Origin of the sequence: Kitasatospora sp. NPDC058046 (assembly GCF_042885595.1) — a bacterium.
In the GTDB taxonomy this organism is placed as follows: Bacteria; Actinomycetota; Actinomycetes; order Streptomycetales; family Streptomycetaceae; genus Kitasatospora.
In genome coordinates this window covers 390,868-447,606 of sequence record NZ_JBHVRS010000004.1, presented here as the reverse complement: position 1 = coordinate 447,606, position 56,739 = coordinate 390,868, and the positions used below count along the sequence as shown (strand labels likewise).

General features: G+C 75.2%; 51 protein-coding genes and 1 tRNA gene (2 of these 52 cut by a window edge). 33 read left to right on the top strand and 19 right to left on the bottom strand.

Translation table 11 applies throughout. From position 1 onward, the window contains the following. Positions 1-334, bottom strand: partial view of an HAD family phosphatase gene (locus ACFVU7_RS11865; protein WP_049660070.1) — the 5' end (the start) only. 464 nt of this gene lie to the left of the window's left edge; the window shows 334 of its 798 coding nt (coding positions 1-334); the start codon lies at positions 332-334; its stop codon lies beyond the left edge, outside the window. 839 nt (positions 335-1,173) lie between these two features. Between ACFVU7_RS11865 and ssd the strand changes: the two genes are divergently transcribed. From ssd to ACFVU7_RS11830, 7 genes are all read left to right on the top strand, one after another. Next, positions 1,174-2,298, top strand: a complete 1,125-nt coding sequence (gene ssd / locus ACFVU7_RS11860) for a septum site-determining protein Ssd (protein WP_388044963.1) — start codon at positions 1,174-1,176, stop codon at positions 2,296-2,298. Continuing rightward, a complete protein-coding gene (locus ACFVU7_RS11855; protein WP_388044962.1) occupies positions 2,298-3,635 on the top strand; it encodes a TadA family conjugal transfer-associated ATPase in 1,338 nt (445 codons plus the stop codon). The genes ssd and ACFVU7_RS11855 overlap by 1 nt, the downstream gene beginning before the upstream one ends. 151 nt (positions 3,636-3,786) lie before the next feature. Next, positions 3,787-4,821 carry a type II secretion system F family protein gene (locus ACFVU7_RS11850; RefSeq protein ID WP_388045002.1) on the top strand — a complete coding sequence of 345 codons (1,035 nt, stop codon included), beginning with the start codon at positions 3,787-3,789 and terminating at the stop codon, positions 4,819-4,821. A gap of 152 nt (positions 4,822-4,973) precedes the next feature. Then, the gene (locus ACFVU7_RS11845; RefSeq protein ID WP_388044961.1) at positions 4,974-5,594 is read left to right on the top strand and encodes a type II secretion system F family protein; all 621 of its coding nucleotides are present in this window, start codon (positions 4,974-4,976) and stop codon (positions 5,592-5,594) included. Positions 5,595-5,647: 53 nt separating this feature from the next. Beyond that, the gene (locus tag ACFVU7_RS11840) at positions 5,648-5,941 is read left to right on the top strand and encodes a DUF4244 domain-containing protein (RefSeq protein WP_082346309.1); all 294 of its coding nucleotides are present in this window, start codon (positions 5,648-5,650) and stop codon (positions 5,939-5,941) included. A 253-nt stretch (positions 5,942-6,194) separates the two neighbouring features. Beyond that, positions 6,195-6,557 (top strand): TadE family type IV pilus minor pilin, encoded by a 363-nt coding sequence (locus ACFVU7_RS11835; protein WP_388044960.1) that lies wholly within the window; start codon positions 6,195-6,197, stop codon positions 6,555-6,557. Next, positions 6,545-7,072 carry an Rv3654c family TadE-like protein gene (locus tag ACFVU7_RS11830; RefSeq protein ID WP_388044959.1) on the top strand — a complete coding sequence of 176 codons (528 nt, stop codon included), beginning with the start codon at positions 6,545-6,547 and terminating at the stop codon, positions 7,070-7,072. The genes ACFVU7_RS11835 and ACFVU7_RS11830 overlap by 13 nt, the downstream gene beginning before the upstream one ends. Here the strand turns inward: ACFVU7_RS11830 and ACFVU7_RS11825 are convergent. Then, positions 7,067-9,505: a DEAD/DEAH box helicase gene (locus ACFVU7_RS11825; RefSeq protein WP_388044958.1), complete on the bottom strand. Its 2,439-nt coding sequence runs from the start codon at positions 9,503-9,505 to the stop codon at positions 7,067-7,069. The genes ACFVU7_RS11830 and ACFVU7_RS11825 overlap by 6 nt on opposite strands. A 221-nt stretch (positions 9,506-9,726) precedes the next feature. Between ACFVU7_RS11825 and bldG the strand changes: the two genes are divergently transcribed. From bldG to ACFVU7_RS11765, 12 genes are all read left to right on the top strand, one after another. Beyond that, a complete protein-coding gene (bldG, locus tag ACFVU7_RS11820) occupies positions 9,727-10,068 on the top strand; it encodes an anti-sigma factor antagonist BldG (RefSeq protein WP_049659132.1) in 342 nt (113 codons plus the stop codon). 160 nt (positions 10,069-10,228) lie between these two features. Further along, positions 10,229-10,648 (top strand): ATP-binding protein, encoded by a 420-nt coding sequence (locus ACFVU7_RS11815; protein ID WP_049659131.1) that lies wholly within the window; start codon positions 10,229-10,231, stop codon positions 10,646-10,648. Positions 10,649-11,018: 370 nt separating this feature from the next. Beyond that, positions 11,019-11,795: a hypothetical protein gene (locus ACFVU7_RS11810; protein WP_388044957.1), complete on the top strand. Its 777-nt coding sequence runs from the start codon at positions 11,019-11,021 to the stop codon at positions 11,793-11,795. Positions 11,796-12,073: 278 nt separating this feature from the next. Next, entirely contained in the window at positions 12,074-13,606 is a 1,533-nt protein-coding gene (locus tag ACFVU7_RS11805; protein ID WP_079271961.1) for a methyltransferase, read from the top strand. 245 nt (positions 13,607-13,851) lie between these two features. Continuing rightward, complete coding sequence (locus tag ACFVU7_RS11800; RefSeq protein ID WP_387973403.1) at positions 13,852-14,310, top strand: DUF3592 domain-containing protein; 459 nt, start codon at positions 13,852-13,854, stop codon at positions 14,308-14,310. 389 nt (positions 14,311-14,699) lie between these two features. After that, the gene (topA, locus tag ACFVU7_RS11795) at positions 14,700-17,582 is read left to right on the top strand and encodes a type I DNA topoisomerase (protein ID WP_074001774.1); all 2,883 of its coding nucleotides are present in this window, start codon (positions 14,700-14,702) and stop codon (positions 17,580-17,582) included. Positions 17,583-17,739: 157 nt separating this feature from the next. Then, the gene (gene tmk, locus ACFVU7_RS11790) at positions 17,740-21,336 is read left to right on the top strand and encodes a dTMP kinase (protein WP_388044956.1); all 3,597 of its coding nucleotides are present in this window, start codon (positions 17,740-17,742) and stop codon (positions 21,334-21,336) included. A gap of 269 nt (positions 21,337-21,605) precedes the next feature. Continuing rightward, the gene (locus ACFVU7_RS11785) at positions 21,606-22,817 is read left to right on the top strand and encodes a DNA polymerase III subunit delta' (protein ID WP_049660729.1); all 1,212 of its coding nucleotides are present in this window, start codon (positions 21,606-21,608) and stop codon (positions 22,815-22,817) included. A 235-nt stretch (positions 22,818-23,052) separates the two neighbouring features. Continuing rightward, the gene (locus tag ACFVU7_RS11780; RefSeq protein ID WP_388044955.1) at positions 23,053-24,288 is read left to right on the top strand and encodes a hypothetical protein; all 1,236 of its coding nucleotides are present in this window, start codon (positions 23,053-23,055) and stop codon (positions 24,286-24,288) included. Positions 24,289-24,420: 132 nt separating this feature from the next. After that, positions 24,421-26,109 carry an alpha/beta hydrolase gene (locus tag ACFVU7_RS11775; RefSeq protein ID WP_388044954.1) on the top strand — a complete coding sequence of 563 codons (1,689 nt, stop codon included), beginning with the start codon at positions 24,421-24,423 and terminating at the stop codon, positions 26,107-26,109. A gap of 108 nt (positions 26,110-26,217) precedes the next feature. Continuing rightward, entirely contained in the window at positions 26,218-26,868 is a 651-nt protein-coding gene (gene leuE / locus ACFVU7_RS11770) for a leucine efflux protein LeuE (protein ID WP_049654420.1), read from the top strand. Between the two features lie 81 nt (positions 26,869-26,949). After that, positions 26,950-27,023 (top strand) — tRNA-Thr (locus tag ACFVU7_RS11765). A gap of 63 nt (positions 27,024-27,086) precedes the next feature. Here ACFVU7_RS11765 and ACFVU7_RS11760 read toward each other — a convergent pair. Further along, complete coding sequence (locus ACFVU7_RS11760; RefSeq protein WP_380775691.1) at positions 27,087-27,731, bottom strand: LuxR C-terminal-related transcriptional regulator; 645 nt, start codon at positions 27,729-27,731, stop codon at positions 27,087-27,089. Then, the gene (locus ACFVU7_RS11755) at positions 27,683-29,035 is read right to left on the bottom strand and encodes a sensor histidine kinase (RefSeq protein WP_388044953.1); all 1,353 of its coding nucleotides are present in this window, start codon (positions 29,033-29,035) and stop codon (positions 27,683-27,685) included. Before ACFVU7_RS11755 ends, ACFVU7_RS11760 begins: the two co-directional genes overlap by 49 nt. A gap of 240 nt (positions 29,036-29,275) precedes the next feature. Between ACFVU7_RS11755 and ACFVU7_RS11750 the strand changes: the two genes are divergently transcribed. From ACFVU7_RS11750 to ACFVU7_RS11740, 3 genes are all read left to right on the top strand, one after another. Then, complete coding sequence (locus ACFVU7_RS11750; RefSeq protein WP_049654416.1) at positions 29,276-29,659, top strand: hypothetical protein; 384 nt, start codon at positions 29,276-29,278, stop codon at positions 29,657-29,659. Between the two features lie 32 nt (positions 29,660-29,691). Further along, entirely contained in the window at positions 29,692-30,594 is a 903-nt protein-coding gene (locus ACFVU7_RS11745) for an ABC transporter ATP-binding protein (RefSeq protein WP_388044952.1), read from the top strand. Positions 30,595-30,665: 71 nt separating this feature from the next. Next, positions 30,666-32,327: a hypothetical protein gene (locus tag ACFVU7_RS11740; RefSeq protein WP_388044951.1), complete on the top strand. Its 1,662-nt coding sequence runs from the start codon at positions 30,666-30,668 to the stop codon at positions 32,325-32,327. A gap of 109 nt (positions 32,328-32,436) precedes the next feature. Here ACFVU7_RS11740 and ACFVU7_RS11735 read toward each other — a convergent pair whose 3' ends face one another. The 3 genes from ACFVU7_RS11735 to ACFVU7_RS11725 form a co-directional block, all read right to left on the bottom strand. Further along, the gene (locus ACFVU7_RS11735; RefSeq protein WP_049654411.1) at positions 32,437-33,021 is read right to left on the bottom strand and encodes a TrmH family RNA methyltransferase; all 585 of its coding nucleotides are present in this window, start codon (positions 33,019-33,021) and stop codon (positions 32,437-32,439) included. Continuing rightward, entirely contained in the window at positions 33,018-33,662 is a 645-nt protein-coding gene (locus tag ACFVU7_RS11730) for a class I SAM-dependent methyltransferase (RefSeq protein WP_049654410.1), read from the bottom strand. Before ACFVU7_RS11730 ends, ACFVU7_RS11735 begins: the two co-directional genes overlap by 4 nt. 231 nt (positions 33,663-33,893) lie before the next feature. Next, entirely contained in the window at positions 33,894-34,424 is a 531-nt protein-coding gene (locus tag ACFVU7_RS11725; RefSeq protein ID WP_388044950.1) for a carboxymuconolactone decarboxylase family protein, read from the bottom strand. Between the two features lie 229 nt (positions 34,425-34,653). On the opposite strand from ACFVU7_RS11725, the gene ACFVU7_RS11720 reads away from it, so the two are divergent. After that, positions 34,654-34,854, top strand: a complete 201-nt coding sequence (locus ACFVU7_RS11720; RefSeq protein WP_049654408.1) for a hypothetical protein — start codon at positions 34,654-34,656, stop codon at positions 34,852-34,854. A 45-nt stretch (positions 34,855-34,899) separates the two neighbouring features. Here ACFVU7_RS11720 and ACFVU7_RS11715 read toward each other — a convergent pair whose 3' ends face one another. Then, positions 34,900-37,668, bottom strand: a complete 2,769-nt coding sequence (locus ACFVU7_RS11715) for a lysylphosphatidylglycerol synthase domain-containing protein (RefSeq protein ID WP_388044949.1) — start codon at positions 37,666-37,668, stop codon at positions 34,900-34,902. A gap of 68 nt (positions 37,669-37,736) precedes the next feature. Next, a complete protein-coding gene (locus tag ACFVU7_RS11710; RefSeq protein ID WP_049660175.1) occupies positions 37,737-38,498 on the bottom strand; it encodes an SDR family oxidoreductase in 762 nt (253 codons plus the stop codon). Between the two features lie 195 nt (positions 38,499-38,693). Here ACFVU7_RS11710 and ACFVU7_RS11705 point away from each other — a divergent pair, with 195 nt between their 5' ends. From ACFVU7_RS11705 to ACFVU7_RS11685, 5 genes are all read left to right on the top strand, one after another. Further along, positions 38,694-39,599, top strand: a complete 906-nt coding sequence (locus ACFVU7_RS11705; protein WP_388044948.1) for a helix-turn-helix transcriptional regulator — start codon at positions 38,694-38,696, stop codon at positions 39,597-39,599. 38 nt (positions 39,600-39,637) lie between these two features. Continuing rightward, positions 39,638-39,904 (top strand): UBP-type zinc finger domain-containing protein, encoded by a 267-nt coding sequence (locus tag ACFVU7_RS11700; RefSeq protein WP_049660172.1) that lies wholly within the window; start codon positions 39,638-39,640, stop codon positions 39,902-39,904. Between the two features lie 190 nt (positions 39,905-40,094). Further along, on the top strand, positions 40,095-40,367 hold the full coding sequence (locus ACFVU7_RS11695; RefSeq protein ID WP_049660170.1) for a hypothetical protein: 273 nt from the start codon (positions 40,095-40,097) through the stop codon (positions 40,365-40,367). 301 nt (positions 40,368-40,668) lie between these two features. Further along, positions 40,669-41,934, top strand: a complete 1,266-nt coding sequence (locus ACFVU7_RS11690) for a serine hydrolase domain-containing protein (RefSeq protein ID WP_388044947.1) — start codon at positions 40,669-40,671, stop codon at positions 41,932-41,934. A gap of 122 nt (positions 41,935-42,056) precedes the next feature. After that, positions 42,057-43,034 (top strand): sigma-70 family RNA polymerase sigma factor, encoded by a 978-nt coding sequence (locus ACFVU7_RS11685; protein ID WP_388044946.1) that lies wholly within the window; start codon positions 42,057-42,059, stop codon positions 43,032-43,034. Here ACFVU7_RS11685 and ACFVU7_RS11680 read toward each other — a convergent pair. Further along, positions 42,942-43,328 (bottom strand): hypothetical protein, encoded by a 387-nt coding sequence (locus ACFVU7_RS11680; RefSeq protein WP_388044945.1) that lies wholly within the window; start codon positions 43,326-43,328, stop codon positions 42,942-42,944. The two genes, ACFVU7_RS11685 and ACFVU7_RS11680, sit on opposite strands and share 93 nt — an antisense overlap. A 118-nt stretch (positions 43,329-43,446) precedes the next feature. On the opposite strand from ACFVU7_RS11680, the gene ACFVU7_RS11675 reads away from it, so the two are divergent. Further along, on the top strand, positions 43,447-43,938 hold the full coding sequence (locus ACFVU7_RS11675) for an NUDIX hydrolase (RefSeq protein WP_063780323.1): 492 nt from the start codon (positions 43,447-43,449) through the stop codon (positions 43,936-43,938). Positions 43,939-44,052: 114 nt separating this feature from the next. Here ACFVU7_RS11675 and ACFVU7_RS11670 read toward each other — a convergent pair whose 3' ends face one another. The 4 genes from ACFVU7_RS11670 to ACFVU7_RS11655 all read right to left on the bottom strand — a co-directional run bounded on the left by ACFVU7_RS11670 (position 44,053) and on the right by ACFVU7_RS11655 (position 47,403). After that, positions 44,053-44,811 (bottom strand): Clp protease N-terminal domain-containing protein, encoded by a 759-nt coding sequence (locus ACFVU7_RS11670; protein WP_049657457.1) that lies wholly within the window; start codon positions 44,809-44,811, stop codon positions 44,053-44,055. A gap of 76 nt (positions 44,812-44,887) precedes the next feature. Then, positions 44,888-45,631 (bottom strand): tyrosine-protein phosphatase, encoded by a 744-nt coding sequence (locus tag ACFVU7_RS11665; protein WP_380738397.1) that lies wholly within the window; start codon positions 45,629-45,631, stop codon positions 44,888-44,890. A gap of 138 nt (positions 45,632-45,769) precedes the next feature. Further along, the gene (locus tag ACFVU7_RS11660; protein WP_380738399.1) at positions 45,770-46,528 is read right to left on the bottom strand and encodes a VC0807 family protein; all 759 of its coding nucleotides are present in this window, start codon (positions 46,526-46,528) and stop codon (positions 45,770-45,772) included. Positions 46,529-46,701: 173 nt separating this feature from the next. Continuing rightward, on the bottom strand, positions 46,702-47,403 hold the full coding sequence (locus tag ACFVU7_RS11655; protein WP_380738401.1) for a hypothetical protein: 702 nt from the start codon (positions 47,401-47,403) through the stop codon (positions 46,702-46,704). Between the two features lie 365 nt (positions 47,404-47,768). Here ACFVU7_RS11655 and ACFVU7_RS11650 point away from each other — a divergent pair, with 365 nt between their 5' ends. The 4 genes from ACFVU7_RS11650 (at position 47,769) to ACFVU7_RS11635 (ending at position 51,982) form a co-directional block, all read left to right on the top strand. Continuing rightward, positions 47,769-48,671 (top strand): RNA polymerase sigma factor, encoded by a 903-nt coding sequence (locus tag ACFVU7_RS11650; protein WP_380738403.1) that lies wholly within the window; start codon positions 47,769-47,771, stop codon positions 48,669-48,671. Beyond that, positions 48,668-49,765 (top strand): hypothetical protein, encoded by a 1,098-nt coding sequence (locus ACFVU7_RS11645; RefSeq protein ID WP_380738405.1) that lies wholly within the window; start codon positions 48,668-48,670, stop codon positions 49,763-49,765. The genes ACFVU7_RS11650 and ACFVU7_RS11645 overlap by 4 nt, the downstream gene beginning before the upstream one ends. Before the next feature lie 418 nt (positions 49,766-50,183). Continuing rightward, positions 50,184-51,827: a protein kinase gene (locus tag ACFVU7_RS11640; protein ID WP_380744328.1), complete on the top strand. Its 1,644-nt coding sequence runs from the start codon at positions 50,184-50,186 to the stop codon at positions 51,825-51,827. Between the two features lie 20 nt (positions 51,828-51,847). Next, positions 51,848-51,982 carry a hypothetical protein gene (locus ACFVU7_RS11635; RefSeq protein ID WP_380744326.1) on the top strand — a complete coding sequence of 45 codons (135 nt, stop codon included), beginning with the start codon at positions 51,848-51,850 and terminating at the stop codon, positions 51,980-51,982. 66 nt (positions 51,983-52,048) lie between these two features. On the opposite strand, the gene ACFVU7_RS11630 is transcribed toward ACFVU7_RS11635, so the two are convergent. From ACFVU7_RS11630 to ACFVU7_RS11610, 5 genes are all read right to left on the bottom strand, one after another. Then, positions 52,049-52,573 carry an ion channel gene (locus ACFVU7_RS11630; protein WP_053112473.1) on the bottom strand — a complete coding sequence of 175 codons (525 nt, stop codon included), beginning with the start codon at positions 52,571-52,573 and terminating at the stop codon, positions 52,049-52,051. A gap of 87 nt (positions 52,574-52,660) precedes the next feature. Continuing rightward, on the bottom strand, positions 52,661-53,998 hold the full coding sequence (locus ACFVU7_RS11625; protein ID WP_380744324.1) for a hypothetical protein: 1,338 nt from the start codon (positions 53,996-53,998) through the stop codon (positions 52,661-52,663). A gap of 207 nt (positions 53,999-54,205) precedes the next feature. Then, entirely contained in the window at positions 54,206-54,496 is a 291-nt protein-coding gene (gene tatA / locus ACFVU7_RS11620; RefSeq protein ID WP_049659292.1) for a Sec-independent protein translocase subunit TatA, read from the bottom strand. A gap of 221 nt (positions 54,497-54,717) precedes the next feature. Continuing rightward, entirely contained in the window at positions 54,718-55,287 is a 570-nt protein-coding gene (locus ACFVU7_RS11615) for a methyltransferase family protein (RefSeq protein ID WP_380744322.1), read from the bottom strand. 232 nt (positions 55,288-55,519) lie between these two features. After that, positions 55,520-56,739 carry the 3' portion of an MFS transporter gene (locus tag ACFVU7_RS11610; RefSeq protein ID WP_380744320.1) on the bottom strand. It continues 331 nt past the right edge of the window, so only the last 1,220 of its 1,551 coding nucleotides appear in the window; its start codon lies off the right edge, out of view — the gene reads right to left on this strand; the stop codon is at positions 55,520-55,522.

Genomic DNA, 56,739 nt, shown 5'->3' with positions numbered 1-56,739 from the left:
TCACCACGTCCCGGCCGGCCGCGTGGTGCTGCTCGATCAGCGAGGCCGCCTCGTCGTAGATGATCGGGTCGATCAGGTTGTGCAGGGTCTCGGCGACGATCTCGCGGACCTGCTGGACGTTCCAGCCCCGGGTGAGCGCGGAGAGGTACTGGCGCATCTTCTCCATCTGGTCGTGGTCCGCGCCGCCGACCAGGAAGACGAACTGGGCGTACGCGCTGCGCAGTACGGCCCGACGGTTGATCAGTCCGCCCTGGTAGAAGGGGCGGCTGAAGGCCAGTGCGCTCGACTTGGCGATGATGGTCTTGTCGAGGTCGAAGAAGGCCGCGGTGCGCAGCCCGCCGGGTCGGGGGCGAACGGGCGGGCGGAGCTCTTCGGGCCCGGTGGCGTCGCCCTGGGACTCGTCGGCGTAGTCGTCGGCGTTCTCGGTGGTGTCCACGGGAACCGAGGATAGAGGGAGCCGCAAAAGACCCCGCCATTCGGCGTACTCGCGGGCGTGCGGGTTTGTGTTTCTGGCCGCTCGGGTACACCATGGAAGTCACGGATCGTTCGCGACCGTGCTAACCCGGTCCGGCTCCTCCCCCCCGAGCCGGGCTGTGGATAGACGACCCCCGCTCTCCCCCCCGGCGGGGGTCGTCGCACGTCCGGGGCCATTTTCAGGGCTTGAACGCCCCTCGCCGCGGGTGCGCCGCCGTCGTGTCGACGGCTTACAGGGGGTGTCGCCACTCCGGCCCGTCGATCGACTTTCGTCACTCTGTGTCGCCATTTGCTCATGCCCGTCGAGGATCGAACGGCTGGTTCCGATCGGTGGTGCGAGCCCGTTCGGAAGCCGTTCGGAAGCGCTGTCCGGAAGGCGGCGGGCGGAGGTCGGGAGAACGGCTGAACGGGACGGGGCGGGTCGCCGGTTCATCTCGGTGACCCCCTTTCGTCAATTCTTCGCCGAATAGCCCCCCGCCCGGGTGAACGTTTTCCTCCACAGCACACGAGTTATCCACAGGCAATCGGAACCCGGATGACGAAATCCGGATCTCCCCCCACCGTGATGACCGGCGGCGGTCGCCGGGCAGGGCCTCACCCCCTTCCTCCCTCAGAGGCCTGTCGGGCGGCCGTCCGCCGGAACCGTCCGACGTGCGCCGTCGGCCACCCCGGTGGCCGGCTGCGCGGAGGGGAGCAACCATGTCGACGCCGATCGCCGACCACATCACCGCCGAGGGCCCCGCGGTCGCCGGGCCGCTCGTCGTCACCGAGGACGAGGGCCTGGCCGAGCACCTGCTGCGGATCTGCGCGGCGGCGGGCACCGAGCCGAGGCTGGTCCGGGGCGCGCCGCCGACGCGGGACCTCTGGGAAGGGGCCTCGCTGGTCCTGGTCGGGGACGACCAGGCCGTCCGCTGCTCCGGGCTGGGGCGGCGCGGCGGAGTGCTGCTGCTCGGGCTGGACCTGGACGACCCCGGGGTGTGGGTCAGAGCCGTCCAACTCGGGGCCGAGCACGTGCTGTTCCTGCCCGACGCCGAGGCCTGGCTGCTCGACCGGATCGCCGACGCGGCCGAGGGCGTCGGCTGCCCGGCGGTCACCGTCGCGGTGCTCGGCGGGTCCGGCGGGGCCGGGGCCTCGACCCTGGCCTGCGCGCTGGCGGTCACGGCCGCGCGGGCGGGCCGGCGGACGATGCTCCTGGACGGCGATCCGCTGGGCGGGGGCCTCGACATCCTGCTCGGCGGCGAGCGGGTCAGCGGGCTGCGCTGGCCCGATCTGGCCGGCTCCCGCGGGCGGGTGAGCGGGGCCGAGCTGGCCCGGGCGCTGCCCACGCTCAAACGGCTCTCCGCGCTGTCCTGCCTGTCCTGGGACCGCGGCGACACCCTGACGGTGCCGCCGGAGGCCATGCGCAGCGTGCTGGCCGCCTCCAGGCGGCGCGGCGGGCTGGTGGTGGTCGACGTGCCCCGGCACCTCGACGCGGCCGCCGGGCAGGCGCTGGAGCAGTCCGACCTGGCGCTCCTGGTGGTGTCGGCCGAGCTGCGCGCGGTGGCCGCCGCCGACCGGGTCGCGGCGGCGGCCCGGATGCGGCTCGGGGACGTCCGGGCCGTGGTGCGGCCGGTGCGGGCCGGCGGGCTCCCGGCCCGGCAGATCGTCCGCGGGCTGCGGTTGCCGCTGGCGGGGGAGCTGGAGCCGGAGCCGGGCCTGGCCCAGGACGTCGTGAAGGGCGTCCCGCCCGGAAGCCGGGAGGGCGGCCCTCTCGCGCGCTTCTGCGCGAGCTTCCTGACCGAGGTGCTGCCGCCGGTGCCGGTGGCCGGAGGAGGTGTGTACTGATGGTCCGTCTGCGCAGAACGGTCCTTCGGAGCGGATCGCCCGGTCCGGGCGGCGGTGCGCGGGAGCACCGGCCGCTGCGGAGCGTGCCGCCGCCCGGCGGGCCGCCGGAGCCCGGGCACGGGCCCTGTCCGTACGGTCGTACGGCCCGCGAGCAGCGGGCGGCGGCCCTGGTGGACGCGGTCCGGCTGCGGCTGGCCGAGTCGGGGGCCGCCCCGACGGCAGGCTCGGTCGCGGCCGCGCTGCGGGCCACCCGCCCGCCGCTCGGCGGGGACGAGGTCCTGGACACCGTGCGCTCGCTGCGCGCCGAACTGGTGGGTGCGGGCCCGCTGGACCGGCTGCTGGCGGCGCCCGACGTCACGGACGTCCTGGTGAACGGTCCGGACGAGGTGTGGGTCGACCGTGGCGGCGGCCTGCAGCGAACCACCGGAGTCCGTTTCGCCGACGCCGAGGCGGTGCGGCGGCTGGCCCACCGGCTGGCCACGGCGGCCGGCCGGCGGCTGGACGACGCCCGCCCGTGGGTGGACGCCCGGCTGCCGGACGGGACCCGGCTGCACGCCGTACTGCCGCCGATCGCGGCCGGCTGCACGCACATCTCGCTGCGGGTCTGCCGCCCCCGGCCCTTCACGCTCGACGAGCTGGTGGCGGGCGGGTCGCTGCCACCGGAGGGTGCGGAGCTGCTCGCGGGCATCGTGCGGGCCCGGCTGTCGCTGCTCGTGTCCGGCGGGACGGGCTCGGGGAAGACCACGCTCCTGTCGGCCCTGCTCGGTCTGGTCGGGCCGGACGAGCGGATCGTGCTCGCCGAGGACTCCGCCGAGCTGCAACCGGCCCACCCGCACGTGGTCCGGTTGCAGAGCCGGCCTCCCAACCAGGAGGGGCTGGGCGAGTTCACCCTGCGGGACCTCGTCCGCCAGGCGCTGCGGATGCGTCCGGACCGGCTGGTGATCGGCGAGGTCCGCGGGCCCGAGGTGTCGGACCTGCTGGCCGCGCTGAACACGGGGCACGAAGGCGGCTGCGGCACGGTCCACGCCAACACGGCGGCGGACGTGCCGGTCCGGCTGGAGGCCCTGGGCGCGCTCGCGGGCCTCGACCGGACGGCGCTGCACGGCCAACTGCGGGCCGCGCTCGACGTGGTGGTGCACCTGATCCGCGATCCGGGCTCGGGGCGGCGCCGGGTGGCGGAGATCCACACGCTGGCCGGGGCCGGTGACGGGTCGGCCGTGACCACACCCGCGGTGGCCTTCCCGGCGTCCGGTGGCCTGACCCCCGGTGCGGGGTGGGAGCGGCTGGTCGGACTGCTGGCGGCGCGCGGGGTGTCGCTCGGGCGGGGGCGCCCGTGATCGCCGTGACGGTGGCCGGGCCGGTGGGCGCGGACGTGCGGGTGGTGGAAGTCGCCTTCGCCCTGTTGGTGGGCGGGTGCGCCGTGGGAGCCCTGGTGCTGCTCGGCGGCGCGGGCCGGAAAGACCGAGGTCAACGGAGGTGAATGAAGTGATGCAGAGTCAGCTCGCGTTCTGCTGGGTGCTGGCGTTGTTCCTGGTGGCCGTCGCCGCGTGGCGTGCGGTGCAGGAGCAGTTGCCGGGCGGGCAGCGCTCCAGGCTGGTGCTGGCGGGCGGCGGGCCTCCGGTGCGGGGGCCCGGCCCGGAGATCGCGGTGCGGTCCTGGGCCAGGGGGCGACTGCCGGGCTTCCTGGTGCCCGAACTGCTGCTCCTTCCACTGGGGTTGGCCGCTGGGCAGGCCACCGCCTCACCGGTGCCGGTGCTCGCGGCCGCACTGGCCGTCCTGCCGCTGCGCAGGTGGCGGCTGCGGCGACGCCTGGCGGTGGAGGCCCGGCACCGGGCCGCAGCCGTGGTGGAGCTCTGCGCGGGCCTGGCGGGGGAGTTGCGCGGTGGTGCGACACCTGAACAGGCGCTGCACCTGGTCACCGCGCGGCTCGCCGCCGACCCGGAGGGGCTGCGCAGGCTCGGCGAGGAGCCGGTGGCCCGACTGGCGGCGGGCCGTTACGGCGGGGACGTACCCGCCGCGCTGCACCTGCTGGCCGAACTTCCGGGCGGCAGTGGGGCCGCGGCCGTCGCGGCCTGCTGGCGGGTGGCCGAGGGCAGCGGATCGGGGTCGGCCGATGCGCTGGACCGGGTCGCGGAGGCGCTGCGCGGCGAGCGGGCGCTCGCGGAGGAGATCGCCGGGGAACTGGCAGGACCGCGCGCGACGATCGCCGTCCTGGCCGCGCTGCCGGGCGTCGGGCTGCTCCTCGGCGCGGCGCTCGGGGCGCACCCGCTGGAGGTCCTGCTGCACACCCCGGCCGGGCTGGGCTGCCTCGTGGCGGGGGCGGTCCTGGAGGGGCTGGGCGTGCTCTGGACGGCACGCATCGTCCGGGCGGCGGCCCACGGCGCGCTGGAGGTGCCGGCTGGGTGGGGTGGTCGGTGTGCGGCCTCAGGTCGTGTGGGGCCCGCTCTTCGGCCGGGCGAGCGGAACCGCAGGCTGTCGCGGGTGCATGCACGGGCGCTCGGGGTGGAAGCGAGGGCGAGGTGATGCGGGGCATCGAGTGGGCGGCTTTCGCCCTCACGGCAGGCGTGGTTGCTGCGGGGTGGGCGTCGGTGCGCGGCCGGGTAAGACGCCGACGGGTGCTCGTCCGGGCCCGGGGTGGAGAGGGGATCGGAAGGCGAACCAGGGCTGCTGCCTTGGTGGTTGAGCGTCGCCGACGGCTGTTGGTGGCGGGCGTCGCCGGGATCACGGCGGCGGTGCTGCTCGGTGGCGGCCCCGGGCTGGCCGTCGGGGTGCTGCTCGCGGTGGGCGTCCATCGCTGGTCGGCCCGGGCGCGCTCGCCGGCCGATCGCAGGGCTGCCCGCGAGGAGGAGCTGCTGACCAGGCAACTCCCGCTGGGCGCTGAGCTGTTGGCGGCCTGCCTCGGCTCGGCGGCGCTCCCCTCGGAGGCCGTGTCGGCGGTGGGTCGAAGTGTGGGGGCGCCGCTGGGGCCCCGGCTGGCGGCGATCGGGGCCGAACTGGCCCTGGGTGCACCGCCGGAACTGTGCTGGCACCGCCTGGGCGAGCAGCACCCGTCGCTGGCGCCGCTGGCGCGCTGTCTGGAGCGCAGCAGCCTCGGCGGCGTCCCCGCCGCCGGCCCGCTGATCGGGCTGGCGCAGGGGCAGCGCACGGCGGCCGCCCGCGCGGCCCACACTCGGGTCCGCCGGGCCGCAGTGCTCGCCACCGCGCCGCTGGGGCTCTGCTTCCTCCCGGCCTTCGTCCTGATCGGCGTGGTGCCGGTGGTCGTCGGCCTCACCAGCCGCTTCGCCGAGGCGATGTGAAGGATCGTCGGCCGCATGAGCGGCCGTCGTACGTCGAGTGACAGGAGAGTTCCATGACCGCAGTGATCGCGATTCGGCCCGGTGCCGGGCGTCCGCTCCGCCCGTTGGCCGAGGAGTGGCGGCGGAGGAGCCACCGGTCGGCCCGTCGGGTGCGCTGGGCAGCCCGCCGGGTCCGCCGGGTGGCGCGGCTCCGGGGCCGCTCGGACGCCGGGATGACCACGGCCGAGTACGCCGTCGGGACGCTGGGCGCGTGCGCCCTCGCGGCCGGGCTGTACAAGGTGGTGACCAGCGACGCCATCACCGGTGCGCTGACCGACATGCTGGTACGGGCGCTCCATGCGACCTGAGGCCGGCTGCCGAACTCCCGCCGGTGGGCCGCCTTCGGCCGGTGGACCCCTGGGGGCGGGCGCACCCCGTGGGGCTGCCTCCGGTCGTCGGTGGCCCCCGGCCGGGCGGTCGGGAGGAGGTTCTGTCCCCGTCTCGCGAGGCACGCACCCCGGCGTCGCTCCGCCCGTGCTCCGGGCGGGCGGCAGGGGCCTGAGAACGGACCCGGGCCGGGCGTGGTCGATGCGCCCGGGGCGGCGCGGCGATGCGGGCTTCGTGACGGCGGAGACGGCGGTGGCACTGCCGGTGCTCCTCCTGCTCGCGGGGATGCTGATCTGGGGCGTGCTCGCGGCGGCCGCGCAGATCCGCTGTGTGGACGCCGCCAGGGTCGGCGCCAGGGCGGCCGCTCGCGGGGAGGCGGACGCCGCCGGGCTCGCCCGCGCGGCGGCCCCGCCGGGCGCACAGGTCCGGGTCGCCGTGGCGGCCGACACGGTCCGGGTCGACGTGGAGGCGCCGTGCGCTGGGCCGGGCAGGCTCGGCGGGCTGCTCGCCGTCCGGCTCACTGCGGCGGCCGTGGCGGCCCGGGAGGACGTCCTGGTGGCGGGCGCGGAGGCAGGTGGTGGCCCGTGGCCGTCCTGACCGGCCTGCGGGAGGCGGCGGAGCGGCTGGCACGCGCCCGTGCGGCCCGAGCGGTCGCGGTGGGCGGCCGGGGGCCGGACGCCGGCTCGGCGACGGTCTGGCTGCTCGCCCTGGCGATGCTGGGCACGGCGGTGTTCGCCGGGACGATCGCGGTCGGCTCGGTGGTGGCCGCTCGGCACCGGGCCGAGTCGGCGGCCGACCTCGCGGCCCTCGCCGCGGCGGACCGACTGCTGCTGGACCGGGACGGCGGCTGCGCCCGGGCCGCCGGGATCGCCGCCGTCCAGGGCGCCGGGCTGGTGTCCTGTGCGGTCGACCGGTCGGCGGACGCCGTCGAGGTGGTGGCCGAGGTGGAGGTCCGCAGGCTCCCGGCCCGACTGCCGGTCGGCCCGGCGCGGGCGAGGGCTCGGGCCGGGCCGGTACGGGCCCCGGTCACCGGCCCCGAGGACGCGCCGGAGGGCGGGCCGGGCGGGGCTCCGGGCGGAGTCCCGAGCGCGGCTGCGGGGGCGGCCTCATGAACCGGCCGGTGCGCCACCGTCCGGTCCCGGGACCGCTTCCGGTCCGTCTGCCTCCGGCCCGTCCGGCCCGTCCGGCCCGTTCGGGGCCCCCTGCCCGTCGTCCGGTGCCTCCGTGGCTTCGGGTGCCCCGGCCAGCAGGACGCCCAGGAGCCGGATGGCGGCGGCCTTGTCCAGCGGGTCGTTCCCGTTGCCGCACTTGGGCGACTGGACGCAGGACGGGCAGCCGCGCTCGCACTCGCAGGAGGCGATCGCCGTCCGGGTGGCCGTCAGCCACTGGACCGCCCGCTGGAAGCCGCGTTCGGCGAAGCCGGCCCCACCGGGGTGGCCGTCGTAGACGAACACGGTCGGCAGGCCGGTGTCCGGGTGCAGCGGGACGGAGACGCCGCCGATGTCCCACCGGTCGCAGGTGGCGAACAGCGGCAGCAGCCCGATCGAGGCGTGTTCGGCGGCGTGGGCGGCGCCGGGCAGCTGGTCGGGCGGGATGTCCGCGTCGAGCAGCTGGTCCTCGGTGACGGTCCACCAGACCGCCCGGGTGCGCAGTGTGCGGGGCGGCAGGTCGAGCTTGGTCTCGCCCATGATCTCCCCGGTGGAGATCCGCTTGCGGAGGTAGCCGACCACCTGGTTGACCACCTCCACCGAGCCGAAGCTGAGCCGGCCCTCGCCCCAGTCCACGGTGGTGTCGGTGTCGAGGACGGAGATGGAGGTGATGTCGCGGGCGGCCGTGGTGTACGGCGGGTCGGCCGGTTCGACCAGGGCGACGGAGTTCTCCAGGTCGAACTCCCGGACCAGGTAGGTGCGGCCCTGGTGCAGGTGGACGGCGCCGGTGTGGACGGTGGTGTGCGCGGCCGCGGCGTCCACCGTGCCGAGCAGCCGGCCGGTGTCGGCCTCGACGATCTGCACCGGGTTGCCGCCGCTGCCGCGCAGGTCCACGGCGTCGGCCGCGCGCTCGCGACGGGTCCAGTACCAGGAGCCGTCACTGCGCCGGCGCAGCAGGCCGCGCCGCTCCAGGACCGGCAGCAGTGGTGCGGTGGACGGCCCGAACAGCTCCAGGTCGGCATCGGTGAGCGGGAGTTCGGCGGCGGCCGCGCACAGGTGCGGGGCGAGCACGTGCGGGTTGTCGGGGTCGAGCACGGTGGCCTCGACGGGGGCCGCGAACAGCGCCTCGGGGTGGTGCACCAGGTAGGTGTCCAGCGGGTCGTCCCGGGCGATCAGGACGGCCAGCGCGCCCTGGGCCTCCCGCCCCGCGCGGCCCGCCTGCTGCCAGAGCGAGGCCCGGGTGCCGGGGTAGCCGGCCATCAGGACGGCGTCGAGGCCGGAGATGTCGACGCCGAGTTCGAGAGCGGAGGTGGAGGCGAGGCCGAGCAGTCGTCCGGAGTGCAAGTCGCCTTCCAAGGCCCGGCGTTCGTCGGCGAGGTAACCGCCGCGGTAGGCGGCCACCCGTCCGGCGAGCGGGCGGCCGAGCTGGTCCTGGGCCTGGAGCGCGACGAGCTCGGCGGCGCGCCGGGAGCGCACGAAGACGACGGTGCGGGTCTCCCGTTCGACCAGCTCGGTCAGCAGGTGGGCCGCCTCGGCGGTCGCGGTGCGGCGCACGGGCGCGCCGTGCTCGCCGACGTTCTCGGTCAGCGGCGGCTCCCAGAGGCCGAAGACCATCGGCCCGCGCGGCGAGGCGTCCTCGGTGACGGCCACGGCGGGCAGGCCGGTCAGCCGCCGGGCGGTCGCGGCCGGGTCGGCGGTGGTGGCGGAGGCCAGCAGGAAGGCGGGTGACGAACCGTAACGGGCGCAGATGCGGCGCAGCCGCCGCAGCACCTGGGCGACGTGCGAGCCGAACACGCCCCGGTAGCTGTGGCACTCGTCCACGACCACGTAGCGCAGCGCCTTGAGGAAGGAGGACCAGCGGGCATGGCCGGGCAGGATGCCCCGGTGCAGCATGTCCGGGTTGGTGAGCACGTAGGAGGCGTACTGGCGGACCCACTCGCGCTCCTCGGGTGGGGTGTCGCCGTCGTAGAGGGCGGCGCGCACCCTCGGTGGGGCGAGTTCGGCGGCCCGGCGCCGCTGGTCGGCGGCGAGCGCCTTGGTCGGGGCCAGGTAGAGCGCGGTGGCGCCGCGGCCGTTGCGGGCCTCGGTGCCGTCCAGCAGGTCGCTGAGCACCGGGGCCAGGTAGCCCAGCGACTTGCCCGAGGCGGTGCCTGTGGCGATCACCACAGTCTGGCCGCTTTTGGCCAGATTCATCGCTTCTGCCTGGTGCGCCCACGGCTGTTCGACCCCGACGGCACGAGCCGCGGCCACGACCTCCGGACGGATCGAGTCCGGCCATGGTGAATAACGCGCAGGTCGGGCGGGAAGGTGCTCCGTATGGGTGAGTCGGTCGGACCGCCCCCGGCCGGCGGCCAGGGTCGTGAGCAGTGCCTCGGGCGGGCTGTGTCGGGGCGGCATGAGGACCCAGTGTGTCACCGGCGTGACGGAGAATCGTCGTAAGCCATCGTGCGGGCATGGTCGCAGGTGGTTGAATGTGGCCGTGACGGCCGTATGGCCGTGGGTCGCAGCGCCGAGGCTTGCCACGCGTGGCTGGGCGCGCCCGGGCTCGCGACCATGCGGTGGCGGCCGTCCGGCCGAGGATCGCACATGACGTAGCAAGGCAAGGTGCTGGAGGTTCCGTGGACCTGTCCCTGTCGACCCGTTCAGTCGGCGATCGTACGGTCGTCGAGGTTGGCGGCGAGATCGATGTGTACACCGCCCCGAAGCTGCGGGAGCAGCTGGTCGAGCTCGTCAACGACGGCAAGTACCACCTCGTCGTCGACATGGAAGGCGTTGACTTCCTCGACTCGACCGGCCTCGGTGTGCTGGTGGGCGGTCTGAAGCGAGTGCGTGCCCACGAGGGCTCGCTGCGCCTCGTCTGCAACCAGGAGCGCATCCTGAAGATCTTCCGCATCACCGGCCTGACCAAGGTCTTCCCGATCCACACCTCGGTGGACGACGCGGTCAACGCGACCGACTGACGCGGCCGGGCCGGCCCGTGCGGCCGGCCCCGCTCGTTCTTCGCGTCCGGGTGCCCGGGTCCGTGTGGCCCGGTGCGTCCCCCGGGCGCCCCTGGGCCGGTTCCGCCGGCCCGCAGGGGCCGGGTCTCCGGCCCCGGTCGGAGCACCCCGAGGGGGAGAGATGGCAACCGTCGAACTTCGATTCAGCGCGCTTCCCGAGCACGTGCGGACGGCCAGGCTGGTCGCCGCGGCCGTCGCCAGACGGGCCGGGGTCGACGAGTCGGTGCTCGACGAGGTACGGCTCGCGGTCGGCGAGGCGTGCTCCCGCGCGGTCGGACTGCACCAGCGCGGCGGCATCGGCGGCGCGGTCCGGGTCGCGCTGACCGATCAGGAGAAGCGTTTCCTCATCGAGGTCGAGGACGAGGCCGGCCCCGCCGCCGTCCCGGCCTCCGGCGACGCCGAGGGCGGCGAGCCGGACGAGGACACCCTGGGCCTCGCCGTGATCACCGGCCTGGTCGAGGACCTGGAGGTCACCAACGGCGCGGCCGGTGGCCTGATCCGGATGAGCTGGCCGGTTTCGGTTGCCTCCATCGCGGTCTGAGGCGCTGCCTCGACGTCTCCTCGCGTCCCCGCCGCCTCGCGGGCGCTTCCTCGCGCCCGAGAGCGGCCGGGGTCCTGTTCCCGGGCATGCGGTGACACACCGCTGATCCCGGCGGTTCGCCGCGTCGCGGACGAGGACGTCCACGCGGATCCGCGCCGTGCGGCCGCCCTGGCCGCTCGCGCAGACCACCCCACCGCCGAAACACCCGGGCCGGGACGAGTGCGAGCGGGCCTGACCCGGGCCGGGGCGTCGAGAGGGCGGCCCCTGGAGGGCGGGGGAGCCGGGAATCGGGGGACGGACGAATCGGGGGACGGACATCGGCCGTGTAGGTTCGACGACCGATGACGACCGAACCGAAAGGCTTCTCCCGGTGAACAAGCGACTGCTGGCCGTACCCGCCCTCGGCGTGCTGCTCGCGTTCGGCGCCGTCGGCTGCGGCGGCGACGACAACAACAGCAAGCAGCTGGAGTCCTGGGCGTCGAACGTCTGCGGCGCTGCCAAGGACCCGATCGCCCAGGCGCAGACCGCGCTGGCTGACACCGGACAGGTGAAGACCGGCGAGGCCCCGGCCGACCTCCAGAAGCGGCTCTCCACGGACATCGGGCGGCTGGCCAAGACCAACCAGGACATAGCCGCCGCCATCGACGCGGCCGGGGCGCCCAAGGTGCAGGACGGCGCGGCCCTCCAGAAGGACACCGTCGAGGAGCTGAAGAAGGCGGCCGACGGGTACGTGGAGGTCCAGAAGAAGGTGGACGCGCTGCCCAACAACGACCAGGCCAAGTTCGCCGACGGGCTGCGCAGCGTGGCCGACCAGGTGCAGCAGCTGGCCTCGCTCTCCACCCAGGCGCAGAGCAAGCTCCAGCGCGGTGAGCTCGGCGCGGCGATGGCCAAGCAGGGGGGCTGCAAGCCGTCCCCGACCACCGCCCCGAGCGGCGGCGCCACCGGCGGTGCGGGGGCCGGCGCGAGCGGCACCCCGGCCCCGGGCGGCACGACCCCGGCGCCGGGCGCCACCGACACCCCGAGCGCCCCGGCCACCACCCCGGCGCCCGGCGCGACCGACGGCACGAGCCCGGCCGCGGCCGGTGCGACCACCGCTCCGGCCGCCCCGCCCACCACCCCGGCGAACCCGGCCCCCAGCGCGAGCTGAGCCCGGGCGGACCAGACGGTCCGACGCGCCCGTCCCCGGTACCGGGGACGGGCCCGGTGACAGGGACGGCGAGCCGCCGCCCCCGGAGTCGCCGTCCCGCGAGTCGACGTCCCGTGATCCGGCGCCCCTGCCACAGGCCCGCCGCTGAACGACTCGGTGCCCCCGGCAGGGCGGCGCGTGGTGGCTTCCAGGGGGCGCGCGGGGTGGTGCGGGCTTCCGTCCGCCGGCCGCGGGGCGCAGCGGCGGCCACCGGGTGGGTGGCGGGGGACAATGGCGGGGTGATCAGTAGCCCCGTTCTCGACCCGACCCGCCTCGCCAAGTTCCGCGAGGCGCTGCTCGCCGCCTCGTTCACCGCCGACGGCTGCCTGGACCTGCTCGGGCCCACCGGCTATTCGGCGTTGGCCCGCAGCGAGGCGGTCCCGGCGCTGCGGGCGACCCGCGGTGGCAGCCCGCTGGAGACGCTGGTGCGGCTGTTCCTGCTGCAGCAGCCGGTCCCGTACCGGGCGGCCGCCGCCGCACTGCCGGTGGAGGACTGCCTGGCGGACGGCTGGCTGCGCCCCGACGGCGATCTGGTGCGCGCCACCGTCGACGTCCGGCCGTACGCCAACGAGGTGGCCGGGATGCCCAGTTCGGACGCCTGGGTGGTCTCCGACCTGGGCTGCGCGGTGGGCGGTGCGGGCGGCATCGGCTCCGGTGAGACCGCGCACGGGGTGGCCCGCAAGGACCTGGTGCTGGGCGTCGGCGGCGCCTCCACCACGCTGGCCAACATCACCGTGCGCCGCCCCGTCCGGGCCGCGCTGGACCTCGGTTCGGGCTCCGGCGTGCAGGCGCTGCACGCGGCCCGGCACGCCGGGACCGTGACCGCCACCGACCTCAACCCGCGCGCGCTGCGCTTCACCGAGCTGACCCTGGCGCTGTCCGGTTTCGACAGCACCGAGGTGTCCGCCGGAAGCCTCTTCGAGCCGGTCGGGGAGCGGAAGTTCGACCTGATCGTCTCCAACCCGCCGTTCGTGATCTCGCCGGGCGGCCGGTTCACCTACCGCGACGGCGGCATGGCCGGCGACGACCTGTGCCGCGGCCTGGTCCGCTCGGCCGCCGACCACCTGGAGCCCGGCGGCTACTGCCAACTGCTCGCCAACTGGCAGCACGTCAAGGGCGAGGACTGGCACGAGCGGCTGGCCGGCTGGGTCGCGGGCACCGGGCTGGACGCCTGGGTCGTCCAGCGCGAGGTCCAGGACGTGGCCCAGTACGCCGAGTTGTGGCTGCGCGACGGCGGCGACCACCGCGGCCCCGGCGGCGACTACCAGGCCCGGTACGGCGAGTGGCTGGACGCCTTCGAGGCGGGCCGGGTCGAGGGCATCGGCATGGGCTGGATCACCCTGCGGGCGAGCGGCGCCGAGCGTCCGACCGTCCGGGTGGAGGAGTGGCCGCACCCGGTGGAGCAGCCGCTCGGCCCGCACATCGAGGCCTGGTTCGACCGGCAGGACTTCCTCCGCTCGCACGACGACGCGGGCCTGCTCGCGGCCCGTTACGTGCTGGCCGACGAGGTGGTCCAGGAGCAGGTCGGCGCGCCCGGTGCGGAGGACCCGGAGCATGTGATCCTGCGTCACAACCGCGGCATGCGGCGGGCCACCAAGGTGGACACCGTGGGCGCCGGCTTCGTCGGGGTCTGCGACGGGACGCTGTCGGCGGGCGAGATCGTGGACGCCATCGCGCGGCTGCTCGGCGAGGACCGGGTGGTCCTGCGGGACCGGGTGCCGGAGTCGCTGCGCCTGCTGACCGAGCAGGGGTTCATCGACCCGGTCCGCTGAGACCCGGTCCGCTGAGACCGGAGCCGCTGAGACCGGAGCCGCTGAGACCCGCCCCGCCCGGGCCTGCCCCGCCGGGACCGGAGCCGCTGATCGCGGCGGGATCGGTCCCGCCGCGACGCGGCCGGTTCACCGGTCCGTACCCCCTGGTTCGTCCGACCGCCGCCGGGCGGCTGTCTCCCGTTGGCCCTCCGCTGTGAAGCTCTGTCCACAGGCTGTGGACAGAGCTGGGGAGCCGGGGGCCAGAGGTGGACACGACGACGGCGATGGTGGGCGGGTCGGTGCTCGCCCTCTTCGGTGGCGTGCTGCTGCTCTGGTGCGCCGCCGAAGTGGGCCTGCGCCTGCGGGTGCGCCGCCGGGGGGCGTCGGCGGTGGCCACCGTGGTGGCCGAGGACGACGTGCACGGCCAGCTGGACAGTGCGCCGCTGCTGTCCTTCTCGGTGCCGCCCTCGGTGGGCGGCTCCGGCGCGTGCGGGATCGCGGGGCTCGTGATCGCCCGCCCGCGCGGGCACACCCCGCTGCGCCGTCCGGACCGTTTCGCGCCAGGTGCCTCGGTGCGGATCTGTTACGACCCGCAGCGCCCGAGCCGGGTGGTGCTGGCGCCCGGGGAGGTCGGCCGGGCGGCCGTCGTCGACCTGCTGTGGAGCGTCCTGGGCGTGGGGTGCCTGGCGGCGGGCGCCGGGCTCCTGGTCGCGGTCGGCGGCTGAGCCCCGCACTCCGCGAGGGATCCGGGAGGGGCCGGCAGCAGATCCGGGGGCGGGCGCCCAGGGCGGATTCACGCCATCCCGCGCCCACCTGTCGATTTTCCGTTGACAGATCTTGAAATCCGTCATTCCATCCTCCGGAACCTGCCGAAGGCCCCCCTCCACGGGGCGCGAACCTCCGTCATCGGGTTACCGTTCGAGTGGCGTCGGTGAGGCCGGCAAGTGAAAAAGCGGGATCCGTCCGTTTGACAAGGGTGGCCGGGGTACGGTCACACTCCGCTGGTGGGGGTGTCGTGCCGCGGCAGCCCCGGGACGGTGGAGGGGTCGGGCGGAGCGCAGCCCGTGCGGCCGGCGCCGACCAGCCACATAAGGACCGGGAGAGAAGAGCGAAGGTGTCCCCGAGCAGCGAGACCGCGCACGGACAGCGACTCGTCATTGTCGAGTCGCCGGCCAAGGCGAAGACGATCAAGGGCTACCTTGGCCCCGGCTACATCGTCGAGGCGAGCGTCGGGCACATCCGCGACCTCCCCAGCACCGCGGCCGAGGTGCCGGACAAGTACACCGGCGAGGTGCGCCGCCTCGGGGTGGACGTCGATCACGACTTCGCGCCCATCTACGTGGTCAACGCGGACAAGAAGTCCCAGGTCAGCAAGTTGAAGTCGCTGCTCGCGGAGTCCGACGAGCTCTTCCTCGCCACCGATGAGGACCGCGAGGGCGAGGCCATCGCGTGGCACCTCCAGCAGGTGCTCAAGCCCAAGGTGCCGGTGCACCGCATGGTGTTCCACGAGATCACCAAGTCGGCGATCCAGGAGGCCGTGGCCAACCCGCGCGAGCTCAACCAGCGCCTGGTCGACGCCCAGGAGACCCGCCGCATCCTCGACCGCCTGTACGGCTTCGAGGTCTCGCCGGTGCTGTGGAAGAAGGTCATGCCGAAGCTGTCGGCGGGCCGCGTGCAGTCCGTCGCGACCCGCCTGGTGGTCGAGCGCGAGCGCGAGCGGATGGCCTTCCACACCGCCTCGTACTGGGACCTGGTCGGAACCTTCGGCACCGGCCGCACCCCGGCCGACGCCGCCAACCCGGAGACCTTCGGCGCCCGGCTGGCCGCCGTCGACGGCAAGCGGATCGCCAGCGGCCGCGACTTCGGCCAGGACGGCCGGCTGAAGGCCGCCAGCGCGAACACCCTGCACCTGGACGAGCAGGCGGTCCGTCAGCTGGCCGCCGCCCTGGAGCAGACGGCGTTCGCCGTCCGCAGCGTCGAGTCCAAGCCCTACCGCCGCTCGCCGTACGCGCCGTTCCGCACCACCACGCTCCAGCAGGAGGCCAGCCGCAAGCTGGGCTTCGGCGCGAAGCGGACCATGCAGGTGGCCCAGAAGCTGTACGAGAACGGCTTCATCACCTATATGCGTACCGACTCCACCACGCTGTCGGACACCGCGGTCTCGGCCGCCCGGGCGCAGGTCACCCAGCTGTACGGGGCCGACTACCTGCCGGACGCGCCGCGCACCTACGCCAGCAAGGTCAAGAACGCGCAGGAGGCGCACGAGGCCGTCCGCCCGTCCGGCGACCGCTTCCGCACCCCCGCCGAGACCGGTCTGACCGGTGACGACTTCAGGCTCTACGAGCTGATCTGGATGCGCACCGTCGCCTCCCAGATGAAGGACGCGGTCGGCCAGTCCGTCACCGTCCGGGTCGGCGGCACCTCCGCCGACGGCCGGGACGTCGAGTTCTCCGCCTCCGGCAAGATCATCACCTTCCACGGCTTCCTCAAGGCCTACGTCGAGGGCGCCGACGACCCGAACGCCGAGCTCGACGACCGCGAGCGCCGGCTGCCGCAGGTCGCCCAGGGCGACCCGCTGGCCGCCGACCGGATCACCCCGGAGGGCCACGCCACCAAGCCGCCGGCCCGCTACACCGAGGCCTCGCTGGTCAAGGAGCTGGAGGACCGGGAGATCGGCCGCCCCTCCACCTACGCGTCGATCATCGACACGATCATCCAGCGCCGGTACGTCTTCAAGAAGGGGACGGCGCTCGTCCCGTCGTTCCTCTCCTTCGCCGTGGTCAACCTGCTGGAGAAGCACTTCGGCCGGCTGGTCGACTACGACTTCACCGCCAAGATGGAGGACGACCTCGACCGGATCGCCGCCGGTGAGGCGAAGTCCGTGCCGTGGCTGAAGCGCTTCTACTTCGGCGAGGGCGAGGGCAGCGCCGCGGGCGGCGCCGCCGAGGCCGGCAACGGCGACGGCGACCACCTGGGCGGCCTGAAGGAACTGGTCACCGACCTCGGCGCGATCGACGCCCGGGAGATCAGCTCGTTCCGGGTCAGCGACGACATCACCCTGCGGGTCGGCCGCTACGGCCCATACGTCGAGCGCGCCTCGACGGTCGAGGGCGAGCCCGGCCAGCGTGCCGACATCCCGGACGAGCTGCCGCCGGACGAGCTCACCGTCGAGCTGGCCGAGGAGCTGCTGGCCAAGCCCAGCGGCGACTTCGAGCTCGGCGCGGACCCGGTCAGCGGCAACATGCTGGTCGCCAAGGACGGCCGCTACGGCCCGTACGTGACCGAGATCCTGCCCGAGGGCACGCCGAAGACCGGCAAGAACGCGGTCAAGCCGCGCACCGCCTCGCTGTTCAAGACGATGTCGCTGGACACCGTCACGCTGGAGGACGCGCTGCGGCTGCTCTCGCTGCCGCGGGTGGTCGGCACCGACGCCGAGGGCGCGGAGATCACCGCGCAGAACGGCCGCTACGGCCCGTACCTCAAGCGCGGCACCGACTCCCGCTCGCTCACCGACGAGGACCAGCTCTTCACGATCACCCTCGACGAGGCGCTGGCGATCTACGCCCAGCCCAAGCAGCGCGGCCGGGCCGCCGCCGCCCCGCCGCTCAAGGAGCTGGGCAACGACCCGGTCAGCGAGCGCCCGGTGGTGGTCAAGGACGGTCGCTTCGGCCCGTACGTGACCGACGGCGAGACCAACGCCACGCTCCGCAAGGACGACGAGGTCGAGACCATCACGCCGGAGCGCGGGTACGAGCTGCTCGCCGAGAAGCGGGCGCGCGGACCGGTGAAGAAGGCGGCGAAGAAGGCCCCGGCGAAGAAGGCCGCGGCCAAGAAGACGACCACCGCCAAGACCGCGGCGACCAAGACCGCCGCGAAGAAGACCGCGGCGAAGAAGACCACCACCACCAAGACGGCGGCGGCGAAGAAGACGGCGGCCAAGAAGACCACCGCGAGCAAGACGGCGGCCGGCCAGGCCACCGCCACCGACGAGGGCTGATCCCAGGTCACGCCAACCGGGCCCGTGCCCCCGATCCCGGGGGTGCGGGCCCGAGGTCCGTCGGGTCCGTGCGGGCTACGTCACAACCCGGTGATGAGCGCGATCCGGAAGCCCGTTCGCAGCGTTCCGGCCAGGCCCCGCCCGCTACGCTGACCGTATGACGAGCGAGGAGCAGCCCACCCCCAGCGCCGTCCCGGCCGCCAGAGCCCGGGCGTTCGACCTGCCCGAGGTCGCGCCCGCCGGGAGCCCGGCGGACCGGGCCAGGGCCCTGCTGCGGACACGCGCCTACCGGCGCCTGTGGACCACCCAGCTGATCGGCGGCACCGCCGACCGGCTCGGACTGCTGGTGCTGCTCGCGCTCACCGTGATCGCCGCCGCCCAGGGCGGACAGTTCGGCAGCCTGCCGCGCAGCCTCGCCTTCGCCCTCGCCGCGGTCCTCGCCGTCCGGGTGCTGGCCACCGGGCTGGTCGGCGTCGCGCTGCTCGGCCCGGTGCACCGGCTGGTCACCGGCCGGCTGGACCGGCGCTGGACGCTGTTCGGCGCCGACGTGCTGCGCGCCCTGCTGATCGGCCTCGCGCCCTGGTGGAGCGTCTGGCTGGGCTCCGCCGCCAAGCCCTCCGGGGCCGCCGTCTACGTCCTGCTCGCCACCGTGTTCGTGACCAGTGCCGCCGAGCGGGTCTGGGGGATCGCCAAGTCCGCCGCCGTCCCGGGCCTGCTGCCGCCGGCCAACCCGCACCTGCCGGCCGCCGAGCAGCGCCCGGCCGCGGCCAACCTGGACAGCGTCCGGAGCATCGACCGCTTCACCGGCTGGGTGACCGTGCCGCTCGGCGCCGTCGGCCTGGTCGCCTTCACCCTGCTCAACAACATCGGCGCGGCCGTCGGCTCCGACTGGCTCCGCGCCCACCAGCTCACCTTCGCGGCGCTCGGCGCGGCCGGGCTGTTCGCCGCCTCGGCGGTCCGCGGCTACCTCCAGCAGCTGCCCGGCGGCCCGGTGACCGTCGCCCCGGTCTCCCCGTTCCAGGGCCTGCGCGCCCCGACCGACGCGACCCCCGGCCCCGCGCTCGGCAAGGGCCGCACCGGCAGCGCCCCGTACTTCACCTTCGCCGTCGCGGCCGGCTACGCCTCGATGGCGGGCGTCGCCGCGCTCGCGCTGCTGACCGCCGCCGAGCACCGCGCCGGGCCGATCGGCTACGGCCTGCTGGTGCTCGCCGCCGCCGGGACGCCCGCCCTGGGCACCCGGCTCACCCGGGCCACGCTGCCCTCGCTGTCCCGCCGCCGACTGCTCGCGCTGGCGCTGCTCACCCAGGGCGTCGCGCTGATCCTGGCCGGCCTGGTGCTCGACTTCGTGCTGGTCCTGCTGCTCACCGTGCTGGCCGGCCTGGCCGCCGGGATCGTGGTCTCGGCCGGGCGCACCCTGCTCGCCCAGGAGGTCGAGGAGGCCCGGCTGCCGAAGGTCACCGAGCACCTGTTCGCGGTGCTCCGGGCCGTGGTCGCCGCCGCGCTGGTCGTCGTCCCGCTGATCGCCGCCGCCTACGGGGACGTCGAGTACGGCACCGTCGAGCCCGGCTCCTTCACCTTCATCCACGGCGGCGCGGCCCTGGCCGTCGCCACCTCCGGGCTGCTCACCCTGGTGCTCGCCGCGGTCGTGCTGCTGCGCACCGACGACCGGCGCGGCACCGCGCCGTTCGTCCGGGACCTGGTGGACTCGGTGCGCGGCGCGGGCGGCCCGGTGCCGCACCAGGGTGCGGGCACCGGCTTCTTCATCGCCCTGGAGGGCGGCGACGGCGCCGGCAAGTCCACCCAGGCCCAGGCGCTCGCCGAGTGGATCCGCGGCAAGGGGCACGAGGTCGTGCTCACCCGCGAGCCCGGCGGCAGCCCGGTCGGCCAGCGGCTGCGCGGCCTCGTCCTGGACGTCGGCAACACCGGCCTGTCGCACCGCGCCGAGGCGCTGATCTACGCCGCCGACCGCGCCGAGCACGTCGAGAACGTCATCCGGCCGGCCCTCGCCCGCGGCGCCGTGGTCATCACCGACCGGTACATGGACTCCTCCATCGCCTACCAGGGCGCCGGGCGCGACCTGGCCGCGACCGAGGTCTCCCGGATCTCCCGCTGGGCCACCGGCGGGCTGCTGCCCGACCTGACCGTCGTCCTGGACGTCGACCCGACCAGGGCCCGCGAGCGCTTCACCGAGGCGCTGGACCGGCTGGAGTCCGAGCCCACCGAGTTCCACCAGCGGGTCCGGGCCGGCTTCCTCTCCCTCGCCGCCGCCGACCCGGCGCGCTACCTGGTCGTGGACGGCAGCCAGGCCCCCGACTTCGTCACCACCGCCATCCGGCACCGGCTCGACCGCGAGCTGCCGCTCTCCGAGCAGGAGAAGGCCGCCCGCGCCGAGCAGGAGCGGCTGGCCAAGGAGGAGGCCGAGCGCCGCGCCGCCGAGGAGGCCCGCAAGAAGGCCGAGGAGGAGGCCGCCGAGCGCAAGCGGCAGGAGGTGCTGGCGCAGCTGCGGGCCGAGCAGGCGGAGAAGGAGCGGCTGGCCAAGGAGGAGGCCGAGCGGGCCGCCGCCGAGGCCCGGCGCAAGGCCGAGGAGGAGGCGCGCCGACGGGCCGCGGAGGAGGCCGAGCGCCGCGCCGCGGAGGAGGCCAAGCTCCGCGCGGCCGAGGAGGCCCGGCTGGCCGCGGAGGCCGTCGAGCGCAAGCGGATCGCCGACGAGGCGGCCGCCCAGGCCGAGCTCCAGCGGCAGCGTGAGCTCGCCCGCGAGGAGCAGCGCCGCCGGGCGGAGGAGGCGCTCCAGCGGGCCGAGGAGGCGCGGCTGGCGCAGGCCGCCGCGCTCGCGGCTGCGGCCGCCGCGGCGGAGTCGGCGGAGGGCCGGGCCGAGGGGCGGCCGGGGTCGGGTTCCGGCTCGGGTTCGGGCTCGGCGGGTTCGGGCTCGGCGGCGGGTTCGGGCTCGGGTCCGGCGTCGGGGGAGGCGACCACGGAGCTGCGGGCGGTCCGGGACATCCCGAAGGACGCTCCGCGGGACGCGGCTCAGGGCTCGTCGCAGGTGTCGGCTTCGGCGCCGTCGGCGTCTTCGGCCCAGGCCTCGTCGGGCGGGCTCGGGGACGAGGCGACGCGCGAGCTGTCGCCGCGGGACCGGCAGGCTGCCGTCCGGGCGGCCGAAGCCGCCGAGGCGCGCAAGGCTGCCGAGGCGCGTCGGGCCGCCGGTGCGGTCGACGAGACCACCAGGCTGCCGGTGGTACCGGCCTCGGCGGTGGACGAGACGGCCGTGCTGCCGAAGGTCCCGGCGGAGGCCGATCGGACCGCGGTGCTGCCGCGGATCGAGCCCGGGCGCGTTGAGGGCCGTACGGACGGCCGCGGCGAAGGGCGGGCCGAGGGCCGGGCGGCGCAGGCGCCGAGGCGCGCGGAGCCGGTCGACAGCACCCGTGAGCTGCCGGTGATCGGCGCGGAGCCGGCTTCCGGGCCGCAGTCGCCGTCGCAGCCGCAGCCGCAGCCGCAGCCGCAGCCGGCCGCCGAGCGGCCGCGGCCGGAGTGGGCCGAGGAGACGCCGATGGACGACCTGCCGAGCCTCACCGACACCCTGCTCGGCTCGCACGACGAGTGGGCGCGCTGGGAGCACGGCGGCCCGGGCCAGGGCGGTTCGTACGGCGGCCCGCAGAGCGGCGCCCAGGGCGGTGCGGAGCGGCCCGAGGGCCGTGGGAACGCCCAGGGCGAGGGTGACGGCAAGGGCAAGGGCCGTCGCTGGGGCCGCAGGGGCTGACCGGACACGCGTGCGCGGCGCCGTCGGGGCGGGTCCCCGGCGGCGCCGCCGCGTTCCGTCGGGCGGTCGCCGGTGGGGCCGCGGTCCGTCGGGTGTCGGTTCGTCGGGTGTCGGTCCGTCGCCGCGGGACCGGCCTTCCCGTCCGCCTTCTCGTCCGCCGTGTCCTCCGCCGTCCCCCGGACGGAGCAGTGGGTGTCGGAGCGGAGACGTATGCTCGACGGCGGGGAAGAGGCGCCACTGGCGCTGCCGTACGGAGCTTGGGAGCAGCAGTGGCCGTCTGGGACGACCTGGTGGGCCAGGAGCGGGTGGTCGAGCAGCTGACCGCCGCAGCCCGGGCGGCCGGGGCGACGATCGAGGCCGGTCGCGGGGCCGCCCCGGTCGAGGGCGTGAACGCCTCCCTGATGACGCACGCCTGGCTGTTCACCGGCCCGCCCGGCGCCGGGCAGGTCACCGCCGCGCGCGCCTTCGCCGCCGCCCTCCAGTGCACCAGTCCGGATCTCGCGCTCGGCGGCACGCCCGGCTGCGGGTTCTGCGACGGCTGCCACACCGTGCTGGCCGGCAGCCACGCCGACGTCAAGTACGTCCGGACCGACGGCCTCTCCATCGGCGTCGGCGACATGCGCGACCTGGTCATGCGCGCCTCCAGCTACCCGACCGGCGGCCGCTGGTCGGTGATCCTGGTGGACGCCGCCCACCGCCTCACCGAGGCCGCCGCGAACGCGCTGCTCAAGGGCGTGGAGGAGCCCTCCCCGCGCACCGTCTGGCTGCTCTGCGCCCCCTCCGTCCAGGACGTGCTGCCGACCATCCGTTCGCGCTGCCGCCTGCTGGTGCTGCGCACCCCCGCGGCCGAGGCGGTCGCCGACACCCTGGTCCGCCGCGACGGCGTCGACCCGGAGACGGCCCGGCTCGCCGCGCTCGCCGGTCAGGGCGACATCGAGCGTTCGCGCCGCCTCGCCGTCGACGAGCAGGCCCGGACGCGCCGGACGGAGGTGCTGCGCATCCCGCTGGAGGTCGGCGACATCGGCGGCTGCCTGACCGCCGCCCAGCGCCTGGTCGACACCGCCAAGGCCGATGCCGAGGCGCTCGCCGAGACCCAGGACGCCAAGGAGACCGACGACCTCAAGGCCGCCTACGGCGCCTCCGAGGGCAGCAAGGCGCCGCGCGGCATGGCCGGCGCGGTCAAGGAGCTGGAGAAGCGGCAGAAGAGCCGGGCCACCCGCACCCGCCGGGAGACCCTGGGCGTCGCCCTGCTCGACCTGCTCGGCTTCTACCGGGACGTGCTCGCCATCCAGCTCGGCTCCACCGGCGCGCTCGCCAACGAGGACCAGCGGCAGGCGCTGAACCGGGTGGCCCAGGCCGGGCCCGCGGAGGGCACGCTGCGCCGGATCGAGGCGGTGCTGGCCTGCCGCCAGGCGCTGGACCGCAACGTGGACCCGCTGCTCGCGGTCGAGGCGATGACGGTGGCGCTGCGCGCGGGCTGAGGGCCGGGCGGGGCCGTTCTTCCTGGATTGCTCCGGCGGGCGGTACCCGTACGCCTCCCGGGGCGATACGCCGTCCCACCTTCGAGTGAACGAGCGACACTCGCCGGGCACACCGTCGTGTGACGGTCCGCCCGTTGTGCACGCTGGGGGCCGACTGCGCCCGCTGCCGGGGCGGTCGCCTCCCGTACGCGCCGGGTCCGGTTCGGCGCGGCCCCCTCCAGAGGTGGTGCGTCCCGTGGTTCGTTCGCTCCTCGTCATTCCCCTGCTGGCCGCCGCCCTCGGCGGGATCTGGCTGGCCCGGGGTGCCCAACAGCGCTGGCGCGACCTGCGCGCCGCCGAGACCTACGAGCTGGCCGGCGACCGCCTGCCGATGCTGGTGCGGGCGGCCGGGGCGATGGTCTGCGGGGTGTGCGTCACCGCCCTGACGGTGCTCACCACGCTCGGCGCCTTCGGCGGCCTCGGCCGGGACGTCCAGGCGCCGGACCGGGCGGAGCCGGTGGTGGACGCGGGGAGCGCGGGTGCGGGGGCGGGCGGCGGGACCGGTGCGGGGACGGCGGCCCGGCCGCAGCAGGCGGCGCCGCCGGTGGCCGCCGAGTCGGCCGCTGCTGCCGGTGCTGGCGCCGGTGCCGGCGCCGCCCCGGTCGCCCCTGCCGCCGTCGGAGCGGCCGGAGCTGTCGGAGCCGCCGGACCCGCTGCGGCTCCCGCCGTGGCCAGCCGCTTCGACAGCGTCGGCCACCCCGGCGGCGGCGAGCTGCTCCAGTCCGCCGTGCTCGGCCCCGACGGCCACCCCCGCAACGTCCGGGTCTGGCTCCCGCCGCAGTACGCAAAGGAGCCGAACACCCACTTCCCGGTCGTCGTGATGCATGCGGCCGTGCCCCAGAAGACCGCCGACGCCGAGGTCCCGGACGTCTTCGAGGGCATCGGTTCGGCCCTCCAGAGCGGCAGGACCCGCCCGTTCATCCTGGTCGCCCCCGAGGCGCCGAACGGCACCGCGCACCCCTGCGAGCTGGTCGCCGCCGCCCCGGCCGCCGTCGCCGACGACGCGACGCTGCGCGGCACCATCGCGGCCTCCTTCCGCACCCTGCCGCCCGGCCCGGCCTCCTGGGGCGCCCTCGGCGTCGACGGCGGCGCGCCCTGCGCGGCCGCCGCCGGACTGTCCCGGCCCGACCTGTACGGCGCGGCCGCGGCGGTCTCCGGCCGCTACGACGCCATCGCGCTCACCCAGACCGGCGCCGAGGCCCCGGCCGGCAGCTCCGCCAAGCTGCTGCTGGCCGCCGCCAAGGCCGACTCCGCCGGGCTGGACGCGGCCCGCAAGCTCCAGTCCGCGCTGAAGGCCGGTCCCGGAGCGGCGGCCAAGGCCGACGTGCGGATCTCGGACAACGTGCAGGACTTCACCCCCGACCGGGAGCGGCTGCGGCTGGTCCGGCAGGCTGCGCAGTTCCTGGCCGAGGCGCTGGCCAAGCCGTCCTGAGTGCCCGTCCGGCGGCGCTACGCTGCCCGGTACCCCGGGGAGGGGTGCCGGGCAGCGGCGTTTCCTCCGGGGTGCTCCACTGGTTGTTCCACGGGTTGTTCCACGTGCTGGTCGATTGCGGAGTGGTGGCGGATGAGGGCCTTCGGGCGGGCGCCGGTACGGGCGTGGGCACGGACGCGGACGTGGGAGCAGGCACGGACGCGGGCACTGGCCGCGGCGCTGGTCGTCGCCGGGCTGCTGGCGGGCGGGTGCGGCGCCGATCCGTCCGAGGCGCCGGGAGCGTCCCCGTCGGACCCGGCCGGCTCCGGCAGGCCCTCCGCCCCGGCGGCCGCGGCGGCGTCCGGGGCGGCCGGGGCCGCCGGGGCGACCCCGTTGGAGCCGCTGCCCGCCGCCGTCCCGGCCGCGCTCGCGCCGTACTACGCGCAACACCTGGCCTGGCAGCCCTGCGACAGCGGGTTCGAGTGCACCACGTTCCGGGTGCCGCTGGACTACGACCACCCGGGGGACGGCGACCTCACCCTGGCGGCCGCCCGCGCGGCGGCGGAAACCGCCTCCCCCTCCGCCTCCCCGGGCGCGCGGCTCGGCTCCCTGCTGCTCAACCCGGGCGGGCCCGGCGGTTCGGCGATCGAGTACCTGGAGGCCGCCGCCCGGACGTACGACCACGGGGTGCGCGCCCGGTACGACCTGGTCGGCCTCGACCCGCGCGGGGTGGGCCGCAGCAGCCCCGTCAGCTGCCTGAGCGGCGACCGGATGGACGCCTACACCGCCGTCGACCTGACCCCCGGCGACCAACACGGGATCGACGCGCTGATCGCGGCCGACAAGGAGTTCGCCGAGGGCTGCCGGAAGCAGGCCGGGGCGGCGCTCGGCCACCTCGGCACCGTCGAGGGCGCCCGCGACATGGACGTGCTGCGCGCCCTGCTCGGCGACGAGAAGCTGAACTACGTCGGCAAGTCCTACGGCACCTTCCTCGGCGCCACCTACGCCGGGCTGTTCCCGAGCCGGGCCGGACGGCTGGTGCTGGACGGCGCGATGGACCCGGCGCTCGACTCCGCCACCGGCAACCGCACCCAGGCGGGCGGCTTCGAGACCGCCTGGGCCGCCTTCGCCCGGGACTGCGCCACGCGCGAGGACTGCCCGCTCGGCCGCACCGAGCAGCAGGTCGGCGAGCAGCTCACCGCCCTGCTGGAGGGCGTCCGCGCCGCCGCGCTGTCCACCGCCGAGGGCGGCCGCCGGCTCACCGGGTCCCAGGCGACCACCGGCGTCATCCAGGCCATGTACGCCGACTTCCTCTGGCCCAAGCTGCGCGCCGCGCTCGCCGACGCCAAGGCGGGCGACGGCACCGGTCTGTTGAAGCTCTCCGACGACTACTACGGGCGCGAGGCGGACGGCTCGTACCCCAACCTGATGTTCGCCAACACCGCGGTGAACTGCCTCGACCTGCCCGCCCCGTTCCGCGGGCCGGAGGACGTCCAGCGGGCCGTGCCGGAGTTCGAGCGGGTCTCGCCGCACTTCGGGCGCGACATGGCCTGGATGGCCCTGACCTGCGCGTACTGGCCGGTCCGGGCCACCGGTACGGCGCACACCATCCGCGCGGCCGGCGCCGCCCCGATCGTCGTCATCGGCACCACCCGCGACCCGGCCACCCCGTACGCCTGGGCCCGGTCGCTGGCCGACCAGCTGGAGTCCGGCCGCCTGCTCACCTTCGACGGCGACGGCCACACCGCGTACGGCCGGCACAGCACCTGCGTGGACGGAGCGGTGAACCGCTTCCTGCTGACCGGGGAGGCCCCGGAACAGGGCAAGCGCTGCGACCGGTAGGGCGTGCCCGGAGCCGGGAGACCGACAGGTGGTTCTCACTTCAACCGACTGCCGGTACGACGTTACGATGAGCGCCCCCTGCCACCCTCCCCTGCACCGGAGCTCATCGTGCTCGGAGTCAACGACCTGGCGACGTACGTCCTCGGCGCCCTCGTCATCATCCTGCTGCCCGGCCCCAACTCCCTGTACGTGCTGTCCGTCGCGGCCCGCAAGGGCATCCGCACCGGCTACCGAGCCGCGGCCGGCGTCTTCATCGGCGACCTCACCCTGATCAGCCTCACCTCGCTGGGCGCGGCCTCCCTGCTCAAGGCCAACCCGGCCGTCTTCGCCGTGGTCAAGTTCGGCGGCGCCGCCTACCTGCTCTGGATCGGCTACGGCATGCTCCGCGCCGCCCGCCAACTCTGGCGCGACCGCCGGGCCGCGGCCGACCCCACCGCCGAACCGGCCCCCGAATCCACCGAGAACCCCTTCCGCCGGGCCCTGGTGATCAGCCTCCTCAACCCGAAGGCCATCCTCTTCTTGCTCTCCTTCTTCACCCAGTTCGTCGACCCCGCCTACGGACAGCCCGCCCTCTCCTTCGCCCTCCTCGGCGGCATCCTCCAGACCTTCAGCTTCCTCTACCTCTCCCTCCTCATCTTCGCGGGCACCACCCTCGCCACCGCCTTCAGCCGCCGCAAGCGCCTCTCCGCCACCCTCACCAGCGGCGTCGCCGTCCTCTTCGCCGGCTTCGCCGCCAAACTCGCCGTCTCCTCCGCCTGACCACCGCCCCCGGATACCGGGTACGGATCACCCGCGAACCTGTGTAGACTGGCCCGCGTTGCCGCCACACACGGCAGCGGTGCCGCCTTAGCTCAGTTGGCCAGAGCAACGCACTCGTAATGCGTAGGTCGCGGGTTCGAATCCCGCAGGCGGCTCAGTGAAGGCCCAGGTCAGGAAGTTCTGACCTGGGCCTTTTTGCGTGCCCCGGGGGGTGGGGGTTACTGGTCGAGGTAGGTGAGGACGGCCAGGATGCGGCGGTTGGCGGTGTCGGTGGGGTGGAGGCCGAGCTTGGTGAAGATGTTGGTGATGTGCTTGGCGACGGCCTTCTCGGTGATGAAGAGGGATTGGGCGATGCCGGTGTTGGAGCGGCCCTGGGCGAGGGATTCGAGGACTTCGCGTTCGCGGGGGGTGAGGGTGGCGAGGGCGGTGTCGCGGTCCTTGCGGACCAGGAGTTGGGTGACGACCTGGGGGTCCATGGCGGTGCCGCCGGCGGCGACGCGGTGGATGGCGTCGAGGAACTGGGTGCCGTTGGTGACGCGGTCCTTGAGCAGGTAGCCGACGGCGTGGCCGCCGGTGGCGAGGAGTTCGCGGGCGTAGAGGGGTTCGACGTACTGGGAGAGGAGCAGGACGGGGAGGTCGGGGGTGGCGCGGCGGGCGGTGAGGGCGGCGCGCAGGCCCTCGTCGGTGAAGGTCGGCGGCAGCCGGACGTCGACGATCGAGACGTCCGGCCGCTGCTCGGTGAGGGCCCGGAGGAGGTCGGGGCCGTTGTCCACGGCGGCCGCCACCTCGTGGCCGTGGGCCTGGAGGAGGCGGATCAGGCCGTCCCGGAGGAGGAAGTGGTCTTCGGCGAGGACAATGCGCACGGAAGCTCCAGGGTCACCGTGGTCGGACCGTCGGGGGGACTGCTGACGGCGACGACCCCGTCGAAGGTGGCGAGCCGCCGTTCGACGCCGCGCAGGCCGGTGCCGCGGCGGGCGTCCGCGCCGCCCCGCCCGTTGTCGGAGACGGTGATGCGCAGTACGCCGCGATCGTAGCGGAGTTCGATTCCGGCGCGGCCGGCGTCGGAATGCTTGACGACGTTGGTGAGGAGCTCCGAGACGGCGAAGTAGGCGGCGGACTCGACGGGCATCTCGGGGCGGCCGGGGAGGTCCGCCGAGACCTCGGTGGGGACCGGGCAGACCATGGCCAACGCCCGTACCGCGTCGGTGAGTCCGCGGTCGGCGAGGACCGGCGGGTGGATGCCGCGGACCAGGTCGCGGAGCTCCTCCAGGGCCTTCGCGGAGGACTGGCGGGCCTCGACCAGCAGGGCGCGGACGGCCTTCGGGTCGGTCTCCAGGAGGTGTTCGGCGGCGTCCAGGGTCATGCCCATCGCGACCAGTCGGGCCTGGGCGCCGTCGTGCAGGTCGCGCTCGATCCGGCGGATCTCGGCCATCCGGGTGTCGACGGCGGTGCTGCGGGTGGCGGTCAGGTGGGCGATCCGGCCGGCCAGCAGCTCCTGCTCGCCCGGGGCGAGCATCGAGCGGATGTGGCGGGCGTGCCGGCGGACCGTGCGGGGCGCGAGCCAGAGCGCGAGCGGGAATTGGAGCAGTCCGAGGACGCCGGCGAGGACGGCGGTGGCGGTGCCCTCGATCGGGATGAACTGGTACCAGAGGCCGTCCCACTCGGTGGACAGCTGGACGCCGAAGAAGGCCAGGAAGACGCCCCAGAGGCCGTTGAGCAGGACGGCGACCGGCAGGAAGGCGAGCAGGCTGCCGACGAACGGCTCGGCGAAGACCCAGCAGAACTCCCGACGGGTCTGCGGGTCGCGGGTGATCCAGCGGTAGCGGGCGAGGATGCCGGAGGCCCACTCGGGCACCGGCGGCAGCGGGCCGGGCGGTCCGGGGAACCGGACGTCGGACCACTCGGCGGCCAGGGCGCGCTGACGGTCGGCCAGGTCGCGCACCCCGGCCATGGCGCGGGGGACCAGGCCGAGGCCCGGCCCGAGGAGGGAGATCGCGCACGTGACGCCGAGGGAGTGGACGAGGGCGAGGGCGGAGAGCCGACTGAGGGTCAGGGACCGCCGGAGGGCGGTGAGTCCGGTGGACACCGAGAAGCCCGTGGCCCTGTTCGGTGTGGTGCCCTCCTCGCTCGGCGCCGGGCCCTCCCCGTTGTGCATCGTGCTGTTCACGGACGCGATCCCCTCCCGGTGGTGCCGTTGTGCGGCCCGGTCGCGCCGGCCCGTGAGGCCATTCTGACGACTGCGGGGAGGCCTTGTCGGTGGGAGAAACTCCCCCTTTGGTCATACGGGATATCTGCCGAACGGCAGATGGCAGAAGCCCGCGGACCGGCCAGGCTTACGAGCGTGCTCACGTGCCCCAGGAAACGCGCCCGGAGCGGCGCATCCGACCCCGACCGCAAGGAGGACGACGTGGACCGACGTACGAGAACCGGATACGGGCCGGTCGTTCTCGTGGTGGCCGCGCTGCTGTCGCTCGCCGGCTGCGCCGACGCGATGGACGCCGCGCCCGAGGACAGGACCTTCGAGTTCGCCGCCCAGAGGCTGAACGTCGTGTCGCACGGCGCCCCCGCCGACCTCGTCGCGGTCGACCGGAAGGACGTCAAGGTCACCCGCTGGTTCGAGACCAGCGGCAAGGTCGGCAGCGCCAAGGCCTCCTGGGAGCTGAAGGACGGGGTCCTCGACCTCCGGGCGGGGTGCTCGGGGATCGCCAACTGCGACACGAAGTACCGGGTCGAGGTGCCCAAGGGCGTGGCGGTCCTGCGGGACGGGCGCGAGACGGAGCTCAAGGGGTGAAGGCGATGACTCCTGGCGGAGGGACGGGGAACATGCTCGAACTGGTTGATGTCACCAAGGTCTACAAGGGCGGCAAGCGGGCCGTCGACGGCGTCACGATGCGCCTCGGGCCGGGAATGGTCGGGCTGTTGGGGCCGAACGGCGCCGGGAAGTCGTCGCTGATGCGCATCGTGGCGACGGTCACCCGGCCCACGGGCGGGCAGGTCCGGTACCAGGGCGCCGACGTGGTGGCCGAGCCGGACCGGTTGCGCCGGGAACTCGGATACCTGCCACAGGACTTCGGGGTCTACCCGAACCTGACCTCGCGGGAGTTCCTGTCCTACCTGGCGGCCGCCAAGGGGATCGGAGCCCGTTCCGCCCGGGCCCGGATCGACGAGCTGATCCAGCTGGTCAACCTGACCGAAGCGGTCAGGCGCCCGCTCGGCACCTACTCGGGCGGCATGCTCCGCCGGGTCGGCATCGCGCAGGCCCTGCTGGCCGACCCCAGGGTGATCGTGGTCGACGAGCCGACCGCCGGCCTGGACCCGGAGGAGCGGGTGCGCTTCCGCAACCTGCTCAGCGAACTCGCGGCGGAGCGGGTCGTGATGCTCTCGACCCACATCGTCTCCGACGTCGAGTCGGTGGCCTCCGACATCGCCGTGGTCGCGAACGGCCGGCTGCTGCGCCGGGGCGCGCCCGACGAGCTGCTCGGGGAGATCGACGGGCAGGTCTGGGAGGCGGTGGTCGCACCGGCGGACCTCCTGGAGGTCCAGGCCCGCCACGTGGTCAGCCGGATGGTGCGGACGGGGAACGGCGTGCGGGTGCGGCTGCTCGCCGCCGAGCCGCCGCGGCCCGACGCGGTCCGGGTCGTGCCCGATCTGGAGGACGCCTACCTGGGCGTCATCCACCGGCCGGGCGGCTCGGCCCGGACCGAGCAGCGGGCGGTGCGGCGATGAGGGCGACGGTGACGGTGACGGGTCCGGCGGTCGGGTCGGCTTCGGGGTCGGGGTCGGGGGTCGGGTCGGCGTTGGCCGGGCTGGCGGTCGGCGACTTCCGGGACCGGGTGCGCCGACCGGTGTACGCGGTGACGCTGCTCGCCGCGGTCGGGCTCGGCTACCTGGCCGTACCGGACGCCGGCGGCCACTGGACGATCATGGACGTGGGCGGCCACCGGGGCATCTACAACAGCGCCTACGTCGGCGCGGTCACGGCCCTGGCCGGTGCGCTCTGGCTCACCTTCGGCGGCTTCTACGTGGTGCGCAGCGGCATCGCGCGGGACGAGGCGAGCGGGGTCGGCCAGGTCCTCGCCGCCACCCCGCTGCGCAACTCCCGTTACCTCCTGGCCAAGTTCCTGAGCAACCTGCTGGTGCTCGCCTCCATGGTCGGCGTGCTGGCCGTCACCGCGTTGCTGATGCAGCTCGCCCGCGGCGAGGACCGCGCGGTCGACCCGATAGCCCTGGTGGTGCCGTTCCTGCTGCTCGCGCTGCCCCTGATGGCGCTCACCGCGGCGGCGGCGCTGCTGTTCGAGACGGTGCCGTTGCTGCGGGGCGGCTTCGGGAACGTCGTCTGGTTCGTGCTGGCCATGGTGCTCGCGCTCGGCGGGCAGTCGGCCTCCGCGCCGCTGGACGGCCTCGGCGTGCACCAGGTCGCGCGGTCGATGGGCGCGGCGCTGGAGGCCCGGCACGAGTCGGTCGGCGACGGCGGGTTCAGCCTCGGACTGACCAAGGTCGACAAGCCGCTGGGCACCTTCCTCTGGGACGGCTTCGACCCGTCCGCCGGGTTCGTCCTCGGGCGGCTGGCCCTGGTGCTGCTGGCGATCTGCCTGGCGCTGCTGCCGGCCCTGTGGTTCGGCAGGTTCGATCCGGCGCGTGCCTCCGGCGGTGCGACCGGGGGCGCGGCTGCCGCCGGGGCCGGGGCCGGGGCCGTTGCGGAGGTGGTGGCCGGGGAGTCGTCCGGGGCCGAGGGGACGGAGACGGCGGGGGCGCGCTGGCCGACCGTACCGGGCGCTCGGCTACGGGCCGAGCCGCAGTGGGCCGAGCCGCAGCGGACCGCCCTGCCGCGGGCCGAAGCGCGGCGGGCCGGGGCGTTCGGGCGGCTGCTGGCGGGGGAGGCCCGGATCCTGGTGCAGGGCGTCTCCCGCTGGTGGTGGCTGGTCGCCGCAGGGCTGACGGTGGCCGGGTTCGTGCTGCCGATGGACGCCGTCACCGGCCTGCTCCTGCCCCTGGCGTGGCTGTGGCCGGTCCTGATCTGGTCCCGGCTCGGCAGTCAGCAGGTCGAGAACGGTCTGGAGGTGCTGCTCGGCGCCTACCCGTCGGCCCGGCGCAGGCTGCTCGCCGAATGGGCGTCCGGGCTGGTGCTCACCGCGGTGACGGGTGCCGCCCCGCTGATACGCATGCTGGCGGCGGGCGACGGTGCGGGGACGGCCAGTTGGCTCGGAGGCGCGCTGTTCGTCCCCTCGCTGGCCATGGCGCTCGGGGTGGTGAGCCGGAGCCACCGGCTCTTCCAGGTGGTCTACCTGCCGCTCTGGTGGGTCCTCGTCAACAACGTCGCCGCCGTCGACTTCATGGGGGCCGTGCGCGTGAACGGCAGCCCGGGCGGTCCGGGGCCGCTGCTGGTCGGGGCGCTGTCCGCGGCCATGCTCGCGGTGGTGTTCCTGGTCGGCGCAGCCCGACGGAACGTCAAAGGCTGACCGGAGACGGGCGCCCGGGCCGTCGGCGGACGGTCCGGACTGCCCTCGGGCTTCGGGGCACACCCAGGGGGTGTCGCCCGCCTGCCCGTCGTCTCCTGCGCGCCGTCTACTACTCGTCGTCGCCGAGGTCGCCCGCGAGGTCACCCGAGAGGTCGCCGTCCGGGGTGCCGCTGATCGCGTAGCCCTGCCGGCGCGCCTCGTAGCAGGCCACCGTCGCGGCCGCCGAGACGTTCAGCGAGCCGACCCGGCCCAGCTGCGGCACGAACACGACCTGGTCGCAGAGCGCCAGCGCCTCGGGGGTGATCCCGCGGTCCTCGTGCCCGAGCATGAAGGCCACCGCCGGGGTCAGCTCGGCGGCGAACATCGGCACCGCCTCGTCCGCCAGCTCCAGGCCGACGACCTTGAAGCCGTCCGCCTTGGCCGCCGCGACCGCCTCGGCGATGGTCGGGAAGTGCTCCACCTTCAGGTACTTGTCGGTGCCCATCGCGGCCTTCTGCGCGCCGGAGGAGCGCACCGACGGGGTGTCCCCGACCAGGTACAGCTTCTCGGCGCCCATCGCCGCGCCGGTGCGGACCACCGAGCCGACGTTGAACGGCGACTGGAGGTTCTCCAGGATCATCGCGAGCCGGAACTCGTTGCTGCGCCGCCACGAGCGGTGCAGACGCTTCAGTTCGGTCCCGCGCAGCTGCTTCACGTCGTCGTACCTCGTCCACTCTCGGAGCCCTCGCCCACCTCGGGGCGGGGCCGCGCTTCCAGAATCCGGCACCCGTTGACCGACGTGACCCGACTGGTCGGGTAGCCCTGCTCGTTCAGCCACTTCTGGAGCGAGTCCGAGCCCAGGTGCTTCTGCACCACCAGGAACGCCGAGCCGTCCGGGGTCAGCCGGTCGAGCCAGTGCGTGAGCAGGCGGCGCAGCGCGGCCTTGCCGATCCGGATCGGAGGGTTGGAGTAGATGGTGGCGAAGCGGACGTCCTCGGGGACGTCGTCGGGCAGGGAGGCCTGGACGTTGCCGAGCCCCAGCGCCTCGGCGTTCAGCCGGACCAGCTCCAGGGCGCGCTCGTTGACGTCCACCGCCCAGACCGGGAGGCGCTTGCGGCGGCTCGCCCAGGTCAGCGCGATCGGACCGTAGCCGCAGCCGATGTCCAGGATCGGGCCGCGTACCCGCGGCTGCGGGGCGTGCTCCAGCAGGATCCGGGTGCACGGGTCGAGCCGGGTGCGGGAGAACACCCCGGTGTCGGTGGTCAGTTCCAGGGTGAGGTCCGGCAGGGAGACCGTGATCGGCCGGCGGTCGCTGGCGACCTCGGGTGCACCGGTGAAGTAGTGCGAGCCGGACATGATTTCCCCGTCGTTCGTATGGGCCTCGGGGCCACCGGGTGGGTGTGGGTTAGCCCTTTGTACGGCACCGATCGTACCCCCGGTGGCCCGGACGGCGTTCCGGCCGCCGCCCGGGACGGGTGCTCCCGCCGGTGCTCCCGCCGGTGCACTCGCCGTCGCCCGGGACGCGGCTCGGGAACGGCGGTGCGGACGGCCGTGCGGACGGCCGTGCGGCGCGGACGGTGGGCGCGGTCAGGCGGTGCCGGGGGTCTTGCGGGTGGCCACGTTGATGCGGTTCCAGGCGTTGATGGTGAAGCAGACCGAGATCAGCTGCGCCAGCTCGGCCTCCGGGAAGTGTGCGGCGGCCCGGGCGTACACCGCGTCCGAGACGCCGCCGTCGATCCGGGCGACCTCCTCGGCCAGGGCCAGGGCGGCCCGCTCGCGCTCGGTGTACACCCCGGCGGGGGCGTCCGGCCAGACCGGCAGCAGGTAGATCCGCTCGTCGGTCTCGCCGGCCTTGCGGGCGTCCTTGGCGTGCATGTCCAGGCAGTACGCGCAGCCGTTCAGCTGGGAGGTGCGCATCTGGACGAGCTCGACCAGGGCCGGGTCGAGGCCCTCGCGGGCGGCGGCGTCCAGGGCGATCATCGCGCGGAACACCTTGGGGGCGGTGCGGGCGTAGTCGAGGCGGGCGGTGCCCGCGAGGGCCTCGGCGGTCCGGGCGGCCTCGGCGGTCCAGGCGCTCCGGGTGGCTTCGGTGGCCCGGGTGCTCTCGTTCGTCGTCATGGCTACGACCCTAGGAGCGGAATGCACCCTTCCCCTGGGTCATTCACGATGCTGTTTCGTGGGTCAATCGGGCCGGTCGGCCGGGGGTCCGCCGGAGTCCCGGCAACGCCGGAGCGTCGTCGGCGCGTCGCGTCCCGGCGCCGGGCGGCGGATACTGCGAGTACGCCAGCCGGGCCCGTGAAGGCCTCCGAACGCCCGTGAAGGCCTCCGAACAGTGAGGACGGATGCCATGCCGCAGGAACAGCACGAGGAATATCTGATCGACGAGACCGCCGAGACCGTCGAGCCCGACGAGCAGGCACCCGAGGGCGACACGTACGACGAGGTGGCCGAACGCCGGGCCGTCGGCGCGGACCCGGCGACCAACGTCGCGGACGTCGTGGAACAGACCCAGCCGGTCCGGCACGACGAGGAGGAGTACCGGGAGTAGCGGGGCCCCCGGGAGCGGAGCGGGAGCAGAGGGGCCCCGGAGCGGCTACAGGGCCCGGCGCCGTTGCAGCCAGGCCAGGGCCGCCCAGCCCGGCAGCACCGGGAGGATCAGCGTCAGCAGGCGGAACAGCGCCACCGCGGCCAGCTCGCCGCCCGGCTCCATCGACGTGGTCTGCTGGAGCAGCGTGAGCAGCATCCCGTCCACCGCACCGGCCCCGCCCGGGGTCGGCGCCGCGCTGCCCACCGCGTTGCCCACCAGGAACACCACCGCGACCGCGGCGAAGGACGGCTCCCGGCCGATCGCCCGGACACAGCAGTACAGGCAGGTGATCAGGCAGATCGACACCAGCAGCTGCCCGGTCACCCCCACCGCCAGTTTGGACGGGCTGCGCAGCAGGTCCAGCAGGCGCGGCACCACCTCGGCCGTCAGCGGCCGCAGCCGCGTCGCCAGCCACCGCCGGGCCGCCGGGATCGCCGACACCACCGCGAGCAGCGCCGCCGCCCCCGCCAGTCCGCCGACCACCGCGGGCAGCGCGTCCAGCTCGGAGCTGCCCGGGACGAAGTCCAGGAGGTAGACGAAGGCGCCGAGCTGCAACAGGTGCAGCACCAGCCCGATCAGGTTCCCGACGCCGACGCTGGACAGCGCCTGCGCGGTCGGGATCCCGGCCCGCTGCAACAGGCGGGTGTTCAGCGCGATCCCGCCGACGCCGCCGGGCGACACCAGCTTCACGAACGACCCGGCCACCTGCGCCAGTACCGCGTTGCGGAAGTCCAGCCGCTCCGGGACGAAGCCCACGAAGCCCATCGCCGCCGCGACGTGGCTGGCCGCCGCCGCGGCCAGCGCCAGCAGCAGCCACCAGGGATCGGCGTCCGCCAGCGCGGAGACCGGGTTGTCCTCCGCCGCGAACAGCTGCGGGATCAGCAGCCAGCCGGCCACCACCCCGCCCACGACGACCAGCAGGGTCCGCGGCCGCAGCCGCTCCAGCCGCACCGGTCGGCCCACCACCCGCGGGCGGGTGCGCAGGACCTCGGCGCGGATCTCGTCGAGCAGGCCGCTGGGGGCGGGGGTGTGGTGCTCGGGGGCCGGCTCGGTGGTGGCGGCCTCCGGGGGCGCCGGGGAAGCGGTGGTGGCGACGGGCCCGTTGCCGCCGGTGGGGGAGCCGGCTTCGGCCGCAACGTCGACACCGGCCGGACCGCCCGACGGCTCGGCGGCCCGGGCGCCGGTGCGCTTCGCGTGCTGCTTGAGGGCGCGGCGGGTGGTGTGGGTGAGGGCGATGGGCTGGAGCAGGGGGAGCGCGGCGCCGACGGGGTCGGGGCCGAGGACGGCGGTGGCCGTACGGACGGAGCGGGCGGCGCCGGCGCGCAGGGCGAGGGTGGTGAGGAGCTGGGCGAGGTCGCAGTGGAGGACGAGTTCGGTGGCGGCGATGTCGCCGTCGGCGAAGTCGACCAGGTGCACCGCGCCCGAGTCGTCGATCAGCAGGGAGGAGGGGACGAGCGCGCGGTGGGCGATCTCGCGGCGCTGGAGCAGGGCGAGCTGCCGCCAGGCGTCGGTGAGCAGCTCGTCGGTGATCTCCTCGTCGGGGAGCTCGTCCAGGGTGCGCCCGGCCAACCGCTCGTACGCGATGAGGGCGGTGTCCTGGCCGATGCCGGCGGTGGCGGCGATGCGGCGGGTGCGGACGCCGGCCGCGAGGGCCGCGTACGCGACCAGGGCCTCGTGCTCCAGCCCGGTGCGGGGGGAGCGCAGGACACGCGGGTCGGGGGCGGTGCGCAGCCGCAGCCGGCGCCAGGCGCGCTGGACGGCGGCGGCGGTGACGGCCTGCCGGTCGAGGAGCTGGACGTCGAGGTCGGGGCGGTCGTCGGCCTGTCGGACCAGGTAGCGGTCGGGGCCGGCCGGCTGGGCCTCGACCGGGCGCAGGCCGCTGTCGCGCAGGGCGCGCAGGACCTCGCCGGGCCGGGGGCAGGGGTCGGGGGTGCCGACCGCGTACAGGGTGCCGTGGGCGCCGGTCCAGCCGATCAGCAGCCCGAGCAGGAGCGCGGTGGGGGTGGCGTACCCGCCGGTCAGTCCGGCGAGGCCGGAGAGGGCGAGGACGGTCCAGGGCAGGCGGCGTTCCCGGCTGCCGGAGGCGGTCATGAAGGCGAGGACCGGCGCGAGGTAGCCGTAGACGGGCTCGGTGTGCCCGAGTCCGCCGTCGGGCAGCGCGTGGGTGAGCGCGGTGAGCAGCGAGAGCGGGGCGAGGTCGTCGGCCCACAGGTCCAGGCCGAGGGTGGCGCCGTACGCGAGGACGGCGGCGAGCAGTCCGTCGGAGACCTGCTGGACGGCGCGCCGCCGGTCGGGGCCCAGCAGCCGGCGGACGGCGAGGCCCACCGGGAGCAGCAGGACGGCGGCGGTGGTGAGCCCGCCGGCCAGGCCCGCCAGCGGGCGCGGCACCAGCGCGGCCGCCTCGGCGACGTCGGCGGCGATGCCGCCGGTGGTGGCGCGGGCGTAGTCGGCGAGCAGCAGGGTGAGGGCGATGGCGAACAGGCCGCCGATCAGCCGGATCAGGGCGACGGGCTGCCGGACCCGGTCGGTGGCGGGCAGCGGGCGGGCCCGGAACCGGCCGGGTCCGGGGCCGGTCTGCTCGGGTATCCGGGCGGTGGCCGTTCCGGTGCCGCCGTCGGCCGGTACCCCGGTCCGTTCGTCGCCGCCGTCGGCCGGTGCGCCGGTCCGTTCGTCGTCGCGGGCGCTGTCACCGCTGCCGCGTTTCCGCCGCGCGGGCGCACCGCCCGGGTCGCCCCCGCCGGTGTCGCCGTCCGTTCTCCCCGTCACGATCGCCACGGATGGCATGCTCCCATGCCACCCGTGGGCGAGGAGTGGGGATTGCGCAGTGCCGGTACGACGGGGCCTTAGGCCTGGCGGGTCGGCAGGACGACCAGGTGGCGCAGGTTGACGTGCCGGGGGCGGCTGACGGTGTACGCGATGAGGTCGGCGACGTCCTCGGCCGCGAGGGCCGGGATGGCGTCGAACATGCCGCCGAGCTGTTCGCGCAGCACCGGGTTGTCGATGTGCCCGGCGAGTTCGGTGTCGGTCAGTCCGGGCTCGATCGCGCTGACCCGGACGTCGCGCGGGCCGAACTCGCTGCGCAGGGCGGCGGACAGCTGGGTGAGCGCGGCCTTGGTGGCCCCGTACACCGCGTAGTCGGGGAAGACCACGTGCGAGGCGATCGAGGAGACGTTGACCAGGTCGGCGGTGCGGCCCTCGGCGGCGGCCGCGGTGAGGTCGGAGCCGAAGGCGCGGACGATCCGCAGCGCGCCGGTGAGGTTGGTGTCCACCATGCGGGTCCACTCGTCGATCCGGCCGTCGGCGAGCGGGTTGGGCAGCATCACCCCGGCGTTGTTGACCACCAGGTCGACCGGGCCGTAGGCGTCGTGGACGGCCTTCGCGGCGGCGTCCACCGAGGCCTGGTCGGTGACGTCGGCGGTGACGGCGAGGGCCTGCCCGCCCGCGGCGGCGATCTCCTCGGCGAGGGAGTCCAGCCGCTCGGTGCGGCGGGCGAGCAGGGCGACCCGGGCGCCGGAGGCGGCGAGCAGCCGGGCGGTGGCGGCGCCCATACCGCTGGCGGCCCCGGTGACGACGGCGGTGCGGGCGGCGAGGGACGGGTGGCTCATCGGGGGCTCCAGAGGGTTCGGCCGGGCTGACGCCGACCACTCTGCGCGGGCCGCGGCCGGCTACCCAGGGGTGCGTTCCTCCCGGGCACCGCCAGCCCGGGACGGGCCTACCCGGGACGGGCCTTCCCGGGACCGGGGAGCCTGGGAAAGCCAGAGCCACCCTCGGGACGCCCCTCCGCGGCTACCCTGCCCGGCATGGAGAACACCCTGGGGGACTTCCTCCGCTCGCGCCGGGCCCGGATCCTGCCGGAGGAGGTGGGCCTGCCCTCGCACGGCCGCCGCCGGGTGCGGGGCCTGCGCCGGGAGGAGGTGGCGCAGCTCGCGGGCGTCAGCGTCGACTACTACGTCCGGCTGGAGCAGGGCCGGGGCGGCAGCGCCTCGGACGCCGTGCTGGACGCGGTGGCCCGGGTGCTGCGGCTGGACGGGGTGGAGGCCGCGCACCTGCGCTCGCTGGTCCGTCCGCCCAAGGCGCCGGCCGCCTCCGCCGCCCGGATGCGGGGGCGGCAGCGGGTCCGGCCGGGGACGCGGCTGCTGCTGGACCTGATGACCGGGGTGCCGGCCTTCGTGCTGGGCCGCCGGATGGACGTGCTGGCCTGGAACGCGCTGGGCGACGCGGTGAACGGTTTCTCCACGCGTTCCGACGCCGGCCCGGACGGCCTGCCCAACCAGGCCCGGCACGCCTTCCTCGACCCGTCCGCCCGGGAGTACTACGGGCAGTGGGACGCGGTCGCCGCCGAGACCGTCGCCTTTCTGCGCCGGGACGCCGGACTGCACCCGGAGGACCCGGAGCTGGCCGCCCTGGTGGGCGAACTGTCGCTGCGCAGCGCGGAGTTCGTCCGGCTCTGGGCGGACCACCTGGTGCGGGAGAAGACCCACGGGGTCAAGCAGGTGAACCACCCGCTGGTCGGCGGACTCGACTTCGGCTACGAGACCCTGGGCGTCAACGGCTCGCCGGAGCAGCTGCTGGTCGTCTACACCGCCCCGGCGGACTCGCCCACCGCCCAGAAGCTGGCCCTGCTGGCGAGTTGGACGGCTCCGGGAGCGGTGGCCGGGGGCGCGGGAACGGACGGGGCGGCCGCCGAGGGGGCGGAAACGCCCTGAGCGGGCGATCCGCGCCGGGGCGGCATAGCCTTTCAGTCATGAGCGCCTGCGAAGACCTCGCTCTGGCTCCTCAGGACATCGAGCCCCGGCCGCCCGCCGACGGTTGCGCCGACTGCCTGGCGCAGGGCCGCCGGGACTGGGTGCACCTGCGGATCTGCCTGGACTGCGGTCACATCGGCTGCTGCGACTTCTCGCCGCAGCGGCACGCGACCGCGCACTTCCACAACTCCTCCCACCCGGTGATCCGCTCGTACGAGCCGGGGGAGGACTGGCGCTGGTGCTTCGTCCACGAGGTCATGGGCTGAGGCGGCCGGCCCCGGACGGCGCCTCCGCCTGCCCCCGCGCGTACGGCGCCCACCCCTGCCCCCGTAGCGGCAGATCGGCTTCTCCGCGGTGGCACGGGCCCGCAACCCGGATAAAATCCGGACATAACGCCCGTGCGGCCCCTCCGGCCGGCATCCGTCCGGCCCGGAGGCCGACGAAGGGAGGCCGACGATGACCAAGCGAACGCCCGGCAGCACCGCCAAGCTCCGCCAGGGCACCCAGGACCTGCTGGAGCGCCGGGGCATGGCGAGCCCGCCCACCCGGCTCGCGCCGGAGCCCAGCGCCGGCTCGATGTCCTACGCCGCCGCCGGGTACGGCGTCGGTGAGGCCTTCCGGCACGGCGGCCGGGACGCGGCAGGCGCGACGGCGCACGCGGCCCCGGCGATGCACGCCGAGCTCAAGGGGCACCGGCACCGTGGCGCGGAGAAGCACTCCGCCCACTGAGTCGCGACGCGCGCGGGGGCGGGTGGCCGGATCGCGGCCGCCCGCCCCCGCCGCGTGATCCCCCGCGCCCGACCCCGACCCGCGATCCCCGACGCCCGACCCCGACCCGCGATCCCTTGATCCCTGACGCGTGGTCAGGGATGCGCTCGGGGAAGGTTCGGGGCCGTTCCCGGATGTCGCGGCCCGAGGCCGTCCCGAAGACTCTCTCCTGTCCGAGTGCCCGAGCCGCCGTCGGCCGGGCGGGCCGCCGACCAGGGCGGTCCGACTCCCGCCGGGCGAGCCGCCGTTGGAGAGACTCCCCATGAACAGCCCTGCCCGTACCGGTCGTTGGTCCGTCCTCGTGGCAACCGGAGCGCTGCTCGCCGCCGCCACCGTCGGCGTCGCCACGATCGGCGCCGCGACCCCGGCCCTGGCCGCGGCCGCCTCCCCGGCCACGTCCCCGAGTGCCGTCGACACCGCCGCCTCCGCCATGGCCCGCCCCGGTCCGCTGGACCGGGAGTCGCTCGCCGAGACCCTCCACTCGCTGCCCGCGGGCGTCACCGGCGCGCTGGTCCGGGTCGGCGGCCAGGACGCCCGGTGGCGCGGCACCTCGGGGGAGGACGTGCCGGCGAACGCCCGGTTCCGGATCGGCAGCGTCACCAAGGTGTTCACCGCGACGGTGCTGCTCCAGCTCGCCGGCGAGGGCAGGGTCGACCTGGACGGCACCGTCCAGCAGTACCTGCCCGGACTGCTGCCGGCCGGCTACCCGCCGGTCACCGTACGGCAGTTGCTCAACCACACCAGCGGCCTGCCCGGGGGCGGCGGGATGACCTCCGGGGACGGCAGCACGGCGTGGTTCGCCGCGCACAAGGCGGTCTCCTACAGCCCGCAGCAGGTGGTGGCGGACATGCTCACCCAGCCGAGGAGCTTCGAGCCCGGCGCCGCCCAGCAGTACAACGGCAACAACTACTTCGTCGCCGCGCTGGTGATCGAGAAGGTCACCGGCGACGACTACGCCGACCAGGTGCGGCGGCGCATCACCGGCCCGCTCGGCCTGCACGCCACCTACGTCCCGGCCGCAGACGACCTGACCATCCGCGGCCCGCACGCCACCGGCTACGTGGACGTCCGGAACGCCGACGGCAGCACCGCCCGGGTGGACGTCACCGAGCAGAGCCCGTACCCGTGGGCCGAGGGCGGCATGATCTCCTCCGCCGCCGACCTGGAGCGGTTCTTCGAGGCGCTCTACCGCGGCCGGCTGCTGCGGCCCGCCCAGCAGGCCGAGGTGTTCGCCGTCCCGGATCTGCCGAACGACCACAACAAGAACTGCGAGATCGGCCCGACCGCCGGGCACGCCTGCTACAGCACGGCCGGCCTGCTGCGCACCGTCCTGCCGAACGGCACCGAGGTCTGGGGCAAGAACGGCTCCCGGCCCGGCTACACCACCGGCGTCTTCGCCACCCGCGACTTCTCCCGCAGCGTGGTCATCGGGCTCAACCCGACCGGCATCACCGGCGAGGAGTTCCCCACCTTGTGGAAGCTGGTGACCACCGGTTTCGGCTCCGGCCAGGCGTACGGGCAGCACTGAGCCCCGCCGCTCCCGGGCGACCGGAGCGGCCGAACCCGGTCGCGAGCGCCGCTGTCAGTGGGGTGCGCTACGTTCGTCGCGTTCACCAGGGCACACGGCAGGACGACGGGGGCGGGCGCACGATGGCCGACGTGATCACGGAGGAGCCGGTCGAGCTCCAACTGGAGCGGTACCGCACCGAGCTGACCGGCTACTGCTACCGCATGCTCGGCTCGGTCTTCGAGGCCGAGGACGCGGTGCAGGAGACCATGGTCCGCGCCTGGCGCGGGCACCGGGGCTTCGAGGGGCGGGCCGCGCTGCGCTCCTGGCTGTACCGAATAGCCACCAACGTCTGCCTGGACGCGCTGAACGGCCGCAACGGCCGGGCCCGGCCGATGGACCTGGCCGGCCCGGTCACGGTGGCCGCCGCGCACGGCACCCAGCTGCCCGAGGTGACGTGGATCGGCCCGGCGCCGGACGGCCGGGTGCTGCCCGAGACGGGGGATCCGGCCGAGGTGGCCGCCCAGCGGGAGTCGGTGAAGCTGGCCTTCGTCGCCGTGCTCCAGCGGCTCGCGCCCCGGCAGCGGGCGGTGCTGATCCTGCGCGAGGTGCTCGGCTGGAAGGCCGCTGAGGTGGCCGAACTGCTCGGCGTCACGGTGGCCTCGGTCAACAGCGCGCTCCAGCGCGCCCGGGCGGTGCTCGCCACCGACGCCCCGGCGGTCCGGCCGGCCCCCGCGCTGGACGAGGACCACCGCGCGCTGCTGGACCGCTACGTCCGCGCCTTCGAGGCGTACGACATGGACGGCCTCGCCGCGCTGCTGCACGAGGACGTCACGCTCAACATGCCGCCGTTCTCGATGTGGCTGCGCGGGCAGGAGGAGATCCGCGACTGGATGCTGGGCCCCGGGCACGGCTGCCGCGGTTCCCGGCTGCTCCCGGTGACGGCCAACGGCGCCCGGGCCTTCGGCCAGTACCGGCCGAGCCCGGCGGGCGGGTACGAACCGTGGTCGCTGATCACGCTGGAGGTGTCAGGGGGCCGGATCGCCGGGGTCACCAACTTCCTGGACACCGAGGCGCTCTTCCCGCTCTTCGGCCTCCCGCCCCGGCTGGCGGCCGAGTAGCTCCACCAGGGCCGCGTCGTCCAGCGGGTCGTCGCCCAGCGGGTCGTCGTCGATCGGGGTGCCGTTCAGCGGATCGTCGGCCAGTGGACCGTCCGGTCCCGGGAACAGCGCCGCGAGCCCGCTGAACACGAGCAGCTCCCGCAGCGGGCCGCTCGCGTTCAGCAGCACCACGCCCACCCGGTGCCGGGCGGCGGCCAGCCGGAGCCGGGCGAGGGCGTCGACGAGGGCGAGGTCGGGGGCGGTCAGCGCGCCCAGGTCACAGGTCAGTACGGCGTCGTACGGTGTGGTCCTCATGCGGGTTGGACCGTCGCGGCGCCGCCGACTCATCGGTCCGGGGGCGAATCCGCCGCTCGGGTCCGGTGTCCGGTGGCAGAGTGGGACGACCGAACCGCCCTGCCCCAGGAGAAGCACCGTGACGGCTGAGCCCTTGAAGTCCCGTGAGGAATGGCTGGCGTCCCTGCCCCGGATCTACGCGGCGGCGGGCTGCCTGCTGCGGGACGAGTCCGGCCGGATCCTGATCGTGAAGGCCGGGTACCGCGAGCACTGGCAGTTCCCGGGCGGCACGATCGACCTCGGCGAGGGCCCGGTCGAGTGCGCCGTGCGGGAGCTGGAGGAGGAGACCGGGATCGTCCAGGCGGCGGGCGACCTGCTGGCCATCTCCTGGACCCACGCCTCGGCCGAACTCGACCACCCCGCCCAGCACTTCATGTTCGACTTCGGCACCGTCCCGGACGGCACCCCCGTGACCGTCCCGGCCGGTGAGCTGGACGACTACCGCTGGGCCGCCGTCGAGGAGGCGCTGGACCTGCTCGGCCCGGCCCGTTCGGCCCGGCTGCGGGCGGCGCTGGAGGCGGCGGCGGACGGTCGGGTCCGTATCGTCACCACCCACGTCTCCGGCTTCTGATCCGACTGCCGACCCGGGTTCCGCGCCGGGTTCTGCGCCGGGGTCCGAGCCGGGTTCTGGGCGGAAGTGCCCTGCGTCGGGCGGGAGTTCCGTCCGGCGCAGGGCTCCGGCGGTTCACTGCTGAGGATCGGACTCCGTGTTCCGGGCGGCGATGACGGCGGCGATCGCCTCCGCGACGAAGGTCTCCGCCTCCGACTTGTCGACCTTCAGCCCGGCCAGCACGCCCTGGCCGTTCTCCTGCTCCAGCAGCGCGAGCAGGATGTGCTCGGTGCCGACGTAGTTGTGCCCGAGCTTGAGCGCCTCGCGGAAGGTCAGTTCCAGCGCCTTCTTGCTCTCGGCGTCGAACGGGATCAGTGCGGGCAGTTCGGCGGCGGCGGCCGGCAGGGCGGCGCCGGCCACCGCCCGCAGGGCCTCCGGGGTGACGCCCTGGGCGGCGAGCGCCTTCGCGCCGATGCCCTCGGGCTCGGTGATCAGGCCGAGCAGCAGGTGCTCCGTGGTGATCTCGGGGTTGCCCGCCTTGCGGGCCTCCTCCTGTGAGGCCACCACGACCTTGCGGGCCCGGGGGGTGAACCGGCTGAAGCCCTGGCTGGGGTCGAGGTCGTTGGGGGTGCCCGGGTCCTTGGGGACGAACCGCTTCTGGGCGGCCTGCTTGCTGACGCCCATGCTGCGGCCGATGTCGGTCCAGGACGCGCCGGAGCGGCGGGCCTGGTCGACGAAGTGGCCGATGAGGTGGTCGGCGAGGTCGCCAAGGTGGTCGGCGGCGATGACCGCGTCGGAGAGCTGGTCGAGCGCGTCGGGGTGGACCTTCTTGATCGCGGCGATCAGGTCGTCGAGGCGCAGCGGAGTGCTGTTGGGAACAACGGGATTCTCCATGCGTCAACCGTAGGTTGTCGATCCGAGGATCGTCAACCATTGGTTGACGCTATTCGCGAGTGGTGTTCCGGCGTCCTCAGGCGTCCGGCAGCAGTCGCTGTCGGACGGCGGCGATCCGCTCGGGCGCGACACCCGCCGCGAGCAGGTAGCCGTCCGGGTCGAACCCGTCGAGCGCCGCCGCCAGCGCGGCCTCGGCGGTGGTCCCGGCCTCGGCGAGCGCCGCGTCGATCCGGCGGAACGGGTCCGGCAGGCCCAGCATCCCGTACAGCGGGCGGATGTTGGGGCCGCTCAGCAGGTAGTCCCCGGCGATCGCGTCCCGGTCGACCCCGGCCAGGGCGAGCAGCAGCAGGGCGGCCAGGCCGGTGCGGTCACGGCCGGCGCCGCAGTGCACGACCACGCCGCCGGGGCGGGCGCCGGCGATCGCGGAGACCAGCGCGGCGGCGGCGTGCGGGCAGTGGTCCAGGTACGGGCGGAGCGCGAGCGGGGTGCCGTCCAGCTGTCCGTGGGCCTCCCACCAGGCGGGGCCGGCCAGCTCGTCCAGCGGGACGCGGATCAGCTCGACGTCGTCGGGGAGCGGGAGGAGCGGCTTGTACTCCTCGGCGTTGCGCAGGTCGACCACGGTACGGACATCGTGGTCGAGGAGGGCGTCCCAGCCCTCGGCGGTGAGGCGGTCCAGGTTGTCCGCCCGGACTATCGCGCCCCGGGCGGTGAGTCGGCCGGAGGCGGTGGGCAGTCCGCCCAGGTCGCGGACGTTCAGGCAGCCGTCCCAGACGAGCGTGCGGTCCTCGGTACTGCTCGGCGCGTGCGTCGTCCGGTTCATGGGGCTCCCCGTTTCCTCGTCGGGGGTCCCGTTACCCCCTCGTTATGAACGACTCCCGGGAGATCCGGATGGTTCCTCGCTGTTCGAGTCCTCGGAACCGGCTGTTCAGAGAAGGAGGCGGGAGGAGTGGCCGCCCGCTCAGGCGGCGGTCGGGGCCTCGGCCTCGGCGCCGACCAGCCGCTCCATCGGCTCGACCGCGATCTGACCGAGCATCGAACCGCCCACGATCGCGCCGACCAGGAAGACGGTGGACAGCCAGGCCATGGTCGACACCGGCAGGGTGAAGGCGCCGACCACCCGGGCCGCGCACTCGGCCAGCAGCGCGGTGCCCCAGATGGCCGAGAACAGGCGCTCGTGGCGGTGGAAGGCCCGCGACCCGGCCGCCCGGCCCTCGACCAGGCGCTGCCAGGCGGCGGCGCGCTCCCGTCGGCCCTTGGTGACGAAGGGCATCAGCATCGGGGTCATCACCGGCCGGCCGATCAGCGCGGAGACCAGGATCGCCACCGCCACGGTGCCGCTCAGCCCGCCGTCCTTGGCGATCATCATCCGGGCGTCGCCGGTGACGAAGGTCAGCGCCAGGCCCGCCAGGTTGACGGCCAGCATCAGGGAGGCCCACAGGTTGAGCCTGCGCTCGGACAGCAGGCCGAGGACGGTCCGGGCGGCCGGGAAGGCGGTGCTCCAGGCCAGTGCGGCGAACTCGCTCAGGCCGAGGGCCGAGTGCAGCAGGTAGTAGCCGGCCAGCGGGGCGACCACGTCGAGGGCGAGCGGGCGGAGCCCGGAGACCAGCGGGTTGGGGGCCTTGGCGTGGGCGGCGCCGGTGGCCGCGGTTCCGATGGCGGCGGCGACCGGGGAGGCGACGGTGCTGGTGACGGCGGCGGCACTGACGGTCTGGCTCACGGTGGGTTCCTCCCCGGCTGGTGGCCGCGGGCCACTGCCCGCGTCGTGCCTCCAGTCTTTCCGTCCGACCCTCCGTCAGAGCAGTGCCGTCCGTTGCGTCATCCGCGTGACAGTTGTCATGGTGAGCGCCGTGACACCGCCTCCGACCTGCGGCTTTCCGCTCCCGGGCGGCCCTAGTCCTCGGCGGGGAAGGTCCACAGCTCGCGGCCCAGGGTGTCCAGGCAGCGGACGGTGCGGAAGCGCTCGTCCCCGGCGGACAGGAAGCCCCGCGCGACGCCCGCCAGGACGGTCCGGGCGACGCCGTCGCCCCGGGTCCAGGCGCCGGTCAGCAGCAGGGCCTTGTCGGCCAGCTCGGCGCGCCGCACCCGGGCCACCGAGGCGGCCTCCAGCGCGGCGTTGACCGTTTCCAGCTCGGTGGGGAGGAGGTACGTCTCGCCGGTGGGAGCGCGGTCCGCCTCGGCCCGGCGCCGCAGTTCGGGCAGGCCGTAGTGGCGGACGGCGGCGACGGCGTCGTCCAGCGGGAGCTGCCAGCGCGGTCCGGGCAGCACCTCCCACCAGACGTCCTCGCCGACCGGCAGCACCTCGCCGATCCTGGCCCGCCAGGTCTCGAAGCCGTACCGGGTGCGCGGGTCGGGCCGGTGGCCGGGGAGGTCCGCGACGGTCCAGTCGGTGCGGCGGACCACGCTGAGGTCGAAGGTGAAGGGCACCCGGTCGGCGGCGGGGCGCTCGACCAGGCCGAGCAGCAGCCAGTGGGTCTCGTCCGGCAGGCTGAAGGTCCGGCGCCACCCGGTGAGGCCCAGGGCGCGCAGGGCGGGGGCGAGGTGCTCGCGCAGGCCCTTCGCGTGGAGCTCGCGGAGCTCGTGGGCGGTCGTCATCGCGGTCTTTCCCTGCTGGTCGTGCTGCCGGTGGAGGGCGTCGGCGGTGCCGGCTCCCCGCCCCTGCCGGGCCGGCCGGCGGCGGTCCCCGGCGCGACGGCTCGTACCGCCGGGGAGGGGCGTGCGACCGGGGCCCGCACGGGTCGTGCGTGCGCCCTCGGGCACGGCGGGGCCGGGTGGCGGGCCGGGTGCGTCGGCGGCCCCGGCGTCCGGGGCGTCGGCGGCCCGGACTGCTTCGCCTACCGACAACGTAGGCCGGGCGGGCCCCTTCGGGCCGTGGGCGAACGGCAGCAGTCCTCGGGACCTTGGCCCCGGCCGGACCGGTCCTTCGGCCGGAGCCGAAGTGTTCGCCCGAATGGCGCATCATGTGGCGGGTGCAGAGTGCAGAGCGCCCCGGAGCGGGCACCGACGGCCCCGTCGGCCGGTCCGGACCAGTACCACCCGCCGGCCTGCCACCGGGCCCGGCGGCCGCCGCTCCCCCCGATCTGACGGAGGCGGTGCGGGCCGCGCAGGGCGGGGACGAGGAGGCGTTCCGGCTGCTGTTCCGGACCGTCCAGCCGGGCCTGCTGCGCTACCTGCGGGTGCTGGTCGGCGGTCGGCCGGAGGGTGCCCAGGACGCCGAGGACATCGCCTCCGAGGCCTGGCTGCAGATCGCCCGCGACCTGCGCGGCTTCTCCGGCGACGGGGACGGCTTCCGCGGCTGGGCCGCCACCATCGCCCGCCACCGCGCCCTCGACCACCTGCGCGCCCGGCGCCGCCGTCCGGTCGCCGACCTGCCCTTCGAGCAGCTGGTCGAGCTGGCGGCGGGGGACGACACGGCGCGGGCGGCGCTGGCCACGGTCGGCACCGCCGACGCGCTGGCCCTGATCTCCCGGCTGCCGCGCGACCAGGCCGAGGCCGTGCTGCTGCGGGTGGTCATGGAGCTGGACGCGGAGAGCGCCGCCCGGGTGCTCGGCAAGCGGGCCGGCAGCGTCCGGATGGCCGCGCACCGGGGGCTGCGGCGGCTGGCCAAGCTGGTCGAGCCGCTCGCGTCCGGGGGCGGCATCCCGGCGGCCCGGAGCGGCGAGGTGGCGGCCCGGGGCAGCGGGGTAACGGGCGGCGCCGGAGCCGGAACGGCCGAGGGAACGGTGGACGGAACGGCGGACACGGCGGCGGCCGGAGTGGGCGCGGGCGAGGCCGCCGGGCGACCCGCGGGGAAACCCGCGAAAAAAAGTTCTCCGCAGGGTGTGACAGAACGCCGGGCCGCGACGCTGAAGGACATGAGATGAGCACCAACCGATCCCGTCGGATCGACCGTGATGCCGCCGAGCAGCTGCTCGGTGGTGCCGTGGGCGGCCCGTCGGCCGGGCAGGACGCCTCGCTCACCGGACCGGACGGCGGTCCCGGGCAGCTCGCCCGGGTGCTCGCCGCGGCCGCCGCCCCCGCGACGGCCGGCGAACTGGCCGGGGAGGAGGCCGCCCTGGCCGCGTTCCGGGAGGCGAGTCTCACGCCCGACCCGACAGTGACCCCCGTCCGGAGACGATCGATGGCAACCGCCGCGCTGGCCAGGGCCTTCAGCACGAAGGCCACCGCCGTCGTGCTCGGCGCCACCGCGCTGTGCGGTGTCGCCGTCGCCGCCGGCACCGGCAACCTGCCGTCCGCCCTGGGCGGTGGCCCGTCCGCGCCGGAGCACACGCTCGCCGGCCAGGACGCGGCCACCGGTCCCGCGGCGGGCTCGCCCGCTGCCGGACCGTCCGCGGGTGCGGCCCCGTACGGTGCCGTGGCGTCCGGCTCCGCCCGTCCGTCCGGCAGTGCCTCCGCCGGACCGCAGGCGGTCGTCCCGTCCGACCCCGCGACGCCCGGCACCCCCTCCGCCGAGAGGCGCGGCGGCCGTTCGGCCGTCCCGCCCGCACTGCTCGGCCTCTGCACCGGCTTCACCGACCGTACGGCCAAGGGCGACCGCCCGGCCCGGCTGGTCGGCGATCCGCTGTACGGCCCGCTGGTCACGGCGGCCGGCGGCGCGGACCGGGTGGCGGACTACTGCGAGGCCGCGCTCGACGACGAGGACGGCGACCACCAGGGCGCCGGCACCCCGACGGGCGACCCCGGCCGCGGCGGCACCGGCAAGGGGAACGGCAGCGCCAACAGCGGCGGCAACGGCAACGCCAACAGCGGTGGCAACGGAGGCAATGCCGACGGCAACGCCAACGGCAACGCCAACGGAGGCCGTGGCAACGCCACCAGCGGCGGCAACGGCGAGGACGGCGGCGGCAACGGGACCAGACCGGGCAAGCCCGGCGTGACCGTGCCCCCGCCACCGGGCGCCGTCCCCCCGTCGGACGTCCGCCCGAGCAGGTCCGCCCGGCCCGGGAACGAGCAGTAGGCCGGGAGACACCCCCCCCAGGACTCCGGGTGGGCGGCGAGCGACTCCCCCCGGGCTCGCCGCCCACCCGGAACAGCACCACCCGAAGTACCGCACCACCCGCAGGAAGCAGTACCACCCGAAGACCCCCGGGTGGCCGGTCGGCTCCCCCGTGCCAACCGGCCACCCGGCCGGCTCCGGCCGGACCGGTAGGCGCACCCCGGACGCGCCTCCGGCCCGGCCGGCCCGGAAACGTGCGGCCCGCCCTCCCGCAGTCAGGGCGGGCCGCACCCCCGTGCCGGCGGCCGGGGGACCGCTGCCCGGTCCCCCGACCGCCACCCTCCGCCCCCGGCGGACCCGCTCGGCGGTGCGGCTATCGTGCACGGGTGCACGAGGCGGCCCGGGACCCCGGGGCCAGGGCACGTGAGGGGAGCTCCAGGTGATCGGACGGGCGCTGAACGGGCGTTACGAACTCGTCGGGATACTCGGCGTCGGCGGCATGGCGACCGTCTGGCGCGGGGTGGACCGGGTGCTGGGCCGTCAGGTGGCCGTCAAGGTCCTCAACGGCGGCCTCGCCGACGACCCCCGCTTCGCCGAGCGCTTCAGCCGCGAGGCCCAGCACGCGGCCATGCTGGTGCACCCGAGGATCGTCATGGTCTTCGACTCGGGCGTGGACCAGGGCACCCCGTTCATCGTCATGGAGCTGGTCACCGGCCGTTCGCTGGCCGCCCTGCTGGCGGAGCAGCAGGTCCTGCCGGTGGAGCGCGCGGTCGGCATCGCGGCGGCGGTCTGCGAGGCGCTGTCGGTCGCGCACGCGGCCGGGCTGGTGCACCGGGACATCAAGCCCGGAAACATCATGATCACCGACGACGGCGGGGTGAAGGTCGTCGACTTCGGCATCGCCCGGGCCGGCTCCTCCAGCAACCTGACCCAGACCGCGAGCGTGCTCGGCACGGCCGCCTACCTCTCGCCCGAGCAGGCCACCGCCTCGGCGCTGGACGGCCGGACCGACCTGTACGCGGTCGGCTGCGTGCTCACCGAGATGCTCACCGGCGCGACCCCGTTCACCGCCGAGACCCCGGTGGCGATCGCCTTCAAGCACGTCAGCGAGCAGCCGCTGCCGCCCTCCGTCCGGCGCCCCGGCCTGCCGCCCGCGCTGGACGCGGCGGTGCTGCGGCTGCTGGCCAAGAACCCGGCGGACCGCCCGGCCGACGCGGCCGCCGCCCGGGCCGAACTCCTTGGCACGGTACCGGGACTGATGGTCGGGGACCCGACGGCGGAACTGCTCGCGAACACCGCCGGCGCCGCCACCCAGCTGCTGCCGCCCGTGCCCTTCTCCCCGCCGTCGAACCAGCCGAACCAGCTGAGCCAGCCGAACCAGCTGGGCCAGCCGGACCAGCAGCACACCACCCTGCTGCCGCCCCAACCCCCGGCCGCCACCTCGGTGATGGCGCCCATTCCCGGCCCGGTCCCCGCCCCGATGCGCGCCCCGGCGCCCGCCCCCGCCGCCAGGCCCGCGCCCGCCCGAGGCCGCCGAAAGCCGCTGGTGCTCGGGGCGTTGGGCGTGGCGGGCCTGGCCGGTGTCACGGCGCTGGCCCTGACCGCCTTCGACGAGCCGGCCGGCAACGCGGCCGCCGCCAAACCGGCCGCGGCCACCGCCCCCACCACCCCCGCCGGTTCGGCCGCGACGCCCACCCAGAAGGCCTCCCCGACCGCGACCTCGGCGGCCCCCACCACCCCCTCGGCGCCCCCGTCCGCGCCCCCGGCCCCCACCCAGGCCGTCCCGCGCAACCAGCCCGCCGCGCTGCAGATCCAGGCCTTCCGCCAGGCCGTCGCCCAGGCCCAGGTCGGCAAGGAGCGGGACAAGCAGGCGGAGCTGCTCAGGATCCTCGACACCACCGCCGCCCGCCTCAACGAGGGCAACCCGGACGACGCCGCGCAGGAGCTCAAGGACGCCCAGAAGGTGATCCGGGACATGGGCAAGAAGCACGCCGTCGACGTCCCCACCTACGCCAACTGGAACGCCCGCCTCTCCGCCCTGTACGCCACCCTCCACACCACCGCCGACTTCCAGGACGACTGACGGGCCGCCACGATGGCGGTGTGCCGACGCTCGGTACCGCCGCCCTCGGCGCCGAGCGCGTCGACTGGAAGCGCTACCCCGAGGACCCGGACTTCGTGGTCCCGGCCGACACCGAGGGCAATCGCTTCCGCGTGATCGACGCCAGCCGATCCTGAGCCCACAGCGTTGTCCACAGCCTGTGGACAACGCTGTGCGGCAACCGGTCCGTACGTCGGGCCGGTTCAGCCCCGCTCGCGGATCCTGCGTTCGACGTTGCCGCGGATCGCCCGGGAGGCCGTTCCGGCGGCCGCCGCCAGGAAGACGAAGTTGTACCCGATCTGGAGCACCACCACGAGCCGTGCCGTCTGCCCGGCCGGGGTGATGTCGCCGTAGCCCACCGTCGCCATCGTCACGACGGTGAAGTAGAGCGCGTCCAGCCGGGTCTCCAGTCCGGCGAACTCCGCCTTGTGGGCGCCCAGGACGTAGTACGTGGCGGCGAAGATGGTCAGCGCCAGGAAGATCAGGAAGGCCAGCCAGAGCACCGGCTGCCTGGCCGTCCCCCGCATCACCCCGACGATCTTGGCGAGCATCAGCCAGGTCAGCCCGACCAGCGCCCCCGCGAACACCAGCCAGCTCAGCAGCGGCCGGCGCTCGCCCAGCAACTGCAGCGGCAGCAGGAAGTACCCGAGCATCAGCAGCGTGGACGCGCCGAGCAGCCAGGACCAGGCCCGCAGGTCGGCGGGCGGCGGCAGCGGGTTCTCGGACATCCCGCTCAGCCTCGGCCACCGCACCCTCCGGCGCGCGTCGGACTGCTCCGCTCAGGCCAAGCCCGGTGCCCGGGCGGGCCGGCCCGCTCAGGCCGGGGCCCGGGTTCCTTCCCCGGGCCGCCCCGGCTCGTCCAGCAGCTCCAGCACCGCCAGGACGGCGACCAGCCCGAGCGCCAGACAGAGCGTCACCAGCACCGTCGGGTAGCTCCACAGGACGAAGGCCAGCGCCGCGAGCACCACCGCCAGCCAGCCCAGCGGGGCCTTCCAGCGGTGGACGAACCGGCCGACCGGCCCGAGCCGCAGCCCGGACCGTCCGGCCACCCGCCGTACCGCGCCCAGTCCGGCGCGCCAGCCGCCCCGGACGGCGCGTGCCCAGCGCCCGGGGCCGATGACCCAGGCGCCGAGCGCGACCAGCAGCCCGAGGGTGACCACCACCCGGACGGCCGAGCGCAGGTACCGCACCAGGGTGTCGTACACCGCCTGGGCGACGGCCTGGTCGACGTCGGCGGGGAGCCGGTCCAGGTAGACGGCCCGGAACACGCTCAGCCCGATGCCCAGCAGCAGCGCACCGCCCGCCATGCCGAGGGCCGTCGTCACCACCGCCTGGCGTCGCCGGGCCGCGAGCAGCACCCCGCCGAGCGCGCAGACGCCGGCCAGCACCGGGACCCAGAAGCCGGCCAGGTCCAGGACCCGCAGGGCGGTGCGGACCTTGGGGATGGCGTCGGACTGCACCAGCGGGTACGAGGTGTGGATCTCCGGGATCCGGGAGGCCAGCGGGACGCCCTGGTCGACCAGCGCGGACTTCACCCGGGCGATCACCGGGGCGAGGTCCAGCACCACGGTGTCGTTGCGGACCTCGACGGCGCCGCCGCCCTGTCCGGTCACCATCTTCTCCAAGGCGGCGTGCGCGTTCCGGTTGACCTCCGTCCAGAGGGCGACGAAGGCGTCGCTGTCCACGAGCCGGGCGACCTGGGTGTGGACGAGGCCGCTGAGTCCGTCGGTCAGGGCCTGGCCGATGCCGCCCAGCAGGGCGCCGAGCTGGGGCCGGTCGGCCGGGGCGAGGCCGTCGAGCAGCGAGTCGAGCGGGAGCTGCTTCACGATCTCGGCGGTCACCCGGTCGGTGACGGCCGTCTTGATCCGGGGGTCCCTGGCCAGCGGGGCCATCGTCGCGAGGTAGCGGTCGGTGTCGCTGATCTGGGACCTCGCCCAGAAGGCGAGGGCGCTGAGCGGGGTGAGCACGCAGGCCAGCACGATCAGCAGGGCGGCGAGGAAGGAGCGCACCCGGTGCCGGGGCGGCGGACGGTCCGTCGGGTGCGGCGCCGGGCCGGTCGCCAACTGTCGGGCGAGCCGTGCCTCCTGGGCCTCGACGGCGCTCAGCCGGGCCCGCAGCTCGGCCAGCTCGTCGCCGGGCCGGTCGGTCGGCATGCCGGGACTCCGTTCCTCCGGGGGTGCAATCCAGGAGACAACGGATCAGATCGGACGGCCAGTCGGGAGGCGCGGTGGCGCGAACGGCCCCGCGACCAGCCCCTGTGCGGGCCCGCGACCAGCCGCTGAGCGGCCCCGCGAACGGCCCGGAACGGCGGAAAGCCCCTGGTGGGGTCACCAGGGGCTTTCCGGAGGAGAAGAGGAGGATCAGGCGGTCGTCTCGGGCCGCTTGGTCTCGGTGGCCTTGGTCACGTTGGTCGGCGTGACGGCCGGGCGGTCGGCGCTCTGCTGGGGAGCGGCGGTGCTCTGCGCGGTACCGGCGGCAGCGGCGTCCGCCGGGGTGTCGTCCTCGCGCATGGCCTTCGTCTCGGCCTTCAGGATGCGCATGGACTTGCCCAGACCGCGGGCCATCTCGGGCAGCTTCTTCGATCCGAACAGCAGGATGACGACCGCCAGCACCACGAGAATGTGCCAGGGCTCAAGACCGTTCCGCAGCATCCCTGGCCACCGGTCCCTTCTTGTCTAGAGTCGTGGCGGGCGCCAGCGCCCGTGTTGGCCAGTATGCCTGGCCATGACGGAGAACGGATACACCAGCTGGGAAACGCTGGCCAAAAACCAGGTGCCGTTCGAGCGGATCGCGAGCGCCGCGCCGTCCACCTGGCCGAATGCGGGTGCCGAAGCTCACACCCGCCGACCGCTCCGCTCCGATCGGTATCCGATCAGTAGATGAACGGCACCAGACGCTTCGACACCCGGCGGTACTCCGCGTACTCGCTCCCGAGGGCGTCCAGCAGCAGGCGCTCCTCGGCGGAGATCCGCCAGCCGTACGCGGCGAGCAGCAGGGCCGCGACCACCAGGGCGGCGGCCCAGCTGCCGGTGCCGACCGCGTAGCCGACCCAGACCAGCAGGCTGCCGGCGTAGCCGGGGTGCCGGATCAGCCGGTACGGGCCGGTGCGGACCACGCGCTGGGTGTCCACGGTGCGCAGGGTGCGGGTGTAGTAGCGGCCCAGGGTGCGCATGCCCCAGGCCCGCAGCGCCAGCCCGGCGGCCACCGCGGCCACCCCGAACCAGCGGGCCCAGGTGGGCAGTTCGCCGACCGCGGCGCGGTCGAACAGCACCACGGCCAGGACGGAGAGGGCGTAGCAGCCGAGCAGCAGCCGGGTCGACCCGCGGTCGCCGCGGTCGGCGTGCCAGCTGCCGGCGGAGGCGTCCTCGCGCCGGCGCAGCAGCAGCTCGTAGGCGATCCAGCAGAGGAGGCCGAGGAGGGAGAGGAGGGCGGGAAGGGACATGAGGGGCTCCCGGCGGTCGGGTCCGAGGTGTGCCTCCACGGTCCTCCCCGGCGGGCGGCCGGGGCACGCACCCGGGGGTGGACCCACCGTGGTCCACCCCCGGGTGGAGGTCCGGCGCGGGCGGCACGCGGGGATCGGCGCCCGGTGCGGGGTTCGGAGCGCGGAACGGCGGAGAGCCCCCGCCCGGGTGGGCGGGGGCTCTCGATGACTCGCGTGGATCGGGCTGGCCGGGTCAGGCGGTGACGGGCTCCGGGGCGGGGGCGGGGGCGGCGGCCGGGAGGTGGCGCATCAGGCGGTAGGCCAGGGCCGCGGCGCCCAGGGCGAAGAGCAGGCCGACCACGGCGGCGACGTGCAGGCCGTCGGTGAAGGCGGTGCGGGCGGTCTCCAGCAGGTCGGCGCCGAGCCGGTCGGGCAGGTGGGCGGCGACGGTGGCCGCGCCGCCGAGGGTGTCCTGGGCGGTCCGGGCGGCCTCGCCGTCGACGCCGGCCGGGAGGGCGCCGTCCAGCCGGTGGTGGTAGACGGCGGCGCCGGCCGCGCCGAGCAGGGCGATGCCGAGGGAGCTGCCGAGTTCGACGGCGGTCTCGGAGGTGGCGGAGGCGGCGCCGGCCTGCTCGACCGGGGCGGCGGAGACGACCATCTCGGCGGTCATCGTCATGGTGCCGACCGTCCCGGCGGCCAGCACGCCGGCCGCGGTGAGGACGAGTGTCAGCGGGGAGTGCGGGCCGACCTGGGTCATCATCGCGAAGCCCGCCGAGCCGACCAGGAAGCCGCCGCCCATCAGCACCGCCGGGCGGACCCGGCCGGCCAGCGCCGAGCTGACGCCGACCGCCGCGCCGACGCCCAGGCTCGGTACCAGCGACCAGAGCGAGGCGGTCAGCGGGCTCATGCCCTTGACCAGCTGGAGGTACTGGGAGGTGAAGAGGGCGAAGCCCATCATCGCGAACATCGCGATGCTGTTGACGCTGATCGCGCCGCTGAAGGTGCGGATCCGGAACAGGCCGAGGTCGAGCAGCGGGTTCGCGGCGGTGCGCTGGCGCTGGACGAAGGCGCCGGCCAGCAGCAGTCCGGCGACGACGGCGAGCCCGGGCAGGAGGCTCCAGCCCTCGACGGCGATCGTCTTGACGCCGTAGACCAGCGGCAGGATCGCGGCCAGCGACAGCGCGGCGCCGAGCAGGTCGAAGCGGCCGGTGCGGCGGGTGGAGCGGTACTCGGGGAGCAGGACGGGCGCGGTCAGCAGCACCAGGGCCATGACCGGGACGGCGAGCAGGAAGGCCGAGCCCCACCAGAAGTGCTCCAGCAGCAGGCCGCCGGCGACCGGGCCGAGGGTGGCCCCGGCGGTGAGGATGCCGCCCCAGGCGCCGAGCGCGATCTGCCGCTGCCTGGGGTCGTGGAACATCGTGCGGATCAGCGCGAGGGTCGAGGGCATCACGGTGGCCCCGGCGGCGCCGAGCA

Coding starts and splice junctions, on each gene's coding strand:
- ACFVU7_RS11730 (WP_049654410.1), bottom strand. CDS start 33,662: ATGTCCGGCTCGCACTACTTCACCGGTGCACCCGAGGTCGCCAGCGAC.
- tmk (WP_388044956.1), top strand. CDS start 17,740: ATGACGAGCGAGGAGCAGCCCACCCCCAGCGCCGTCCCGGCCGCCAGA.
- ACFVU7_RS11690 (WP_388044947.1), top strand. CDS start 40,669: ATGAACAGCCCTGCCCGTACCGGTCGTTGGTCCGTCCTCGTGGCAACC.
- ACFVU7_RS11705 (WP_388044948.1), top strand. CDS start 38,694: ATGGAGAACACCCTGGGGGACTTCCTCCGCTCGCGCCGGGCCCGGATC.
- ssd (WP_388044963.1), top strand. CDS start 1,174: ATGTCGACGCCGATCGCCGACCACATCACCGCCGAGGGCCCCGCGGTC.
- ACFVU7_RS11670 (WP_049657457.1), bottom strand. CDS start 44,811: ATGGAGAATCCCGTTGTTCCCAACAGCACTCCGCTGCGCCTCGACGAC.
- ACFVU7_RS11840 (WP_082346309.1), top strand. CDS start 5,648: ATGACCGCAGTGATCGCGATTCGGCCCGGTGCCGGGCGTCCGCTCCGC.
- ACFVU7_RS11665 (WP_380738397.1), bottom strand. CDS start 45,631: ATGAACCGGACGACGCACGCGCCGAGCAGTACCGAGGACCGCACGCTC.
- ACFVU7_RS11825 (WP_388044958.1), bottom strand. CDS start 9,505: ATGCCGCCCCGACACAGCCCGCCCGAGGCACTGCTCACGACCCTGGCC.
- ACFVU7_RS11630 (WP_053112473.1), bottom strand. CDS start 52,573: ATGTCCGAGAACCCGCTGCCGCCGCCCGCCGACCTGCGGGCCTGGTCC.
- ACFVU7_RS11655 (WP_380738401.1), bottom strand. CDS start 47,403: ATGACGACCGCCCACGAGCTCCGCGAGCTCCACGCGAAGGGCCTGCGC.
- ACFVU7_RS11855 (WP_388044962.1), top strand. CDS start 2,298: ATGGTCCGTCTGCGCAGAACGGTCCTTCGGAGCGGATCGCCCGGTCCG.
- tatA (WP_049659292.1), bottom strand. CDS start 54,496: ATGCTGCGGAACGGTCTTGAGCCCTGGCACATTCTCGTGGTGCTGGCG.
- ACFVU7_RS11745 (WP_388044952.1), top strand. CDS start 29,692: ATGCTCGAACTGGTTGATGTCACCAAGGTCTACAAGGGCGGCAAGCGG.
- ACFVU7_RS11625 (WP_380744324.1), bottom strand. CDS start 53,998: ATGCCGACCGACCGGCCCGGCGACGAGCTGGCCGAGCTGCGGGCCCGG.
- ACFVU7_RS11680 (WP_388044945.1), bottom strand. CDS start 43,328: ATGAGGACCACACCGTACGACGCCGTACTGACCTGTGACCTGGGCGCG.
- ACFVU7_RS11645 (WP_380738405.1), top strand. CDS start 48,668: ATGAGCACCAACCGATCCCGTCGGATCGACCGTGATGCCGCCGAGCAG.
- ACFVU7_RS11695 (WP_049660170.1), top strand. CDS start 40,095: ATGACCAAGCGAACGCCCGGCAGCACCGCCAAGCTCCGCCAGGGCACC.
- ACFVU7_RS11775 (WP_388044954.1), top strand. CDS start 24,421: ATGAGGGCCTTCGGGCGGGCGCCGGTACGGGCGTGGGCACGGACGCGG.
- ACFVU7_RS11650 (WP_380738403.1), top strand. CDS start 47,769: ATGTGGCGGGTGCAGAGTGCAGAGCGCCCCGGAGCGGGCACCGACGGC.
- ACFVU7_RS11815 (WP_049659131.1), top strand. CDS start 10,229: ATGGCAACCGTCGAACTTCGATTCAGCGCGCTTCCCGAGCACGTGCGG.
- ACFVU7_RS11700 (WP_049660172.1), top strand. CDS start 39,638: ATGAGCGCCTGCGAAGACCTCGCTCTGGCTCCTCAGGACATCGAGCCC.
- ACFVU7_RS11850 (WP_388045002.1), top strand. CDS start 3,787: ATGCAGAGTCAGCTCGCGTTCTGCTGGGTGCTGGCGTTGTTCCTGGTG.
- ACFVU7_RS11710 (WP_049660175.1), bottom strand. CDS start 38,498: ATGAGCCACCCGTCCCTCGCCGCCCGCACCGCCGTCGTCACCGGGGCC.
- ACFVU7_RS11725 (WP_388044950.1), bottom strand. CDS start 34,424: ATGACGACGAACGAGAGCACCCGGGCCACCGAAGCCACCCGGAGCGCC.
- ACFVU7_RS11615 (WP_380744322.1), bottom strand. CDS start 55,287: ATGTCCCTTCCCGCCCTCCTCTCCCTCCTCGGCCTCCTCTGCTGGATC.
- ACFVU7_RS11720 (WP_049654408.1), top strand. CDS start 34,654: ATGCCGCAGGAACAGCACGAGGAATATCTGATCGACGAGACCGCCGAG.
- ACFVU7_RS11685 (WP_388044946.1), top strand. CDS start 42,057: ATGGCCGACGTGATCACGGAGGAGCCGGTCGAGCTCCAACTGGAGCGG.